Here is a 54613-nt window from a genome sequence, read left to right on the forward strand (position 1 = left end):
AGCATGGTGACATTCTGGTCGTGGATTCTGCCGTAGCGCCGCGTGCCGGCGTCGTTGTGGTCGCCGCGACAGTCCCTGTTGTCAGCCCGTTATACAACCCGACTGGCGGAAATCGTACGAGCGATCAATCGTACGAGCGATCAGTTGGTGATAACTTCTGCTTACGCCTCATCTCGATCATTTGAGCGTTTATAGTGCTTACCCGAAAGCTGACATTGTTACGCGAAGCGCGACAGACGGAACGTGGTACTGTTGTCTCTGACAAAGCTTATTCATACCTTGTAACGCAAAGCATCCAGAACAAGGTTGAAGGCTGGAGAAGGCTGACGCCTGCTTGGGTAATATAGATAATAGCCATCGAATGGCTCACACCACTCTTCAAGAATTTGCACCAAAGCTCCGGAGGAAAGGTGATCTTTGACGTGATCCTCAAGCATGAAAGCAATACCGTGCCCGGTAAGAGCGGCTTCCACAATCAGATTGATATCGTTGAACACAAGCTGTCCTTGCGTTTTAACCCGGATCTCTTTGCCATCGCGCTCAAACTCCCAAGAATATAATCCGCCAGAAGTCGGCAAGCGCAGATTGATGCAGTTATGGTGAGCCAGATCGTAAGGCGTTTCTGGGATAGTCTTTCCGTTCAGGTACAATGGCGAGGCCACAGCAGCCATCCGAAGGCGTGGGCTGATTGGTACCGCAATCATGTCCTGCTCCAGTCTTTCTCCAAGCCTTATTCCCGCGTCATATCGCTCAGCCACAATATCGACGAGGCCTCCTTCGATATTGACTTCCACGTTGATGTCAGGATTTTCGGCTGTGAGACGATCAATAGCTGGCCAGAGCACTGCACGCGCCGCGTGAGAACTTGTCGTGATCCGAACAGTGCCAGCAGGGCGATCCCGCAACTCGGCCAGTGCGGCAAGCTTCTGATCAATCTCCTCAAGGGCAGGACGTAGTGTTTCTATAAGGCGCTCGCCAGCCAATGTAGGTGCGACACTCCTGGTTGTACGTGTAAGGAGCCGGAGGCCCAATCTGGCTTCGAGCCGCCGAAGAGAATGACTGAGCGCAGATTGTGAAATACCAAGCTTGCCTGCGGCCTTGGTGAAGCTGCCTTCATCAGCAACTGCCATGAACATTGCCAAACTTCCAAGCTCTTCACGCCGCATTGTGTTCAGGTCTTCTCACAAGTTTCATGACCACAAGTCATAGACCCAAGAAATTTACCCTGTCTAATCGATTGATGAGCGTGGGCTTATGATTTGCGTGTTCAGAGCCTTGGCAGACGCCCAAGGATAAACACGCGGGATCAAGAAACATGCAGAAACGTCTGTTAGGCCAGAGTGGTCTGGAAGTATCAGCGCTTGGGTTCGGCTGCATGGGCCTGAGCTATGGCTATGGCCCTGCCACCGACCGCAAAGATGCTATTGCCTTGATCCGCGCAGCATATGAGCGTGGGGTCACTTTCTTCGATACTGCCGAAGCTTATGGACCAGGCATTAATGAAGAAGTCGTTGGGGAGGCACTAGAGCCGGTTCGTGATCAGGTCGTGATTGCTACCAAGTTTGGTTTCGTAAACGGCGTGCCAGCACAGGGATTGGATAGTCGGCCGGAGCGTATTCGACAGGTTGCAGATGAAGCCCTGAAGCGCCTGCGGACTGACAGAATTGATCTCTTTTACCAACATCGCGTCGATCCAAACGTGCCGGTCGAAGATGTTGCCGGAACGGTGAAAGACCTTATCGCAGCGGGCAAGGTCAAGTATTTTGGCATGTCTGAAGCCGGGACGGATTCAATCCGTCGTGCACATGCCGTACAGCCGGTTGCCGCTCTCCAGAGTGAATATTCGATGTTCTGGCGCGAACCTGAACTGGAAATCCTGCCGCTTCTTGAGGAACTGGGTATCGGCTTCGTGCCATTTGCGCCTCTTGGAAAAGGATTCCTGACCGGAAAACTCGACCCAAAAACCGTGTTTCCCAAGGATGATTTCCGCAGCACCGTTCCTCGTTTCCAGGCTGAGGCACTGGCCGCGAACCAGGCTCTTGTTGATCTTGTCAAAGCCATCGCATCTGAAAAATCCTGCACGCCTGCGCAGATCGCCTTGGCGTGGCTTTTGGCTCAGAAGCCCTGGATTGTTCCCATCCCCGGTACAACCAAACTTCACCGCCTAGAAGAAAATCTGGGAGGGGCTGATGTCATTCTGACGCAGGATGATCTGGCCCGCATTGAACGGTCCCTCAATGACATCCCGCTTCAAGGGGCTCGTTATCCTGCTTCATATCAGAACCTGATCAATCGCTGAGCCACGACCGCGGAGAGAATAGTTATGACAATCACCACTCCTGCCGTGATGCTGAACAATGGGATCCAGATGCCCTCTCTTGGCTTCGGCGTATTTCAGGTTCCTGACCCTGCCGAGTGTGAACGCAGTGTTCGGGACGCCATTGATGTCGGTTATCGGCTTCTCGATACAGCAACGTCCTATGGCAACGAGGAAGCAGTCGGTCATGCGATCCGCAACCACGGGATCGACCGTAGCGATTTATTCGTCACTACCAAACTTTGGATTGAAGATGCTAGCTATGAGGGAGCCAAGGCTGCTTTTGAGCGCTCGTTGAACAAACTTCAGACGGACTATCTCGATCTCTGGTTGATCCATCAACCATACGGGGACGTCTATGGGGCATGGCGCGCAATGGAAGAACTATATCGTGCGGGCCGTATCCGCGCGATCGGCGTCAGCAACTTCTATCCTGACCGACTGGTGGATTTCGTGCTGCACAACGAAATCACACCAGCGATCAATCAGATTGAGCTCCATCCTTTTCATCAACAGGACGATGCGCTGAAAATCCTGAAGCAATACGATGTTCAGGCGGAAGCCTGGGGACCGTTTGCAGAGGGACGAAACGGGCTGTTCTCTAATGATGTGCTGCAGTCAATTGCGCAAAAACATGGCAAAACCATCGCTCAGGTCGTGCTCCGTTGGTTGAATCAGCGCGGAATTGTCGCAATCCCCAAGTCAGTACGCAAAGAACGTATGGCCGAAAACTTCGCTATTTTCGACTTTATGTTGGACGATGCTGATGTTGAGGCAATTGCCACGCTTGACCAGAAAGCCAGCAGCTTCTTCGATCACCGCGACCCGGAGAAAGTCAGATGGCTGGGGACAAGAAAATTAGGGTGAGAAGTATCCTCTCAGGGGTGTCTGTGTGAATTGAGATTGTTGCGGGTTTTATTCAAATCAAGTGAATGTTTTTTCGATTCATACGAGTTAAAGGGAATGTCCGAGTATCGACAATTTCGTTCATAACCGGACATTCTGTTTACCCCCATAGCGGTCATTCTTTCCCTTTTTTTACCCCCTATGAATGGTCGGATCTCTGTTCCAGGACAACGCGTGGGATCCGATACTAGCAATTCGACATGCGCTCCCAACGCCGCTCGGTCGGCCTCAATCAGAGCTGCCACAGCCTGTCGCACCTGATCATTCTGAACCAATAATGCCCCAGCATAACCGACCTCTCGCCCAGCTTCGGCATCAGCCAGGGCAGAGAGCGGCACGAACTGGACAGGCACATTCAGGGTCTGACCCTTCGTCCGGCTGGCATCAGCCTGGAGCCCGAAGACGGGAGCGGCCGACGAAGCCGAGACGGAGAATGACCCCGACTGACTAAATGTCCCGGAGAGATCCATGGTCACTGGCCCTGCAATCATCGCCACGACCGGGTCTGACGTGTGCTGCGCGCATTGGAGCGCCCGGACGTTAGCATCGAATCGAGTCGCCTGATCGGCCGTCCAGTGCTGCACACCCGAGACACTGACGACACCGGCCTCCGTCAGGTCAGCCTGGACACCAGCGATGGCCTGACTGATCGTGACGGGCACGACGGATCCGGACGAGCAGCTAGCCAGCACCAGACAAAGCAATGTCGTCTGCACCTTTCGCATACACGGAAAATGACGCTGATTTCTTGCGTTATTCATGCCGCTCGCACTTCCGCCAGTAGCGCGTCGAAGCCTTCCCCGGTCGGGGCCGTGCCAGGAACACCCAGCCAGTTCTCCCGTGACAGCAGGCCGTAAGCCTCGTCGGCAATCCGCGTGAAGGTGTCCCAGGGCATGAAGGTGCGAGCGCCCCAGGTGTTGAAAAACACGCCATCCGGATTGTATCCGACAAGTGCGATGGCATGGCCTCCGGCAGGCGTGTGATCGGTGATGGCATCCCAGTCCCAGGTCTCGCCCAGACCCAGATCCATAAAGCCTTGTGGCACTTGTACACCCGCCAGCACGCCGCCCAGATAGGCGATGGCGCGACGGATTCCGACAACGTCCGTGGGCACGATGGAGCCATAGGCCGTCAGGTAATCGCGGGTCTGTCCCGGCCGAAGCAATCCATCACGGCGCCAGGCGTTCAGTTCGTCCAGCAGGATGGTGCCGTCGTCATTGGCACCGGTTACAGGATCAAAGCCCGTGAGCGCCGCATAATTCGCCAGCACGGTTTCGGTTGAGAGCATGACCAGACCCTGCGCGGCCTTCGTCCAGGTCGCCACCAGCGCGGCATGAGCTGCAAAAGCACCGCAGCCGAAGCGGTCATTGCCCCACATCTGATAGGGCACATTCTGCGACCAGTCGCGTTCAGCCGGCACGGCTGGCAGGCAGACCGCCAATGCCCGGCCAAGGCGATAGGTACGCGGATCGTGTTTCGGGGCGCGTTTGCCCAGTTTTCTGTCCTGCATAGGATCTCCAGAAACAAAAAAAGAGGGGAGCAGCCGCTCCCCTTTTGCGTCATGTAGCGAAAATGGTCAGACGCCCTGATAGATCCGGGCGCGGATCAGCTCCGGAGACTGGATAGGCGCGGCATAGGGCGCGGCCGTGACACCGGCCAGTGCTTCGACCAGCGGGATCATCGCCTGCACGGTCTGCATGTAGGTCGCAGCGGATGCCGAATAGGCCTTCACGATAGGCGTTGCGATCGCCAGCAGGGTTTCGAGATCCGTGCCAAGGCTCTTGGCCCAGCCCTTGCCGGTCTCCACCGTGATGGAGCCGTTCGAGTTGGCCGCGACCTGCGCCGTCACGCTGCGGATCTGCGCGACCAGGTTGTCGAACTTCGCCTTGTCAGCAGCGGACAGATGGCTTTCCAGATCGGGGATGCCTTCGATTGCCTGGACGGCATAGGCGATGGCCGTGGCGTCATTGTTCAGCGCAGCCGTGTTGAAGCTGGCCGTGTTGGCGGTCGTGGTGCAGGCCGCCCTCGTCCCCTGCCTGCACCTGGACCGTCGCGCCAGAGAAACGGGTGTTCGTCTGGTTTGTGGTGTTCGTCATCGCAATGACCACAGAAAGTCGGTTCATCATGGCGAGCGTCATGCCCTCAACGCGGAGGGAGAGCTGAGAACCTGTAAACATCCCCGCATTCGTCACGGTCGCCCGCACACGAAGCCCCGAAAGCGTCACCTTGTCCGCCGTGCTACCCGGTCCGATGGCTCCGGTTGAGACGGTGAAAGACACGTCAATCTGCTTCTTGGTGAAGCTCGGCTTGCGGCGTGAGGCCGTGAATGTAGTTGTGCCACTCACGGGCGATCCTTTCTGACTCCCCATCCGCCCCAAACTCCGGCATGTTGCAGAGTGTGAATGGAGGGGCGGATGTTTCGTGAATTATTCTTGTGCACTGGGATGATTGCTTGCACGATAGGTGGAGCTGCAGCGCAATCATACAGTCCGGATTTCGATTGTTCTCGCGTCAATCCGACAGACAGTATCGCCGAACTTCTTTGTCACAATAGTGACTCTGCAAAATCAGAATTAATTTTTGATCAGACTTATTATGCTCTTCGTCAGCAGGTCGGGCGCCAGGGCTGGCAGAGCCTAAAAAGAGAAGTTATTGCAGACCAGCAGAACACAGCAAGCTGTATTCATGGAAATCCTGATCCGAATAATACACAAGCATTACCTGTAGATCCGATTTGTTACCAAGAAAAAACAGCTGAAGTAACTAATAAATACCGTTCCCAGCTATCGGGTGCCGCATTGGAAGAAGCCTCCAGACCTATTGATCGGCATATCGCTCTACAACAGAAGCTTGTTGATCTGGGATACCTCCCTTCAGGCACGAAGGCTGACGGCATTTACGGAGAAGGGACACGACAAGCAATTATGACGTGGCAGCGCGTCAGTGGACGCCCTGCATCAAGCGGATTTATTTCAAACGAAGATGCATCAGTTTTGTTATCTGGTGGAAAGCCCGCAGTTGCGCAGCCGAAAATATCAACAACCGAAGAAACGAATACTTCCGCAATAGTTGTTCCGGACAACGAGGGCATTAAAGGTATAGCGACGTACGGCAAAGATGTCTGGGAGGCCTGCTCTGGGCAGATAAATTCGATTCCCTTTAATGGTGGCCGCTCCTTTAACCCATTTGCTACCGAGGGGTTATGTTATGAGCTAACCATTGGAACGATGGCTCAACCTCAATGGCTTGATGCCAATTCTGCGCTCTTTATTTCAGTAAATTCTGATGTATACCCAAATATTCTTGTTGAAAGTGATGGACCTCTCCAAATTGGGAAAGATGCAGTTGTTATAGGTGTTAAACCTCAACAGTACACAAGTGCCCTTGGCGCTCTGGAGACCCCAATGACCGTGAAGGTTTTGAAATATTATTCTTCTTTCGGTCGCTAGTATCATTGGCTTTCAGCAAAAGTCAGCACATACCGGCCACCCAGCCCGTCATAGGTCGGATTGTCGCTGCCTTGTGTATCCACGAACACGAAGTCACCACCCAGGCCGAGATAGTCCGTATGCACCACCGGGTTCAGGTTCTGGCAGATGGCCCCGGCCACAATCCGCTCGTCATTCAGCCAGATGTCCATGAAGAGACCGGTTGAGCGCTGATAGACGTCCAGCCGGACAAGCTGCTGGTTCAGGACGACATTCAGGGTTTGACTGGCCGTCGCCGCCAAGGGGATCTGAACGGCATTCACAAGGTCACTCCCATCAGGGAAGTCTGCACGGGCAGGGACGGGGTTGTCGTCTGAACCGTGCCGTTCTGGACGGCCTGAGCGCCTTGAGGCTGAGCCGTGTTCGTATAAGCAGCTGTGCCCGTATTCCGGATCTGCCGGATCATGATCTCGGCCATCAGCATGGTAACACCACTCCTGCTTTCCCGACGCCAGCGATATCCGAGGATATTGGCGTTCGTCGCCGTAAATTCTGGCGTCACCACGGAATAGAGGTTCGTGTCCGCGCAAAGGCTTTCGAGCGTGGACAGAAACGATGCCCGGACGTGCTGCCCTGTTGCGCCGGACAGATTGGGGATCAGCTTCGTGATGGCGGACAGCAGCCCGTCTGATCCGGTCTCACTACCATCGCACACCATGATTACCCGGGCGTTATAGGGCACCTTCACCTTATTGTAAGATGCAAATGCACCACCTTCCAGCGGGGCATCCGAGACCGTGTAGCTGTTTTCGTACTCCACCCCCATCACGCGCCCGGATGTCAGAAGCTGCTGGTTCCCGGTCCCGAAAATTCCCCACTGCTTGGCAGCTTGGGAAGTGATGTAATTCTGAACCACTCCGGCGAGTGCCGTAGACGCAACTGCATCCACGCCAGCACCGATCGACTGACCAAGAAGGGCAGGGACGCCCACCGCAACCGGGATGTCCCAGACAGAAGGCATGGAAACGGGGGCAAATGCCATCAGGTCTGTCCTTGCGCGTTTATGAGAGGGAGAGTCCGGCGAAGTTCTTCATGGAAATCGCGGACAAGCTGCTGGGGATTGTCCGTGTTTGCATGGATATGGACATCGCCCACGTGGACTTCCGTTGTGTGCGTGGTGTTCCCTGTAGCGCCCTGCGCCGCGATAGCGGCCGTAGCCGCGTCGGAATACCGCGTGCCGGCCGTCCCGAACGCATCATGCCCGATCTGCCCGGTACGCATCCAATTCAGAGCCCCGCCTGCGCCCTGATTGTGAGCATAGGCGAGGATGGCATACTGACGAGACAGGGAAGCGTTGCGGAAGTCCTCGCTCTTGGAGCTGAGCACGGCCGCGTTCTGCTCGGTGCAAGCCTTGAAGAACCGTTCCTGCATCGCGGGATCGTTCAGGAACTGGCTTTGTGACGGGACAGCTTCATGCAGACGTCGGGCCGCGTCCTGAATGGCTCCCGCGCCCATCTGATACTTCCCGGCATACTTTCCGCCTGCGCCGCCCATGATGTCGTAACGTCCGTGGCTCTCAATCCCGGCCACGCTCCGCGCAAATGCCCCGAATGGATCAGGGCCGAACGCACCCCGCGCCCGTAGACGATCAACTGCGCCGCTTTCGCCTTTGTTGAGGCCTTCCGCATGGAGCGCGGCATAGCCAACCGCTCCCCAGCCAGTCAGGCGGGTTGCGAGTAACGCCGCCCGGCCAAGAGTGAGGGAGCCACCGGCTGCGTCTGTCCTTTCGGCCAGATATGGCGAGAGCTTTCCACCTCCCATCCTTTCCGCTTCTGATGCTGCTCCGGGACGCTTTGCTGCGCCTTCCTTTGTGCCTGCACCTGCGCCACCTCCGCACTCACACCCGCAAGCGGCGCTCTTCAGTGCTTCGATATTTGCCCCACCCATGAGAAGGGCCTTGATCCCTCGGATAGCCATGACGCCCGTGACAGCAGTTCCCACGGCTCCGAGAGCGGTCCCGAGAGCGACCACGCCAAGTGTGATCTCCCCAATGTGTTTGGCAAGATCCGGGTTTTCTTTCTCCCAGGCGGTAATTTTTGTCACCACGCCATCAATGGCAGGCGTCAAATCGCCAAGGATTGCCCTGCCGAGACCTTCCGTCGTCGTGGTCAGATCGACCCAGTCTTTCAAGAGCTGCTGGCTATCCCGGATCTGATCCGAGGTTGGGCCCGCATTTCTGAACTGGTTCTGCAATTTATCGAACGCGGCCGTGGTCTGGTCGATCAGGTTGATCTCGCCCTGACCGATACCAAGCTGGGACAGAAGGGTGTTCTTGACGCCCTGATCCATCCCTTGCGTAGCCCGGTTGAGCTGTTTGAGAATGTCCTCTCTGATATGGCCGCGCTGATCTGTATAGTTTCGGACGCCAAGCTGACCCATGATGCGCTGGAGGTTGCCTGCCTGAGCGGGGTCCACCAGCATGCCCTGCATCGCCTGAAAAGATGCCCCGACCTCCTGCGCCGATCCACCTACAGCCATGACGGCACGCTGCATCTGGTACAGCTTGCGCGGGTCCATATCGAGCCGCTGCGCCATGTAGCCCAACTCCGCATTGGAGCGGGTGATCTCGGATGTGAAGGTTTTGAGTGTGCGCCCACCCGTGAAGACGGCCAGCAGGGCGAGGGCTTCCGTGCGGGCGCGGGAAAACCCATCCGCCGCAGCCTTGCCGCTGTCAGCAAGGGCGCTCTGCGTCTTGGACGCGCTGCGCTCGACCTGATCGAGGCTTTTGGACGCCTGCTGCGCGCCCTTGGCGACGCCTCGACCATCAAGGCCAAGCTGAATGACCAGACTGTCAATGACGTTCGGCATGCTGGTCCTAACTCTTGTTGTACGCCGTGACCATGGCTGCTTCCCACATCAGAAGCATGTCTTCGCTGTCGTAGACGGTCATCAGTTCGCGGAGTGTCGCCATCCGCTCACCGATGACCGTCGCCATAATCCGGGAGAGGTTTACGGGACTGGCTGATTTTCGGGGCTGACTGCCCTGATCAGGGATGCCGCGAGCGGGGAACTCTGGAAGATCGCGGCCTTGAAAAAACCCACATGGAGATTGAACGCCTCCGAACGCAGGTCCGTCAGGGTCTGGGGATCATCAATGTCCCCATCGAGCAGGGGGCGAGGGGTTTTGGATTTGCCTCGCCGGACTTGGACGCACTGGAGCAGGGCATCGAACGCTTTGTCGCAAGCCTCGTCGTCAATGTTGGCGAAAATGGTCATGGACATGGAGGCGATGCCGAGGATGCCTTCTTCCATCGCCCGCCGAACCGCCTGGTCCAGCATGGCTTCTGACATCTTGTTTGTGCTCTGGATCACTGCCTTGGACAGATGCCGCGCCCACTTGTCCGCTGCAAAGGCAGACATGCGGGTGATGACGAACTCCTTGCCGACGTCCTCACCGGATGCGGGGCTCCATTCAATCGACTTCATGTCAGATCCCCGCCGGGAAGACTTTTTCCCACTGGAAAGTGAAGGTCCGGGCTTCAAGAACTGTCCCCCCGTTCGGGGCAACGGATCCGGTCATCATGCACCCGTTCGTGAAGGTGTACTTCCGGCCAGTGGACTTGAGCGTCAGTTCCCCGCCCAGGGTAAGAATGGTTCGGGTAAGCTGCTGTTCCGTGATGATCGCTTCCATGTAGGGGATTGATCCCGAAGCCGCAGAGAAGTTCATCGTCTGATTGACGGCGCGCGGAATCCAACCCCGGTTCAGCTTGCCGTCAATGGACATCTGGGCTTCAGCCATTTCCACGGCCTCCTGTTCCCATGCCCGGTCCGATCCCCAATTCTCAAGGGTGATCGGGGCATTGAACAGATCCGAAATGGTCAGCGTGAAGATGGCATCAGCCGAGGTGATGATATTGGAAGCCATTACTGCACCTCAACGGAAGCAAGGTTGATGCTCTGGACCGACTGGCCGTCCGTGTACCAGAACTTTGGAGAGATCGGGCCGCGGCTGGAACGAACCGAAGCAGCGGCAGTCGAGGCGTTGGGCTGGAAGTACCAGCCGCGCGTCTGAAGCGTATCGGAGATCGTAACGCCCGCCGCATTGTTGACCTCGAGAGCCTCGGCATCCGTAAGCGTGACGCCCGCACGAATAGCGCCGAAGGCCAGTCCCTGGTCGATAGTCGGCTGAGCGGAGGCGGAAATCAGTGCATCGCCCTGCGTGTTGAAGGGGATATTTCCCGCAGACAATTCGAGATTGAGCATGTCGGACTGGAACGAGGCATTCAGCCAAATCTGATTGATGTAACTGTCGGCCCATTTGAACTGACCCGAGACGTTCCCGCCACGCAGGAAGATGAAGCGACCCAGACCGTTCGCGTGCAGGCCATAGAAGGAATATCCATTCGCTTCGAGGACGCTGGCGGTTGTTCCATCTGTCACTGTCGCGGTCACGCCCGAGAAGCGGCAGAAGCACAAATCCCACCGGCCGTTCGTCGTGTCGAAGTTCAGCGAGGCCATCCAGCCGAGGCAACCGGCAGCGACAAGCGGATCCTGATAAACGACCGTCGTTCCGTCGATATTCTGAGACGTGAGCCACACACCGAACGCTGTCTCGCTGTTCTGTGTCGTTGCCTGTGTGTCGGTGTCCCACGGTACATACCAGAAGCGGTCCTTCTGCTCGCCGACCCATGTCGCAATTGCCTGCTTGTCCGCGAGTTCTGGCTCGAACGTGGTGGTAAAGCCCGCAAATTCCTGCGTCGTGCCAATCAGGGCTGTCAGATACGTTGCCCAATTCGACGGAGTGTCCGTCGTCGGCGCTGTATAGCCTGCAAAGTAGAGCGTGCTTGGCGTCTGTGATGCGCCGGTGTAGCCGCCGAAATAGACTGCTGCCATCTGGTATTCAGTTGAGGACGCGCCGAACGCCGTGGCGACAGCGGGGGCAGAGGTGTATTCCACAACCGTGCCAGCCGGAACGACCGTAGTGTTTGTGGTGATGATGAGGCCGTTGATGAACGCCACGCCACCACCAGCACTCAGCGCGCTCGGGGTGACAGAGACCACCTGTGAAATGGGGATACCGCCAGCCATGGCCGGTTACTCCTATGTTGTGGGTAGATCGGCCTCGATCGTGGTCACGACCACCTCGGAGGCGAATTGCTGCGGAATGATGCGCTGGTAGTTGACCTGCATCCGTAGATCGACGGACCAGGCGTCTTCGTACTGATTCTCAGCATTGGAGAACGGCGATTGCCGGGGCTCCATTGCGACGAGGGGGGAGAACGGAGCGGCGTTCGCGCGGCACCAATCCGTCGTGTAGAAATCGCGCCACAGAGCCGCCGCCTGTTTGACGGCATCGCCTGCACCGGCGCCGAACGTGTTGACCTGAAACGTCACCTCGCGCAGTTCCGTGACGACGCGGGCGCTGTCGGTGTAGGACCAGCCATTCGTTGCCAGCAGCCGCGTCGTGACAATCTGCATGACGCAGTAAGGCCCGATCGGTGATGCTGTTCGGTTCTGCTGGCCCTGCCGTATCGTGAACGGCGCAGGGAGAACGGTTTTGAGCCAGTCCCCAAGCGCTTTATTCAGATCGCTGTCTGTCGGCGTGTAGGTTATGGCGGAGGAGGCGGTGTTGCTTGGCGCGTCACCACAATTTTGGACCATCGCCCGAAACCCCATTCTTCAAGAACTTGCGTTACGAGCCAGTCGGAGCCGTAGAAATTCAGCACGTCTCCGCCTGTCTGGAGCGCCCGATTCAGGCCCTTGATGCCGCCCGCGATATAAACGGCGCGCATGTCGGCTTGCTGAGTGATGTTGTCGATCCGTTGCAGGTCCGACGTGCTAAGTGCCTGGACCTTAATCGTGCAGAGCAGGTCCGTCGTGCAGGGCGTGACACTGTAATCGTCGTTGACGATCTCGCCATCCGACACCCGGAGCGTTGCGGCGATTGGCGGATTGACCACGTTCGTCGCTGCGTTGGCGATGCCGAAGACGTTAATCACTGACGACCTCGTATCCTACGCTGTTGAGCATGTGGCCGGTGTCGATCAGGGGTTTATCGAAGCCTTTGGCGCGGATTGTCGAGGGCGCGTTGGGGGGATCGCCGAGGCTCCGAATTTCTTCCTGAACCTGACCCACAATCGCTTCAGCCGCTAAATCGAGAGCCTTGTCCAAATCTCCTTTTGCCTGCTTGAGAGCGGCGGCAAGTAGAGCGGGCCACTGATCCCGGTTGTTGGCAATGGCGTTCCGCATGAAGGGGCGAGCAGGGATGGTGACGGTATGCGTTGTTTCAAAATTCGACGATTTGGCTTTGACGAATTTTCCATTTTTGCGAAATGACCCATCGGCCTTGACGGAGCGGTAGACTTTGGTCTCGTGCTCTGGAATGTCGATTTCGCCACCGAATTCGTTCTGATAAGCAACGGCAGCTACTGGCATTCCATCGGCATATGCGGATCCAGGAGCAAGCCCGCTTTTATCCCGATCACTCGATTTGTTCTTGGGATATGTCGCCCCATCAAGAAAGCCGACGTTCATCTGCATCTGATTGGACTTCTTCAGCACCCGTTCCAGAAGCCGAGCCATCCAGTTCTTCTGCGCACCCTGAACCTTTCCGTTCAACGTCGCCTGAAGCCGGGCCATGCCTTTGATGACTGTCTTCGGCATCAGGGCCATATCCTTGCGCGTGGCGAGCGTCCGGGAACGAAGCGCATCTGCCGGAGATACGCTGTCGCCTGCCAGAACATCGCGCCGTATTGCGTCTGCATGAACCACGCCGCCGAGACGGACTGTGCGCCCATGTCGAGGCCAACAGACGTCGACCCCTCCGACGCGCTCGCCACCCGACCGACCGTCCCCGCGCCGTTGCCACCCGCCGAGACGGGAAGCATCAGTTGCGCGATGTGGGCTGTGAGCAGATTGAGAAGGCGCGCGCGCTTCGTCAGGTTCTGCACCGGACTTAGTGGCGTGTTGTTGAGATAATCCCCGGCCTGATCGAAATAGAGCGCCGCCTGGGCGTCGTTCGTATTCGTCGCCAGATCAGGGAACAGGGCCGACCACGTCGCATAATCGAACGTGACCACGCCCGCTTGCGTCGTGGCCGTCCCGCTCATCAGGCGTAAGCCCGAGCGCGTGCGGCCTCTTCGGCGTCAGCAAGGCCCTTGCGCTTGATCTCCACCGGGTCGAGGGGCTCGAAGCCGGTCTTCTCGGTCTTGAATTCAGCGGCCTTGGCGTTGGCTCGGGCTTCCGTCATTTCCGCGAAGACGCACTGGTTCTTCACCAGATCGCTGTCCGCGTTCTGCTTGACCCATGCTTCCCAGAAAGCCTTGTCCACCACGGTTCGACCAACGCGACCGAGTAGCGCGTTGTCTTTCGGGTGGAAGTCAGGAGCGCGGTTCGCGCCGTTGATTTCGATTTCTTTGACGTAAGAAACCGGGCTCAGATCAGGGCGCTTTTCTTCGCTCATCTTTGCGCGTCGCTCTGCATCGCCTTCGGGGGCGATACGCAGGCGGAGGCCGTGAGGCATGCGGCAGAGTACGGTAACGATATCAGCCATGCTTCAGATCCCCACCATCTGCGCAACGGCCATCGGGCGCTTCCAGACCGTACCCCAGCCACCACGCGACATCTTCTGGCGCGCATTGGTGGAATACTGCTCCAGGCGGTGCATGGTCAGACGCTCGGTGAACGCGGTCGTGACGGTCTCGACGCCATCGACTTCCGGCACGAACATCTGCATGACGTTGGCGCTGGTGTAGCCGCCCGACATGGTGACGCCAGCTTCCGGAAGGAACTCGATCTCCATCTTCGGCCATGCCTTCTTCAGCATGTCCTCAAGGGTAATCCCGAACTGATTGGTGTAGGTCAGAACCTGCGAGAGTTCAGACGGGACCACAACCTTCAGGCGGGTCTGGTTGTTGATGTTGCCCATCATGGCCTTGTTCAGGGCCGCAAACAGGGTCACGAAATCCGGATAGATCAGGTTCGGATCGCTCACGCTCGTCCATGCCGTGGACGTGCCGGCCTTCACCGAAGCCGTGATGGCGGCAGGCAAGGCCGGATCATTCAGGGCGCCGTAGTTCTCAAGGCCGGTCAGTCCGAACAGGTTCAGCAGGTTCTGCTGCTTTTCGAGAACGGACGCGCCTGCGGTGCGCTGCTCGGCAACCCAGTCGATGCTGCCCATGCCCATCATCTCGGCTTCCAGATCGCCATACTTGGCCCAGGTCTGGAAGGTGAAGGACTGGCGGTTGACCCAGTTGGCATTCGCGCTGCTGTCACCAGCCTGTTCGAAGTCTCCATAAGCCACGGCATAGCCGGACGCCTCGATGACCGGGAACATGACCGTCTTGATTGCGCGTTCACCCTTCTTCTGAGATCCGTAGATCTCTTCGGACTTGGTCGGCGTGATAAGCTGGCGGATCAGCTGCGGATCGACCATCGTGTTGATGACGGCTGGAATACCGCTGTTCGGCGCCGTGACAGCGGAGAACGTCGGAGCCGCGTCATAGGCGTTCCCCCGTTCGCCGACGTAGTGCGTCACACCCGGCAGATTGATGCCCCAATCCTGCGCAAGGCGCGTCGCGTCATTACGAAACGAAGCCATTATTCGTTGCTCCCGGAGATCGGCGCGACAGCACCGGAGATGATGATGGTAGAACCGGCCGCGCCGCCCTGGGTGACGACGAAGCCTGTGGCGACCGTACCGTCTGGAACCGTGCCAGCCGCTCCGGTCTGAAGCGTGCCGTCCGTGGTGGACGCGTAAACGGCCTGGCCAGTCGTTGCGGCGGCGGTCGCGGATACTGCGAAGTAATCGCCGCCCGTCATGAGCTGCACATTGAAGCCGCTCGGCAGGACCATCGTGCTTTCGCCCAGATAGGTCGTGATGAGGCCGGTCTGATCCCGCAGGACGAAGCCAGTCGGGGCGCTGGACGCAGTTTCCGTGCTCGTCGTCGTGACCGTCAGGCCCGTACCGCTGCCGTTGGTCGTGGTGGCAACGCCAGTTCCGGCCGGGTTTGCAGTTTCAGGGCTCGTAGTCTGGATCGTAAGGGCCGATACAACGCCGCCAGTGGCGATCGTTTCGACCGTCGCTTTGCCCCCGGTGAATGTGACCGTATCACCCACAGCATAGCCTGTTCCGCCAGCATCAACAGCAACACTCGCAACCGTGTAATAGGTCGAGGGCGGCGTATTCAGGACGGTAACGCCGTCCGCCTGCACCCATGCGAAGGCGCCGACGCGAACGCCATCAGCGCCAGCGATAAAGCCCATTGGGCCGGGGATGGCGGAGCGGCGCGGGTTCGCGGAGGCGATGCCACCCGGGAAACCCTTGGCCCAGTTGTAATTGATCTTGGAAGGGAAACCCATCGGGACCGCTCCTTACGCTTTGCGGCGAGCAGAGGCGCCCGCCAGAGGGGAATCACTGTCGATCGCGCTGTCAGACGCGATGCGTGCCGGACGCTCGGGACGCTTGGCGCTGATCGCCATACTGACAAGCGCGGGGAGGGCGCTTTCGTGAACGCTGGAGGCGTCCTGTCCGATTTGCTTGAGGGCGTAGCGGTAGATGTCGCCTGCGCTGTCCATGCCGATTACGTCGCCGACAAGCGGGCGGACGGCTTCTCGGGCATCCTGCGCCAGTTTGTTGCGGCGGCGCTCCTTGGAAACGGCGGCTTCGATCAGGCGCGAAACAGAAGCGGCGTCCATGCCCTTCTTTTCGTCCTTCTTGTCGTCGTCATCGTCTTCATCGGCGGCTTGATCATCGTCGTCCGTATCGTCTTCGTCGCAGGCTTTGGCGTCTTCCGCCTTCTTGTCGGCCTTATCGTCGTCAGACTCGTCCTCGGCTTTCTTGCCTTCTTCCTCGGTTTCGTCCTCATCCATGCACTTCTTCACGTCTTCCTCAGACGCATCCATGGCGAGACGACCGGAACGAATGGCCGCCGCAATGCGGCCCGCTGTGGACATGGGCTTGCGTACAGCCATGTTCGTTATCTCCGTGATGTTGGGGGGTGCGCTGTCGCCGATAATGGCGGTCTTCACGCGGGGTTCTTCCACCAAAGCGAGGTGGTTGAAGCGGATATTGACCATCTTCAGCGTGTAGCGCTGACCATTGATCTCACCGGTCTCAGGGACGGTTTCGTAAGCGTATCCAGCCGACACGCACCGCTTTGAGCCGTCCTGAATTCTCTTGATCGCGTCGCCGTCCCAGATCGCCAGTTCCCCGATCAGATCGGGCGCTTGGAAGGTGGCGTTGTTGACTGAACCCACCGTGATCTCACGCGGATGATCGTCCGCGCTGACCGGCTGGTGGATTTCGATCAGGGGCTTGCCGTTCATGCTCGATGCGGCTTCCCGCAAGGCATCGGCGTCCCGGTACATCCAGTAGATCGTGTCAGGCACTAGCCCGAGGCGTTCGGCTCCATTGATCTCGCGCCCGTAATAGGGCGAGACTACAGCCGCGCTGAGCACGCAACGCTCAACGTGCAGATGCCCGTCCTCGTCGATGCGCCGCACCGACCGGTCAAGGGCCATGATTGTATCTGTCATTCTTGTGGAGCCGTTATGACTGAAGACGAACGGAAGCTGTTATTGATGCTCACTTCTGCCGTGAGGGGCATTTATGAACGGAACCATCCTGGAAAACCGCAAGCGATTGAGCAGGAACTGGCGCGCCTAGCAGACGTCGTTAGGCGTCAAACCCCGGAATAATCACCTGCGACGTGCAGCGGCAGTTCGGTGCCTCGCCGGGAAAAATCAACTTGCCGTTGCCGTCCACGTCCGCACCCTGTCGAATGTCGTATCGAAGGCGTTCACGTCCGGCCTTCACGTGGTTCGGACGGGGATGCTTCCCGGCGCTTGAGTGGCACCAGATTGCCTCGGTCAGACCAAGCTCGATCTGACGTGTTCGCGTAATGAAGGACGTGGCCTTGTTGTTCTGGTCCCGCGCAATGAAGGCGGCACGGCGCTGTGTGATGCCGTAGCGCTCTTTGAGGTCTGCCGTCAGAGTGGATAGGTCGCGCCCCGCCATCACAGAGCGCTGGACCATCTGTGAGACTTCCGTCAGGTGGTGGTCCGCAATCGATTTGATGAGACTGACGTTCTCGTTGATCGCACCATCCAGAACGTCTTTCACGGCCTTCGACGGCCTGAACCTCACGGCAAACCCGGCCTGTCGCAGCTTGTCCATCAGGGACGTGTCGGCGTGCCCCTTCCAGCGCCCCGCCTGCCGTTCGGCAATCTTCCGCGCTCGGTCATCGAATAGACTGCGCCACCGGACCGTCAGCTTGTTCATGACCTTTTGCAGTTCGTCTGCCACGCTGTCTTGAGCAATGGCGGTCTCGTACTTCCGGTAGTTGGCCGTCAGCCAGTATGTCAGGCTGTCGTCCATCTCGCGGATCAGGCGCATCAGATCGCGGTAGTAAAGAGCCTCAAGCGCAGCACTGGCGCGGGTTGGCTTGAGCGCCTTCCCGGTCGCAGATGTGCAGCGGAGTTGGGTCATTTTATCGAGGGGTCCAAAAACCGCCGAAGAACAAGAGGCTATTCAGGAGCGCGATACTGACTATCGCCACCCAAAAGTTATCCTTGCCGGTCTTGGGTTTGCCGTGGTCTCGCGCATGCAATAGCAAGCTAACCGACAAAAGAAGGAAAAAGGCCCATTGAGGCCAATGCCAATTTACCATCACTCTTCTTCCTCCCCCTTCTTCAACAAATCTTCCATCCCCGGCATCTGCTCAGGTTCAGGCGGCTCTGGTGGCGGGCCGCTCAGGTTCACGCCACGGAAAATGCTGCGCTCGTCTGTGGCCTGCTGCTCGCGGGCTTCCTCCGGAGCGATGACACCCGCTGTAATGAGCAGCGCCACCAGATCGGCTTTAATCTTCTCGATTTCAGCCAATTCCTTCTCGTCCATCTGCCAGAGCGGCACGAACGTGAAGGACAGATCCGGATCGATCTTGCCCCAGAGGTGAATCTGAACGGCTTCGAAAATCCGCTGTAGGGAAGGGCGGATATGCGCTTCCTGAAAGGCGGAAACCTCGTCGTAGAAAACGCGGATTTCACCTTCGGACGATGCGTTCAGGCCTTGAGGCTGGATGCCGAACAGTTTGACCAACGGAATGCCAGGGATCGACGCCATAGCCTCCATCGCCTGCGCTTGCAGACTATCCAGCCCAGACAGCGGCGTGGCGATGATCGAAGCATCCTCACGCTCCTTGTCCACCACAATCGTGCCCTGTCCCTCAGACACGTCCTGCATGTAGGCGGCGCGCCCCTGCACGGAGGCCATGTCCACATCGCCATAAGGCATCGGCTGAGCGTCCATGCCCGGCCCGATGTCCGTCTGTATATTCCCCGTCATGTCCGTTTTCAGGACCAGCTTGGAGAAATTGCGGACGATGGTGGCCGTGCTGTTGCGCGTAGCCAGATAGTTGTGAACGTAGGCGCGCAGAAGCTGCGTGAGGGACTGTCCGCCAAAGTTGAAGGCGGGAGCCAGGATCTGACTGACCGGGTAGAGGATCGTAGTCAGAAGGCGGGAACTGTCCACCATCGTCCCGAGGACCCACCAGTTGTTCGGGCGGTAGAAATCCGGGGCGAGGGGGTTGTTCGCGTTGTAGCTGTTCGGCGTCGTCCAGATCGGTTCGATATTGGCAAGGCGCTCCAGTGAGCCTTTCGCCATACCTTTGTCGCCAATGACGAGCGGTACTGACTGCCCATCGGTCGTGAGCGGAACACCTTTGATGCCGATCCAGACATGCCCCAGACCATAGAGCAGGCCATGCAGCACATGCGTGCGAATGACGCGCCGGACGTTCAGGCGCTCGAACTCTTTCTCGATTTCCGCAATTCGTTTCGCGGCGCCGTCGTTCTCGTCAACGTCCGCGCCCTGTTTGTCAGAACGGAACTCAATCCACTCACGGGTGGCCTCTCGGGCGATGACCTCGCACGGCTTGCGGTACTCAGCCCGCTGCGCCATCTGGGCAAGCTGCGGATAGCCGAGGAATGCAAGCCCGTCCTCGAAATAATCGCGCAGGACAGGAGCGGCGGTCGCGGCCCAGCCACCCATATCAGCGACGGCCTCGAGATTTCCGCTGTCCATCGCCAGCGCTTCGGGAGCATAGCCGCGCACACCCTTAGGAGGCTTGTACGGGTCAAAAGCCTCACGCGGGTCAAGCTGCAGTCCACCAGAGCCATGTCCACGAAACGAGCGCAGATTCATGCGCCTGTCCGAGCGTGAAAGCACAGGCTCGCGCCGCTCGGGCAACGGCTTGCGCTCCCGGTTGCGGCCGAACCAGTGTTTCATCAACGTATCCTTGATTTGTAGCCTGCGAACGAGGGCATTGAGCGGCGGTTCTGAATGATCCCATCGAGGGCGTAACGCAGCGCGTCGATCCAGTGGTTCCAGGCGTCCACAATGACCGGCAGCACCTCCTCGGTCTTGGGATCGACCTTGAAGGCTTACTTGCGAAACTCTTCTGCAATGCGAGGGCAGCGCCGATGAACGACGATGCGCTTGAACGCCTTCAGCCGATCGATGCCGTCTTCTACGCTCCCTGGCCACTTCTTGGCGGGCGTCATGTTGTAGCGGTAGCGGGTCGCCATGAAACTGATGTTCTGCGGGGAGGCGCAGTCCGCCTTGATTGGCCAGCGGCGCGTTCCAGGGATCTCGTCCAGAACCTCGGGTAGCTCATCCAGATGGATGCCTGTTCCGCCAGCTTCGTAATCAACGTAGAGCACGTCATCACGAATGAAGCACCGGACGGCCGCCGTCGGGTCCTGAGAGAAGCCCCAGTCCATAGAAGAACCGGGCGTCCTCAGGCGTCTCGAAAACATCGACCGTGACGCGCTTACGGAAGATCACCGCATCGGAAATGGTGACGTAATCACCCTCCCAGACGTGATCATATTCGTCAGGCCGCGCCCTCTGGTCCTCCATGCGCTCGGTTGGCAGAGTGCCGTCATCGAACCACGGATTATCTGACCAGTTCGCCCGGACGGCCGTTAGATCGGCGCGGTCCGATCCTTCACCCCGAAAGAATTCGTCAATAGGATCATCAGAAGACGCAGGGTTCCATGACGCCCAGATTTCAGAGTCCGGTTTACGAAGCGTTGGCCGCAGCATTCGCCACGAGTAAGAGCTGATCGACTGGGCTTCTTCAATCCAAGCGCGGTCAAAGCCCTCCAGCGACTTGATGCTGTCAGCCGTGTGGTTTTGGAGGCCCTGAAAGACGATCAGGCCATCGCCCGGTGTCTTGATGACCTGATCCTGCACGTCGAAATGTTTGTGCAGGTTGAACTGGTTGATCTTGTCCACGATCAGCTGCTTGGATGATCGCGCAATCGACTTCTGGATTTCGCGGATGCAGACCGTTCGGTGGCCCGGTATCGCCAGATGCTCTTCAACGGTCAGACCGCCAAAGAAGTGCGACTTGCCAGAGCCTCGGCCACCATACGCGCCTTTGTATCGGTTCGGCTTCAGCAGAGGCAGAAAGACGCGCGCTGTGGGGATCTCCAGCGCTTTCGTCATGCTCAATCCTTCTTGGGTACGTCCACGACCACACGCCTGATTTCCGTAAACTCCAATGGGCCACCGTCAGCGCCGGTGTGTTCCTGCGTGATCTTGTCGCCGTATACCTTCGGGGCTCGCTTGCTCATCACCCATTTAAGAGCGTCAATTTTGACGCGGGCAGCAGCAGCCGTCACAGGGTCTGCCGATCGCGCTTCGCTCAGGATTTCTGCTTCATAAGCATCAGCAGCGACCTCGCGCGCACGGGCGTACTGTGTGCTGCGTTCAGCATCAGTCCTGATGTATCGCCGGATCGTCGTCCAGTCCGGCATGTGGGCCATGGCAGAGATGTCACGAATCGTATGTCCTTGCTCGATCAGGTCCAAAACCTCATCCCAGACTTCAGGAGTGATGGGAGTAGGCGGGGCTCTTTTAGGACGAGCCGGAATAACTTCCGCCTTCTTCCTCGCCATAACTACCTCACCAGATATTTCGGGCACCCAGCCTCAACGCGACGCGCATCCATCTCACGCCCAATCGCACCATAGACCCGACAAAGCAGAGCAGGGGACAAAGCCCCGTCTTTGGTCAGCTTGCCAGCATTATGAAACACGAACGGTTTGCACCGGATCAGCGCACCATCGACCAGCCCAAGATGCAGTGTATCAGGAAACTCAATCTGAATATCCGCACGGTGTCTGACCGTCCTTGTCGGAAGAACGAGACACAAGGCCGCATTGCCTGATTGTATTCCTGCAATCACATGGAGCGACCCACGCCATCTCACCACATCACCAGTTGTGAGGGTGGGTATGGCCATCGCTGATTGTCCGGAATAACACTTGCGCTACAGGCGCAATTCTTCAGTGTTGTCCAACCGTATCAGGGCGCGCTGGCAGGTACAAGCCCTTTCTCGGCGGCATTGCGTTCGATCCGTTCCCTGATTTCGCGACGAGTGTCTGTATACGCCGCAGGGAGTTGCTCAAGAACCAGCGCGCATTGAGCGGAGACCTTCCCGCGCTGAAGAGCTTTTCCAAGAGCGGGGTAAAGTGCTGCTCCCATGGCTGAGAATGACAATTCCCGCGCCAGCATCATTTCCAACCGAACATGGGCGCAAAACCCCAGGCGATCACGGATCATGCCAATCCGCTCGGCAGCATTTCCACGCGAGATGGCGAAGGTGTGGACATCACCCTTCACATAACCGGACGGCAGAACGTCATTCAGGACATCCAGATATCCGTGGTTTGCGAACACATAATCGCAGATCCACCATTTCGCGGCTGTGACTGCATCGCCGTTGATGTCTCCCGCCATATGCAGGGCGTTTACGGTATTGAGCTTGATCCGCTTCTTGCCCTGCCATTCATAGTCCCCCTTCGCCATCCTCTCCGGCGTAGGAGAATTACCCTCCGCCCGGGCTGGAATGAATGCCGTTTTTCGGACCGTCTTCGGCGTCGAAAACTGGCGGATCGTGTCGCCGAGTCCGGTGCGGGATTTCAGGGCTGCTGGCATGTGGAGATGTTAGTACAGGGGAGGGTAGCTGTACAAGAGAAAGAAACAGTATCATTCTTGAGCGTGTGTCATTTTGAAAGTGTTTTTAGTGCCCAATATCCATCCCCAATCTTCATTTTTTATTGCGGGAGCGATGATGGTATTTGGGTATGATTTCAGTATTTTTATATTTGTTAAGTATTTGTTGAGTCTATACTTTGAAGTTAAATTAAATGATGGGAAGTTGAAGATATCTACCGCTGTGCAAGTAATATCTTTGCTGATCTCGTTTCCTCTTATTTTCTTTTTTATGGCCTTGGCTATGATGATGAATTATGAATTCATTCATGAACTTTTTCAGAGGCGTTAAAAAGCCACCGGCTGGGTCATAGCACCCGCCGTCCTTCGGGGCGGTTTTTCATAAACGGTTTTTCAATATCTTTTCATAGGACTGAGCTGACAAAGCGTGTGAGTATTCTCCCAGACAGGTGTTGCCATTATGGCTTTATTGGAGGGTCTCAATATGAAAAAAGCTTTTCTAGCATCTCTCATTTGCGTCACCGCTCTGTCAGCTTGTGAATCTCCTCAGCAGATGGTCTCCCAGAAGGAAGATCACCTCGCCGCGGCGGGGTTTCAGCTCAAACCCGCTTCAACCCCTCAGCGGATTGCCATGCTGAAGAAGCTGCCAGCTCATCACTTCGTTCGCCGTATCCACGGTGACACGGTGAGCTACGTTTACGCTGATCCAACGGTATGTGGTTGTCTGTATATCGGCGATCAGGCGGCATATGGACGATACCAAGCATATCAGCAGCAGCAGAATATCGCTGACGAACAGCAAATGGCTGCGCAGGACTACCAGGACGCTCAGTGGAACTGGGGGGAGTGGGGCCCTTGGGGCGGCGGCTTTGGCCCAGGCTATGGATTTGGTCCAGGCTGGGGCTGGTAAGCCCTCGTCACTTTATCGCCGTGAGGCTGCATATTTCCTTGAAGCCGCTGCATAGCGTCTGACGGCATCGGTGCGGCCATCATGGTTCTGTAGTTCATGTATGCCGCTGCCCAGTCCCGGGGCTTAGCCAGCGTTGCGGCGTACTCGCCGATGCAGGCCGGCCAGGTGTTGGATTGGTCGGTCATAGCGCCATTCCTTCGCCTGTGGCCCGCAGTTCGCGGATCACGGCGTCGGCCAGAGCGCCAGCCCGCGCCATTTCCTTCGCATCGGGCCGCTTACGTTCCGGCTCACTCGGCTTTTCGGCCATAGCGAGGATTTCCCGCAGGCCGGTGACCTCGGACCGGATCTGCTCGGCATAGGGCCGGAGATGGGCATACAGTTCGCCCGGTGCTGGCCAGCGAGAGCCGATGGGGTAGCCGTTGCGGTCTGCCTGCCGGGTCCACGCGATGCGGGTTGCCGGGGTCCAAGCTCCATCCGGGATATCGGAGCAGACCTCGGCAAAAACCGCGCAGATTTCGCCGGACGGGACCGGAGCGTTCGACACCAGCGTTGCAAGCTTGGCCAGCCAGGTCTTGATCCCCTCGAACGGAGGTGGCTTTGCGGCAGCCTCGGCCATGGCGAGTTGGTGACGGACTGCACTGATGCGGTCCGGCGTCAGGTCGGAGCGCCAGAGATACCCTTCGCGCTTTGCCGCAATCAGCGCCCTGAGGTCACCGCTTGCCGGAGCGTATCCTGAGGCCTTGGCGATGGTTGCACGGGTGAGTTTTGCAATTTCTGCCATGGTCAGTACCCCTCCAGCATCACGCCGGATTTCCATGCGGCCGCATTGTCGGCCCGTTGCTGCGCCTTGCTCGGGACGGTTGGTGTTCGCATCCCATCTTCACGCCGAACCCAGTTCCGCCACGTCGCGTCCCAGTCGGCTTTGCAGCCTTTGGCGCCTGGCACGCCGAGCCAGTAGTCGCGGAAGACTTCGGCCGTCCGGACAGGATCGACCTGGCTGGCTTCGGCGAACTGGACCTGATCAGGGGTAGGCTGCCAGTCGGCAGGGAGGCGGGAGGCTCGTTTCGATTTTTCCGATTTCGGATTTTGCGCGCGCTCACTCTCGAACGAAGTGAGAGAGGTATTACCTTCTTCCTTTCTTACCTTCCTCCCTTCTTCCCTTCTGTTTTCCAAATCCGCGACTGGTACAGTACCGGTAAGCGACTGGTCGCTGTTATCAGGCGTTTCCTTGGCTTTCGATCCTGTAGCGGTATCGTTTTTCTTACGCTCTTCCTTGCTCAGAACGTGTACCGTCCCTGCATATTCTCGTATTTCCGAGGGCATCGGACAGAACCGATCTGGTTTCTGTGCCCGCTGCCACTTGCCGAAATTGCGTACCGCTCCGAACCTTTTCCCGTCCTCGTCATATTCCAGTATGAGATTGCTACTGGACAGTTCTTCGAGCAGGGCAGCCACATCGACGTTGTCGGCAGGGAAGATCCGCATCTTGAGGGTGAGGGGCTTCCACTCGAAACCGCCGCCATCATCAGCGTGATTCCAGATCCCCATGATGAGGACACGGGCAGCCATAGACAGCGTCGCAAACGCTTCGTCAGTCCATAAGCCAGGGTGAATGCTACGGATACGTGCCATCAGGCCATCACCTCCCCACGCAAAGAAATGCCCTCACGGGACAGGAAGCCGATCACGTCATCCAGACACCGGCAGACGGCGACAGGCGCACCTGTGGACTTGAGGCGCTTGTGCAGCGCCCGCTGTTCCTTTGAGACGGTGCCCGTAGGCGTCTTGATCTCGACGTAGAGCGCCCGGCCTGCGTGCGTGAACTGCATGTCCGGCACGCCCGCGATGCAGCCGCGGGCCTTTCGCCGTGCGCCTTCGCGCTGTCCGTTGCGCCGGTTCTCATTGCTCCAGGCCACAACGTCCTCCGGCAGAAGGATCTGCAGGGCGCGCCAGATGTGGGTATGGAGCCGGTCTTCTTCATGAGACATGGCGTCACATCCCCAAAGCGCGGCGGTAGACGTCGAGTAGCGTTTCCTGCTCTTCCACGTCGGCGGGTTCCTGCTTCCGGATCCGGATGATCTGCTTGATGACCTTCACGTCGAAGCCCGCGCTCTTGGCTTCGGAGAAGATGTCCTTGATGTCGCCGGAAAGGGCTTTGCGCTCGCTTTCCAGCCGTTCCACACGCTCAATGATGTAGCGCAGGCGATCGGCAGCAATGCCGCCTTCAACCGCCCCTGAATTATAGCCTGTCATTTCACTCATCGGTTCTGCCCCCGCATGGGAATGCACACGATCTGCGTGACGTAGCCGAGCGCGTTGATGATGCTCTCCGGCATCGGGTCTTTCTTGCCGTTGAGGGCCTGGGAGACGTCGGCTTGGTTGATTCCGGTCTTGCGGCTCCAGGCGCGCTGTCCGCCCGCAAGACTCACTGCATCCTCAAGAACTGATTTCATGGATGCAATCGGACGTCCGGTGATGTCGCTCATTTCCGAAGTTCCTCCCGCGCCGCATTGAGAGCCCGCTGATACCGGGCTATCTCGGCCTCGGCCCAAGAGGACCAGGCATCCCAATCGCGCCAGAGAATGCGCAGCCATGCGAACCGATATGACGGAGGCGGTCCCGCGTGATGGCCGAACCCGAACCGGCCTAGTTTAAGGGTGAACCAGGGCATTGTGTGTCCTCACGCGCCTTGCGGCGCTCTGCGACGAGGCGTTCAACCTCATCAGCAATGGAGTTGCAGGAGGCCATCAGTTCGATCAGCGCCTCAATGTCGGGCGCGCTTGATCCTGAGAGCCAATTCTTCGCGGTCCGGGGCGTCTTGTTCGACGCGCGGGCCAGCATCTCTTGAGCAAACCGATACGGCTTGAACTCGCGTGCGATGACGTCGAGCAACGAAGCGCGGATCGGGCGGACGGCCGCGCTCATCGTGGCCCTCCTTGTGTCTGAAAAGGACCAACGTTGGTCTGTCTTGGACCAAGCTACGCATCGATTTTCCCCATTCTCTGCCGTGTCACCGAGCAGAGAAGGAGCAACAGCGATGGAAGGAGACGCGCCCCAGACACCACAATTCGAAGCCGACGCGGGCAGGCCGCATCTAGCCGTTGCACTGTGCCGGGATGCCCAGTTGTGGGGCACCCTGCACAGCCGGCAGCCGCAGGAGGTCAAGGACCACCTGGCACTCAAACTGGCGATGTTGGTTGGAGCGGACATCTGGGGGTGAGGCTCAGTGCAGCCGACCGTCCCGACCGAACGCGAAGTCCGGCACGGGAGGCGGATTGCCGTTCCAGAGTGCCGACCATGTCACATCCGAGTAGGCGTCATACGGTTGGCGCGTTTCGGGAGCAGCCTGCACCCTCTTCGGATGCGTGACCTCGTGACGGGCCTTCTTCCATTTGGTCCGGAGGGCTTTCGGAACCTGTCGCTCTATCGCAGCAGATAACGAGCCCCATGAGATGCCACGCTTCTTAGCGATGACGGTCGCGCTTTCTGCGCGCTCCATCATTTCAAGGAGGACTGGCAGGAGCGGCTCCCAGTCAATGCGGTTGTGGGTGTTTTCAGGCGACGAGCCGCCCTTTGCGCTCCCATTCGGCGACAGGCCAGCAAGGCTATGACGGGCGATCATTGAGGAGAGAGAGGTCTCTTTCACCCCCAGATGATTGGCGATCTCGCGGCGGGTCTTTCCCGACCGCAGCATCTGCTCGATTTCCGCGAAATGCGGTGCCCAGTCGAAGGCTTTCACCATCACGCAATCCTCCCAGCAAAATGCGCCCGGATGAACGCGGCGAAGGACAGGGCGCAGAAGGCACAGGTCAGAAGGTCAAGCATTGGCTGGCTCCTTCCGCTTGGCGCGGGTGGGGAGGGCCGCAGCGGCAATACGCTCCACAACGTCAATACGGGGAGAAGTCGTACCTCGTTTCCATCGTGTCCAAGTGCTGACCGCAACTCCGGCGCTGGTGCAAACATCTCTCATCGACCTGCCGGAGGATTTCGCAGCAGCTTCGATTTCCGTGGGTGTGGGTATTTTGGTCATGCCGGATCATATGCGCATTATTGCGCAATCCACAAGCGCAAAAGTGCGCAGGGACGTTTTTATATTGATGTGCGAAAATGCGCATATGAATAATAAGCCCACCATTCCTGATGTGCGCGAAAAGCAGCGCGCCTGGATCAATCAGATCCGCGACAGGTTTGGCGAGACCTATGCGGGAATTGCGCGGAAGAGCGGGATGGCCCCCTCAACTGTCGTTCGGTTTATGAATGATGAAACCGCCACCCATAGCCTATCTGCAAAAACGGAAGCCAAAATAGCGGTAGCTTTCAATGTGGAGCCTGCTGCTAAGCCTGCCCTTGAGCCGATTTCTGACTTTAATCGCGTACCCGTGATTGGTTACGTTCAAGCCGGCGTGTTTCAGCACGGGTTCTCGCAAGACTATTCATCGGAATATGTCTCCGTTTCTCCGGATCATAGATACCCCAACCTCCCACGCGTGGCCTTTCGCGTGCGTGGAGATTCCATGGACCTTCTGTACCCAGAAGGAACGATTGTGTTGGCGGTCCGGATCAACGATTTAGCGAGAGCGCCGAAGAACGGAGAAAAGGTCGTCGTGATCCGCCAGACCAACGGCGACCAGGAAGCGACGATTAAGCAAATCGAGATCAAGGAAGACGGCAAGGTCGTGCTTTGGCCTCGCAGTTCAAATCCTGAATTCTCAGCAGCTATCGTGCTTCCGTCGATGGCTGATCTTGTCGAGATGCCAGACAACGGATGCCGTCCAGAATACTGGATCGAAGGCGTCATCATTCAAAGCATTCGCCCTGAATGATCCGCGTCGTTGGGAAGTGGACTTGGAAGTGAGAGATTTATATGCAGCGCGTTGGCTGGAATGCTAAATGACTGACATGAGCAAGGCATCTTTCACAGTGGCCTACGATGGGCCTGCGTTGCGCGACCACTCGATGGACGTGCGCGCCCTTGCGCCCGCATTACTAGGATTTGGCCAACTTATTGATGCGGCTAATGCCGTCCTCAACAAGGAGGCTGCACAGACTAAAATCCATGTGAAGGCGTTAGAAGCTGGTAGCTTCCAAATATCCTTTGAAGTCGTACAGAATTTCTACGAGCAGGTTATAAATCTTTTCTCGGGACCTGATGTTAGTGCCGCAGCAAATCTTTTAGGAATATTGGGATTTGGCGTCAAAGACGGAGTGGTCGGAGCTAGGCTTGGGGTAATATCTCTCATCAAGTGGCTTCGCGGAAGGAATCCGGATAGCGTTCATGATCTTGGAAACGACATGGTGCGTATCCAATTTGGGGACAATACGCTAGACGTTCCGATAAATACGCTTCGAGTCCTGCAAAGTGTTCCAGTCAGAGACGCTCTACAAAAGGTTATTGAGGAGCCTTTAAAACAGGACGGAATAGACAAGTTCGAAGTTCGGGAAAACGGAAGATCTGTAATTTCTGTTAACCGAGAAGAATCCACGTGGTTTTCAAAGCCGTCGTTACCTGAGCAAATCTTAGTGGATGATCATCGGCGCGGTGCTTTCTCCATCCTTTCTCTCGCTTTTAAGGAAGATAATAAGTGGAGGCTTCATGATGGAGCCAACACTATCAGTGCTACGATTGCAGACGAAGACTTTATACGCCGTGTGGACTCCAATGAGGTCTCATTTTCTAAGGGAGATGTACTGATTTGCGAGGTTCACCTTATCCAGAAGCGTACTGAGGCAGGCTTGAAAACGGAATACACCGTCGAAAAGGTTCTCGACCATATTCCGGGCACCCAACAGATCCCATTAAATTTTTCAGACTAACTCCACCCGGCTCCGGCCGGGTTTCTTTTTGCTCAATAAATTTCAGGAGTTATCCAATGGATTTTAGTCAGAATATCGTAGAACTAGGCACCCTAGCGGTCAAACTCTATCGCGACATGTCAGGTATCCAGCACGATAACGAAATTCCGGAAATCTTTTTGGGTGGCCAGATTGCCCTTGGGCTCCATAACCAATGCGCTCTTCATGCTCACGTTGAACGCCCTTACCTCGATATTCTTCGCGAACTGGGTGGCTCCGTCGGAAGTGAAGAAATTAACGCCTTCGGTGGATTACGTGCCGATGTTGCCATTTACAAAGACAACATACCGATTGCGATCATTGAGCTGAAAATATGCGATGAAGGCGATCGCCGAGGGGGTAAGGTTCTCGCTGATCTTGAGAAAATGAAGACGCTTTCAGAAGGCCGAAAGCTTGATACCTATCTCGGTATTCTCCTGACCGATATGGATAAAGGCTTGCTTTGCGACGAGCGGCGTACCCAGATCGAGGCACTTCTCGAGGGAAGATTCAGTGGTGCAGGAGCCTTAGAGGCAGCTTCACGTAATGCTGGCTGGAACTGGCAGTTCCTCTCTGGAAAATTCTGACATTCAGGAGAGCAGAATCAGTTTCTTATAGTAACTAGCACCCCAGACAGGCATTGAATAATTGTCCCCCCGCCTATGGAGACGATCATGCCTCATATCCACGCCGCCTGCGGGCAACCACCAGCGCCGGCGCCTAACCCTCCCGGTGCGCCGCACCCCAATCCTTACCCGCCCGCGGGCGAACCGCCGCCGATGCAGGAGCCGCCAGAACCGCTGAATTGAGCAGCGTTTCTCTTTGTTTCATTCTTGCCACGATCTCGCACAAGATGCCCCTCGTTATGATGCGCAGGAGGTATTTATGAAAAAGATTGCGAAAATCGGCACAGCTGTTGGTTTGGCACTCGCGCTCTCCGCATGTTGGGGACCTGGTCCCGGCGGAATGGGTGGGGACCAAGGAGGCCCCGGTGGCGGTCAGGGTGGCCAACAAGGAGGCCAGGGCGGCGGATATAGCCAAGGCGGCGGCCAGATGGGCGGCGGAGACGGAGGTCAAATGGGCGGTGGTGGCCCAGGCGGCGGAATGTAAGATTGAGACCCAGCTTCGGCTGGGTTTCTTTTTATATCCGAGTGCGCATTTTTGCGCTTGCAGTATGCGCAATAGTGCGCATATAGTTTTCCCACACCGCACGAAGCGGCGAGGGAGAACCACAATGGCGAACCTGCCTGACAATTTCTCACAGAGTGCGTTTGATGCCCGCTACGGCGCTGGCAACACGGCTCTGGACGACGAATACGATTACCTGCGTGGATTGCAGAAGGCGTATGACGCGATCGACGTTCTGGACGATCCGAACGAAGATCAGCTTTCCGAACTGCTGGCCCTTGAAGACCAGATCGCAGACCAGCTCATCACCATTTCGATGATGGAGGATGCGTGATGTCAGCAATACTGACGCGCCCGGTCTCTTATGATCAGGCCTGCAAGGATCTGGCCCCGGTCTGGGAATATCTCAAAGAACAGCGCCAGCAGGCCAATTTCCTGCACGGGACGAGGGCAGAGCGGGCTTTACGAGACGAGCGCACCGCCGAAATCGACCGGGTGGAAAAGCGCCTGAATGACTTCGTGGCCCAAGTAACCACCGACTGACACCAGCAGTAAACGACAGGAATTTCTGAAATGCGTGAAACAGCAAACGCCCGAAGTGCGTCCGGTCCTTGGAACAAATTTCGTGCCGGACTGGATGAACTGCACGACCTCCAGAGTGAATACGTGACCTGCGCAATGGCGCTGAACCGGGATCTGCACCCATCACATTTGAAATCCTGATGGCGAATGCTGAGGCCATCGGTCGCCGTACAGCTATGCTTGGAGAAGCAGCATGAGTGATAAAGAAATTGCCGCATCAGAGCGTTACGGTCGTCTTAATTCATACGACTTGCGCCGTGCGCTTATGTGCCTTCCCAAGGATGTCCTAAATGTCATCAAGGATGGGAAGTTATTCTTGGCTGGCGGATACCTTCGTGCCTGCGTTGCCGGGGAGCCGATTTCAGATATTGATATTTTGTCGCCTAACCGCACAACAGCTGAAAAGTGGGCACAATATCTCTCAGGAAGTCGGGGAGGACGCGAACCGTGGCATACCAAGAATGCTATTACTCTCTCCGAGGTTGGCAAGACCCCAGTTCAGTTCATCCACAGATGGACCTTCAACGCTCCAGAAGAGATCATAGAGAGCTTTGATTTCACGGTTGCGCAAGCCGTCATTTGGTATGATGGCGCGATATGGAAATCTCTTGTCTCTTCTAATTTTTATCAGGATCTAGCGGCAAAGAGACTTCGATATACCTTCCCAAATCGCCACGAAGATGCGGGCGGAAGCCTTCTGCGCGTCCAGAAATTTCTAAAGCGCGGCTATGATATTTCGCCCGAAAATCTAGCCAAGGTTATTTCGCGCCTGATTGGTGGCGTCAGGGAAGATTCGCCGTTTTGGCAGGGCACCGAGGAGTATAAGGCCACGATTTTAGCCTCTCTCCTCCGCCAAGTTGACCCGCTTCACATTATTGACGGGGCCCCGTCAGAGGATTGCCTTGAGGATCCAAGCACACCCGAACGCACTGAGTTTGATGCGACAGGAGTGCCACTATGAGCGCCCGCATCGAAAAGCCCGGCATCTACGACATGCCGGAGGCTGTATATCACTCGGACCCATGCTTGGAGCCGAGCCTTTCGAACTCCATTGCGCGCGTTCTTTTAGACCAGAGCCCGATGCACGCTCATTACGCGCATCCACGACTCAATCTTAAACGTGAGCCGTTTGAGGTCACGGCAGCGATGGACTTTGGGACGGCCCTTCACAAGCTGCTTCTCGGCAAGGGGGCAGCAATCGTCGAAGTGAAGGCGGACGCCTATCGTTCGGCTGCGGCGAAAGAGGCTTCGTTCCGCTTCTCACAGAGGCTCATGACCGCGTTTACGAGTGTGCCGGTGCAGTTCTTGAGCAGATGAAGCAACGCGAGGATTGCGCTGAGTTCTTTGCGCCAGGCCGCTCGGAAGCGGTGATGATTTGGAAGAAGGGGGGCATCTGGTGCCGGGGAATGGTCGATCGGCTTCCAGATGATCCGAAAGCTCCGATCTTCGACGTGAAGAGCACCGGCATGAGCGCGAACCCGACCGAGTGGGATCGCCGCATGGTCAAAGCGTATCGCACGCAGGATCGGTTTTACGCGCAGGGAGCGCAGATCCTTCGCGGTGTTGAGCCTCAGCCTATGCGCTTCATCGTTGCAGAAATGAAATCACCGTTTGCTGTCTCAGTTCTGACGCCAGCACCAACGCTTCGCAGCTTGGCCGAAGATGATGTGTCTCGCGCCCAAGACATGTGGAGCAACTGCCTCAGGCGCAATGAATGGCCCGGCTATCCGCACACCGCACACATCGAAGCCCCGAACTGGCTGCTTCGCGAGGCTGAAGAACAGGCCATGCGCGATGATGCCCTGGAGTACGCACTATGACCTTCACTATTCGCCCTGCTGTCCGCAGCAAGATTGGCCTCCTGTTCGGGATTGCCGGTGCGTCTGGGTCCGGAAAAACGTTCTCAGCCCTGACACTTGCGGAAGGGATTAAGGGCAAAGACGGAAAGATTGCCGTCATTGATACCGAGGCCGGCCGCGCACTGCATTATGCGCCGAAGCCCGGAGACAAGGCGAACCCAGCCAAGGGAACGTTCGATTTCCTGCACCTCGATTTCCCAGCTCCCTTCACGCCGTCGCGTTATGTTGAGGCCATCAAGGCCGCTGAAGACGCTGGCGCGACCGTCATCGTCATCGACAGCATGTCGCACGAATGGGACGGGGAGGGCGGCTGCTCCGATATGGCTGAACAGGCGGCGATCGCGGCTGCGACCGATCGGAACGGCGTTGTGCAGGCGTGGAAAGTCGATGCGATGACCGCGCCAAGCTGGAAGAAGCCGAAGCAGTTGCACAAGCGCATGATGGCAAAACTTATCCAGACGCGCACGCATCTGATTTTCTGCCTTCGCGCTCAGGAAAAGATCAAGTTCGAAAAGGTCCGCAACGAGCAGACCGGAAAAGAGCGAAACGAGATCCGTCAGCTTGGCTTTATGCCGATCTGCGAGAAGTCATTCATGTTCGAGCTTTCCGGCTCCATGACGATGCACCCGGAGACACCAGGCCAGCCGCGTTATGATCTGCAACGGAAACTGAACCACGATCTCCAGCAGATTTTTCCACATGGCGAACAGATCACCATTGAGAAGGGAGAGCGCCTGCGCAGCTGGGCTGATACCGGCGAGGATCGGCCGCCCGTTGATCAAGACGCGGAGGATGCAGCAGGGCTGATTGGTTACATCCAAGACGCCCACAATGAGGAGCGTTTGCAAACCATCACAGGTTCACCGAAGACAGTTCGCTTTCGAAATCATCTCTCAGAAAACCGTCCAGATCTTGCAGATCGTGTCACCGACGCTGTGAACGAAGCTTTGGCAATTTTCAACCAAGAGGTCGCGGACGAGGGAGAGGCGGCATGACCTACTCCCGCGACCTGAACGAGGACGTGAGCCAGGAGATTGCGCTCTCGTTCCTTCTGGATCGGATCGAGCGTCCGGCTTCTGCGCCTTGGCTGGCCGACCTCCGCCACGACGACAACGAAATCCGCCGCGAGTGCGGCCTGCTGAATACTGAGAAGTGGAACGCGTGATGAGTGAAGCGATGGGAAAGCCGATCCCGCCCCGTGAGCCTGATGGCCAGTTCGCATGTTTCCAGACATGGGTGAACAAGGCTGCATCATGGATCGGAGGTACCAACTCGGCTTGCTGGGATGCTCAGGGCAGGCGCTGTCGGATCGGCGCAGATTTCATGCGTGCAGACAAGGAAGGAACCTTCCCTGTCTCCTACTGGTACGGAGAGGGCGACCAGACGCCCGCGGAGCAGCGCAAGAGCCGGCGAACAGTTGAGCGCCGCCGCCGGAGTGGATGGCTATGACCCACTTTCCCACCTTCTGCGAGGCGCTGGCCCTCGTAATCCTGTTCCACATTGCGGCCGGTTCGCGGCCGGGGAGTGTTTGAGATGAGTGAGACGATCATGCCCCGCTGCCTGCCAATTCGGGCAGCGGCAGAATATTTGGGGATCAAAGAGAGCCTGTTTCGTGAACGTGTAGCCCCGGAAATTGCCTCGTTCACCATTGGCACGCGCCGCCTCTGGGATCGCAAAATGCTTGATCGGTGGCTGGATCGTCAGTCTGGCATCGAGAGCGCGACGATGCAGACCAGGCCGCGCAGTGCATTGGATGAATTGCTGAACACCTGATGGTTTCTGTCCGAGTGAAATACCTGCAACGGCACCGGGGCAGGGATGGGAAGGTGCGCGTCTATTTCAGGCATCCGCGCCTTCCACGTCAGGCCCTCCCACCCATAGATGATCCCGCCTTTTGGTCAGCCTATCATGCGGCCATTGCCCAGATCCCGAAAGACGAGCCAAAGCCCATCCGTGGAACAGGAACATTCGCGCGGTTATGCGAGGACTGGCTCAAGAGCAATGCCTTCCTGTCGCTCAAGCCCTCAACACAGGTCGGGCACCGCAACATCGTCCTGCGGATGATGCGGGAGGATTTTGCCACCTTCCATGTTTCGGACTTCGAGCCCAAGCACGTCAGAGCTATCATCAATCGCTTCTCGGACCGGCCAGCCTCCGGAAATCGGTGGCTGAGAATCTTCAGCATCCTGTTTCGCCTGGCGATAGAGCAGGACCTGATCCAGATAGATCCATCCCGTGACGTCCGACGCCTCAAAGAGAAGGCAGAAGGGGCAAGGGCATGGACGAATGTAGAGGTTGCTCAGTTCCAGGCTCATTGGCCTCTTGGATCCCGGGCACGGACGGCTTTTGCACTGCTGCTTTATACCGGGCAGAGACGATCAGACGTGGTGAAAATCGGTCCAGCCTGCATCAAGGAAGGCATGATTGCTGTCACGCAGCAGAAAACTGGGACAAGCTTGATGGTTCCCATCCTCAAAGACCTCGCCTTGGCTCTGGCAGCAACATCAAATGTGAAGGCTTACTATTTGGAGGTCACGCCAGGACGAAAACCCTCCTCCGATTCGCTAGGCAATCTGATGAAGGATTGGACGCTGGCAGCTGGCTTGCCGCCCGACCTCTCGGCACACGGCCTACGAAAAACTGCGGCTCAAAGATTGGCAGAGGCGGGGTGCACAACGCATCAAATCGCAGCGATCACTGGTCACAAAACATTATCAGAAGTGGAGAGATACACGCGCTCAGTCGATCAAAGGAGACTGGCAAAACAGGCGATGGCACTGCTTGAGGCTGTAAAACCAAATGCGTAGTTTTGTAAAATCGGCTAGAAATTAGCTGTTTTCTGCGGGTTGAAATCGTCTCTGGAGGTCCGGGCGGGAATCGAACCCACATACGCGGATTTGCAGTCCGCTACATCACCATTCTGCCACCGGACCTCGATGGAGACAGGGGCTATATCCCCTTTGAGCCCCGTCGGGTCAAGCCTGATAATCGATCTATGGAAGGATTTTTCTTCTAGCTTCTGACAGGCTATTAAGGACTGATTCACATAATGATGTGATATGATGCATACTTAAAGAGCAGGAAATCTCATGACTTCAGGATGCAATGGCGCGACGAAAATGACAGCCCCGATCGGGCTTGGTCTGCTATCGCTTCTCCTGAGCGGAACTGCTCTTGCCCAGAAATACGATGGCAGCGGTTCGCCAAGTTTTGTGCCCCATACTCTTCAGGAAGCGCTCGCAACCGCCTATCTGACAAATCCAACCCTCCGTGAAGAGCGTGCGCATCTCAGGGCTACAGATGAGCAGCTTCCCACAGCTCTCGCCGGCTGGCGTCCTACCGTCCAAACCAGCATGAATCTGACCTATTATGACGGCAGCACCAATTATGCGTCGAAAGGCGCTTATCTGGGAAGTGAACGCCGCTATCAGACGCCTGGCTATATGGGCAATGTGGGTATCACCCAACCGCTCTATCAGGGCGGCAAGACAGTAGCCAGCGTTCATGCCGCCACAAATCAGATCATGGCGGAGCGCGCCCACCTCATACAGACTGAACAGGACGTCTTCACGAATGTTGTCAGTGCTTATGTCGGGATCATTGAAGATGAACAGCTTCTCCAGATCGCAATCAATAATGAACACGTCCTTCAGCAGCAGGTAGAAGCCACCCAGGAACGCTTTCATGTTGGAGAAATAACCCGGACTGACGTGGCGCAGGCGCAGGCTGCACTTGCAAGCGCCACAGCCGAACGACAGCAGGCCGAAGGAACCCTCCAAAGCGCTCAGGCAACATACTTGCAGGTTGTGGGGATTGCAGCAGCTCCGAACCTCGAGGCGCCCCAACCGCTAAATCTCCCAGTCCGCAGCGAACAGGAAGCCGTAGCTATCGCTGTTCAGAACAATCCCCAAGTTGTGAACGCACTTTTTACTGAAGCTCAACGCAAAGATAACATTTCTGTTCAGATTTCGCAGATCATGCCCAAAGTGTCAGCAAGTCTGAACTATCAGAGATCTGTCAATCAGGCTTACGGCGATTCACTCCAAGATAACAAATTCGGCGAAATCGAATTTTCCGTTCCCCTCTATCAGGGAGGATCCGAGTACGCCTCAATCCGCGGTGCAAGACAGGATGCACAGGCAGCTCATCGGGAAGTGGACGTCCAACGCAGAACAGCACTGCAGAAAGCTGCATCAAGCTGGCAGCAGATGGTGTCGTTCAAACAGTCAATCTCCAGCGATCGCACAGCTATATCTGCCAACGTAATCGCGCTGGACGGGGTCGAACGTCAGGCCCTTGTGGGAACAAGCACCACACTGGCAGTTCTTCAGCAACAGCAGACACTCCTGCAATCGCAACGGACACTCGTCCAGCATCTCTCCAACCTCGTGACGTCATCCTATGCCGTAGCGGCGGCAATTGGTCGTCTCACAGCCGTCGACCTTAAACTCGGCGTCCCGCTGTATGACGAAAAAGCTTATTATAACGCCGTTAAAAACAAGCTCTGGGGCCTGAGTGATTATGCCATCAATCAGCCTGGCCGATAAAAATTTCAACAAACGGAATATTCAAAGTCCATGACCTCTTCCGACACGGCCCAGCACATACTCAATGAAGACACCGCGGTGTCAGATGTCCTGAGCTCGATCAGACGTGTCCTCCACGAGGATCACACTAGTCTCCAGCCCTCAGAACGCGAGGATACAAAGGCCATGTCTGACCACAGCGACGAGCTGATCCTGGACAGCTCCATGATGGTAGCTCCCCCGGTAACTACTGATAAATCCGATGACCAAACTTCCTTAGGGAATACAAAATCTTCCAGCTCTGATGCTTCAGCGCCCGAAAAGGACGACCTCATGAATGCGCAGACCGTCGCTGCAGCCGAGCGTTCTCTGGACGAACTACATGCGGCTCTCAGTGGGTCTGCACCACTAGCCTCTGAAACTGTCATCAGTAAAAGCAGTGGCCTTACAATCGAAGACATGGTCCGCGGAGAAGTCCGCAGCATGGTTCGCACATGGTTGGACGCACATCTGCCCTCGCTGGTTGAAATTCTTGTCCGTGCGGAAATTGCCCGGCTGCGTCCACGGGAGTAAGAAGGGCGAAGGAGGCTGACAGCTTCCTTCTGCTATACTGATTTTCCTGGATAACCATGCTCGAAAAAAGCTTCGTCCCCGCCGATCATGAACATACCCTCTATGATAAGTGGGAGAAAAACGGTGCTTTCCGGGCTCATCCCGAACAGCCGGGAGAGCCTTTTTCGATCATGTTTCCGCCACCGAATGTCACGGGAACGCTTCACCTCGGTCACTCTCTGAATTTTGTTCTTCAGGACATGCTCATTCGATGGAAACGCCAGGAGGGGTTCAACGTCCTTTGGCAACCCGGTACGGACCATGCGGGTATCGCTACGCAGATGGTCGTCGAACGGGCGCTGGACAAGGAAGGGAGCAGCAGGACCGCACTCGGGCGTTCCGGATTCCTTGAGCGTGTTTGGGAATGGAAGCAGGAATATGGCGACACCATTGTTCAGCAGCTCCGCAAACTGGGCGCTTCAGCCGACTGGGAACGTGAACGCTTCACGATGGACGAAGGTCTGTCCCGTGCGGTTCGGAAAGTGTTCGTCACTCTTTACAATGAAGGTCTGATTTACCGCGACCGTCGCCTGGTCAACTGGGATCCAAAGTTCCGATCTGCCATTTCTGATCTGGAAGTTGAAAACCGCGAAACCAACGGGTCAATGTGGTATATCCGCTACCCTCTGGAAGACGGTCGAACCCTTACCGTTGCCACGACCCGGCCCGAAACAATGTTGGGCGACGTTGCAGTCGCCGTTCATCCCGAAGACGAACGTTATACCGACATGATCGGGAAAAACGTTATTCTTCCCCTGACAGGGCGACGCATTCCTGTCGTCGCAGATCTTCACTCAGATCCTGAAAAAGGCACAGGCGCTGTAAAAATTACGCCTGCTCATGATTTCAACGACTTTGAAGTCGGCAAACGTCACGGGCTGCCTGCTCCAACAGTTCTCGATGAAACAGCCTGCCTGTGGATTAATGAAATCCAGTCTGAACTTCAGGACATTGCTGGCCTGGCCTCTGTTTCCTTCGTGCAAAACCTACAGGGGCTGAGCCGGGAAGAGGGCCGCAAGCAGGTTGTGGCCGAGCTCGAGCGTCTGGAATGTCTGGAGAAAATCGAGCCACACAAACTTCAGGTTCCTTATGCAGAGCGTGGCGGCGCGATCGTAGAGCCGCGTTTGACCCTGCAATGGTACTGCGATGCAAAAACACTCTCCGGACCAGCAGTGGAAGCCGTTGAAAATGGTAAAATCGCATTTGAACCGCGTCAGTGGGAAAACACATTCCATGCCTGGATGCGCGATATACAGCCTTGGTGCATCAGCCGGCAGCTCTGGTGGGGACACCGGATACCAGCCTGGTATGGTACAGACGGAAAGGTCTACGTCGCTGAAAATGAACAGGAAGCCCAAGCCCAGGCGGGGGCGAGCATAGGTCTTACCCAGGATGAAGACGTTCTGGACACCTGGTTCAGCTCGGCCCTATGGCCTTTCACGACGCTTGGCTGGCCTGACAGAACGGAAGAACTGGCCCGTTACTATCCGACCAGCGTGCTGGTAACTGGCTTTGACATTATTTTCTTCTGGGTTGCCCGGATGATGATGATGGGTCTGCATTTCATGGACGATGTTCCGTTCCGGACTGTCCTGATCCATGGGCTGGTTCGGGACGAGAAGGGACAGAAAATGTCCAAGTCCAAGGGCAATGGTCTGGATCCGCTTGATCTTGTGGCTGAATTCGGGGCGGATGCGACGCGCCTTGCGATCTGTGCCGGAACGGGGCCTGGACGGGACATCAAGCTTGGGCGCAAGCGCGTTGAGGAACATCGTGCTTTTGTCACAAAGCTTTGGAACGCCGCACGCTTCCTTGAAATGAACGGGGCCAAGCCGACGGTAGGATTTGATCCTGCCAGCGTCAAAAGCGCGCTTGGACGCTGGATCCTGACCGAAGCGAACGATGCCATCGCAGAAGCAGGGCGGGCTCTCTCGGCCTATCGTTTCGATGAATATGCCAACTGCTGCTACCGGTTTGTCTGGAGCCGCTTCTGCGACTGGTTCGTGGAATTTTCGAAGCCCGTTTTTGCAGCGGAAAACGAGGAAACCACCGAGTTGCGGGCCATTAGCGCGCATGTGCTGGGGCTGATCCTGCGTCTGATGCAGCCGGTCATTCCGTTTGTAACGGCAACACTGTGGGAAGAACTCGGATATCCCGGTGCTTTCGAAGAAATCCGCTGGCCACAGATCATGACCGTCACCGAGGCGGATGAGGCCCGAGCTGAACTCGACTGGGTGATCCGCCTTATCGGAGACGTCCGGACGGTCCGTTCGGAAATGAACATCCCGCCGTCGCAAAAGGCCCCGCTGCTGCTGCGGGATGTAACTGCGGAAAATCTCCGACGTGCCAGAACCTGGGCCGAAGCTATTGGCCGTATGGCAAGGGTATCGGAAGTCGGGGTGGTGGGAGACGAGACACCACGCAACGCAGCACAGATCGTACTTGATGAAGCGACTGTTTTCATCCCGCTTGAAGGGCTGATTGATCTCGATGCTGAACGCACGCGGCTTGGCAAGGAAGCTGCCCGTATTGAAGGCGAAATCGTCAAAGTTACGCGCAAGCTGGACAATGCGGATTTTGTTGCCCGCGCAAAGCCGGAAGTCGTGGAGGAAAACCGGGAGCGTCTTGTGACCTTCCAGAGCGATCTGTCACGCCTCAAGGCCGCGCTGGGACGTCTTGCCTGATTTGAAGCCTGGGCTTCGTCTCTGCCTCACCGTTCTTGCCGCTCTGGCAGGAACGGCGGCAGCAAGGACGCTCCCGGAGGGGAGAAGCCTTCAGAATGTGACCATTGCCGGTGAACGTCTTGAAGTTGCAGTTTTTAAACCTGCCTCCTGTCAGATCCGCTCCATTCTAATTGTTCTCGCGGGAAAGAACCGGGATAGCACAACGTATCGCAACGATTCGGTTCCTCTCGCAAAACATGAATGCAGTCTTGTGTTCGCTCCGGATTTCCCAGTAGCGCGTTTCCCAGTGGATCAGTATCAGCGTGGGGGTTTCCCTGCCGTCCATCATACTGCACCGGCCGCCTTGTATATGAGGCCATTGGAGCAATGGACACGCAGTATTTCGAACGAGCGGAACATTCCGATCATTCTCATCGGCCACTCTGCAGGCGCACAGTATCTGGAGCGCGTAGCTGCATATGCTCCAGGCGAGGAAATCATGACAGTCATCATGAATCCATCGACCTATGTTGAACCCGAGACAGACACCCCTGTTCCTTACGGATTCCGAAACTGGTCTCAGCCAGCCGGTCTTCCGGATCTGAAGCGTTATCTAGCCCGGAACATCGCAATCATTCTGGGCTCGGACGATACGGAGCCGTCACCGCTAATTAACCGGATACCGGCTGCGGTGGAACAGGGCCGCAATCGCCTTGAACGGGGTCAATGGGCTTATGCCCAAGCCCGCGAACAGGCTGAGAAGCTCAATGTTCCTTTTGGCTGGACGATTACCCTCGTTCCGGCAACCGGGCATGTCGCATCCCGAATGCTGGCGTCCTCGGAAGTGCAGGACGCCATCGAAACTGCGATCAGAGCCGCGTCTTCACCGTGATTTGCGACAGGTCACGAACTGCTCCGTGGGCGGCGCTTGTCGTCATAGCGGCGTAGGCCTGAAGAGCTTTGGAGACGACACGCTCACGATCAGGCTTCCACGCATCTGAGCCATGGGCGTTCATGCGCTCACGCCGATCTGCGATATCGGAATCTGAAACAGCCAGATGCAGGCTCCGGTTCGGAATATCGATCTCAATACGATCGCCATCCTCGACCAATCCGATCAGGCCACCTTCTGCGGCTTCAGGAGACATGTGGCCGATGGACAGGCCCGAGCTTCCACCTGAGAAACGTCCATCCGTGATGAGCGCACAGACCTTTCCCAGACCTTTGGATTTCAGATAGCTGGTCGGATACAGCATTTCCTGCATGCCGGGGCCACCTTTCGGCCCTTCATAACGGATGACCACGACGTCTCCAGCCACGATGCGGTTGCCGAGGATGGCTGCCACGGCATCATCCTGACTTTCGAAGACGCGCGCCGTTCCGGTGAAGGTCAGGATACTGGCTTCGACACCGGCCGTTTTGACGATGGCACCATCTTCAGCGAGGTTGCCATACAGCACGGCCAGACCGCCATCCTGCGAGAAGGCATGGGCCTTGTCGCGCAATACGCCAGTTTCGCGGTCCTGATCCAGTTCATGATAACGGCTGGACTGCGAGAATGCATGGACGGTGCGGACGTTACCAGGAGCGGCCTTGAACAAATGGGCAGCTTCTTCATCCCCGTTCAGGATGTCCCACTTTTTCAGTGCATCGCCGAGCGTGGGCGCGTGGACGGTCGGAACGCTCGTATCGATCAGGCCCGCGCGGTTCAGTTCACCCAGAATAGCCGGGATGCCGCCTGCGCGATGGACGTCTTCCATGTGTACGTCGTTTTTAGCCGGGGCGACCTTGCATAGATTGGGCACACGGCGCGACAGGCGATCGATGTCGTGCATGTGGAAATCAACGCCGCCTTCGCTGGCAGCGGCCAGAAGATGCAGCACCGTGTTGGTCGAACCGCCCATGGCGATATCAAGCGTCATGGCATTTTCGAAAGCCGCGCGGGTTGCGATGCTGCGGGGCAGGGCGGAGGCATCGTCTTGTTCGTACCAGCGACGTGCCAGTTCCACGACCAGACGCCCAGCGCTCAGGAACAGCTCGCGACGGTCGCTATGGGTAGCGAGAAGTGAGCCATTTCCGGGAAGAGACAGGCCCAGCGCCTCGGTCAGGCAGTTCATGGAATTGGCTGTGAACATGCCCGAGCACGATCCGCAGGTCGGGCAGGCCGAGCGTTCGATCTGTTCTGACTCACTATCGGAGACTTCCGGATCAGCAGCCGCCACCATCGAGTCAACAAGGTCAAGCTTACGCGTCACACCTGGGCCGTTGATCTTTCCTGCTTCCATCGGCCCGCCGGACACGAACACGACGGGGATGTTCAGGCGCATGGACGCCATCAGCATGCCCGGCGTGATCTTGTCGCAGTTGCTGATGCAGACAATGGCATCCGCGCAATGGGCATTGACCATGTATTCCACGGAATCAGCAATCAGCTCGCGCGAGGGCAGGGAATACAGCATGCCGCCATGGCCCATCGCGATGCCGTCATCGACTGCGATCGTGTTGAATTCCTTGGCAATGCCGCCCACTTCCTCGATCGCGGATGCCACCAGACTGCCCATGTCTTTCAGATGGACGTGGCCGGGGACGAACTGTGTGAAAGAATTGGCAATAGCGATAATTGGTTTGCCGAAATCGCCATCCTTCATGCCCGTTGCCCGCCAGAGCGCACGGGCGCCAGCCATGTTGCGGCCGTGAGTGGTGGTGCGGGAGCGGTAGGCGGGCATGGACGATACTTTCATAACGAAGGAAGCCCCTGTTCCATAGCGAATCAGACGCGGGGAAGCCAGTGCAGGAAAGATATGAAAAGCCGGACGGGCTCCCCTTGCCCGGAAGACTCCGTCCGGTCCAAACTCGCAACAAAGATCAGGAGCTTTTTGTGAGACGTCATTTTCTGAGCCTCGGCACAGCTCTGGCCGTGAGCTGCCTGTATGCCGCGCATGCTGCCGAACCCTCCGCCCCCCGTTCCGCCGTCACTGCCGACATGATCCAAAAGGGCAGCGATATTCCTACCCATATCAGCATGCCCGTCGATCAACGCGACTACATCAAGCGCGACGTAATGATCCCGATGCGCGATGGTATTAAGCTGCATACGGTCATCGTCATTCCCAAAGGTGCGAAAAACGCTCCAATCCTGCTGACCCGCACGCCATATCATGCCAGCGAACGCGTCAATCGGGTTCCGAATGCGCCCACCATGCGCGCCATTCTTCCGCAGGGAGACGGGGTTTTCGTAGATGAGGGTTACATCCGCGTCTTTCAGGATATCCGCGGCAAATATGGCTCACAGGGTGATTACGTTATGACGCGGCCGCCGATCGGCCCGCTGAACCCGACCAAGACGGACGATACCACGGATGCCTGGGACACGATCGATTGGCTGGTTAAGAACCTGCCGGAGAGCAACGGTCGCGTTGGCATGACCGGTTCGTCCTATGAAGGCTGGACGGTGGTCATGGCGCTTCTTGATCCACACCCAGCATTGAAGGTCGCTGCACCCGAAAGCCCGATGGTTGATGGCTGGATGGGAGATGACTGGTTCCATTATGGCGCCTTCCGGCAACCGGGACTGGACTATTTCACCGCGCAGATGACTGAAGCAGGGTCCGGCCCTTCCATTCCGCGTCCGGATGCAGACGACTACACGACCTTTCTGGCGGATGTCTCCACCGGGAATTTCGCCACGAAAGCGGGTCTGGACCAGTTTCCCTGGTGGCGGCGCATGAAGGCCCATCCGGCCTATGATGCGTTCTGGCAGGAACAGGCCCTTGACCAGCTTATCGTGAAAAAGCCGCTCAAGGTTCCGACCATCTGGGAGCAGGGGCTATGGGATCAGGAAGACATGTGGGGCGCCATTCATTCCTGGATGAATCTGAAGGCGCATCACACGCAGGTCCCGAATATTCTCGTCATGGGGCCGTGGCGTCATAGTGGCGTGAATTACGATGGCTCCACGCTTGGCCCGCTGCATTTTGATGGCGATACGGCACTCTGGTATCGCGCGAACGTTATGCGCCCGTTCTTTGACCACTATCTGCTGAATACGCCCGATCCGCATCTGGACGAAGCCATCATCTACAATACCGGCGAAAACCACTGGGATCATTTCCGTAACTGGCTGAGCGACTGCGGCACGACCTGCATGCAGAAGGGGGAGAGGCTGTATCTTCAGCCTGATCATGGGCTGGCATTCAGACGGACCCTGCCTGGGGCGGACAGCTACATTTCGGACCCCGCACATCCCGTTCCGTTCGTGGAGCGTCCCTATACAATGGGCGAAGATCCGCGCTGGAAAGCTTGGCTCGTGACTGACCAGCGTTTCGCTGAAAGCCGCCCCGATGTCCTGACCTATGAAACGCCCGTTCTCGATTCGCCCGTTACGGTATCCGGTGTACCCACGGCCGATATTTTTGCCAGCACCACGGGGACGGATGCGGACTGGGTCGTCAAAATCATTGATGTCCAGCCGGGTCTGACGCCCGACAATCCGCAGATGGGCGGGTACGAACTGCCGATGTCCATGGATATTTTCCGCGGCCGCTACCGTCAAAACTTCGATCATCCGACCGCCATTCCGGTTGGGCAGGTACAGGAATACAAGTTCACGCTTCCGGCCATGAACCATGTTTTCCAGAAGGGGCACCGGATCATGGTGCAGATCCAGTCGAGCTGGTTCCCGCTCTATGACCGTAACCCGCAGACCTTTGTACCCAACATCTTCGAGGCGAAAGCCTCAGACTACCGCACGGCGACCCAGACCATCCATCGCGGCGGCGACCATGCCAGTGCGATCTGGCTTCCGACCGTCAAGGCCGCGCCCTGATTTCCGCCAGGCTCCCGGCTAAAGATACTACTCTGCAACTCGTCAAACCCTGACAGCCTTCCCATATGGAGGGCTGTCCCTTTTAACGGAGCTTCACATGACAACTCCTTCTCACGCGCTGTCATCCATTCTGCTCGGCGGAGGCTGCTTCTGGTGTGTGGAGGCCGTCTTCAGTGGTCTACGCGGCATCATTTCCGCAGAGCCGGGCTATGCGGGCGGAAGCACTCCGAACCCGAGTTACGAAGATGTCTGCACAGGCCGGACAGGTCATGCTGAAGTCGTCAAGGTCGTTTTCGATCCGGTAGAAATCGGCCTGGACGATGTCCTGCGCGTATTTTTTACAACACATGATCCGACCCAGCTTAACCGGCAGGGCAATGATATCGGCACCCAGTACCGTTCTGTGATTTTTGGAGCCGAGGAAGAGCAGCAGACGGCTCTTAAGGTCCGGGATGAACTGATCGCGGAAGGGCTCTGGTCCGAACCGGTCGTAACGCTGATTGAAGGCCCTGTTCAGTTCTGGCCTGCCGAGGAAAAGCACCACGATTATTTCGCCCGCAACCCACAGACGGCATACTGCTCCGCCGTAGTTGCTCCGAAAGTGGCAAAAGCCCGAAAGCTCTATCGGGATCGGCTCAAGCAGCCCGATCAGATGTAATCATTCCGGCGCCTATTCTTCATTTTCCAGATGGAAACGGTCGGTTTCCTCGTCGTAATCAAAGAGTTCGGCATAACGCGCCCAGCCGATCGCCGTCGTGAGAGTCTGACGCGCGTAGTCGGGGGACATATTCTCCTCCATGGCCTTGCGGAACCTCGCGGCATCGACGACGTGACTCGACCGTTCATCCAGCGTGCTGCGGATTGAACGCAGTACGGGAAGATGGTGAAGGAGAGCCGTCCGCATCAGATCCTTTCGGGTATCTGAGTCGCCTTCGACAAAAGCCCGTCCATCCGGCGAAAGCAGAATATCGCCATCCTCAAGCTCGGCCAGATCCAGAAGCTGAAGCGATTCTCCCAAAGGCAGGAGATCGTCCAGCGTCATCTGAAGTCTCTGGGCAAGTTCGGGAAGATCCGCCCGCCCGGACAGAGGTTCGCTTCCCAGCACCTCCATGAGGCCCACCAGAACCTCAACGGCCAGATCCGGGAGAACAATGGAAAAGGGCGGCAGGGTATTGCCAGTCGCGGCCGATGGCTGGACAGGGTTCGCTTCAGACACGATGGGAGCCCGCCGCGTCATAAGAGTGTAGATCTGATCCACAAAGCGACGGAAATCCTCGTCCTCGCGATTGCGGGGATGAGGGAATGGCACGGCGATTTCATGGGTCACACGGCCTGGGCTGGAGGAGAAAATGAGAATCCTGTCACACATCAGGACCGCTTCCTCGATCCCGTGCGTCGCCAGAAGCATGGCCTTGAGCGGCAGGCGTTTTTCGTCCCACAGTTCGATCAGGTCGGTACGCAGGTTTTCAGCACTCAGCACATCGAGCGCCGAAAACGGCTCGTCCAGCAACAGCAGCGAAGGCTGAAGCGCCAGAGCACGGGCGAAGGAGACACGCTGGCTGAGTGCGTCCGACAGTTCCTTGGGATATGCGTTTTCATACCCTTCCAGCCCCATGACCTCGATTGCGGCGTCGGTCATGACTTCGCGTTCCATGCGGGGCAGCCTGCGCATTTCAAGCCCCAGCGTCACATTCTGCCGAAGGGTCAGCCACGGAAATAGAGCCCCGGACTGGAACACGGTTGCCACCCCGTCCAACGGTCCGGTGACAGGGGATCCCTGCCATAGTACCTGCCCGGACATCGGCGGCGTGAGGCCCGCCATGATCCGCAGCAGTGACGATTTTCCCGAACCCGACCGACCAAGAAGACCAAGAATCTCTCCCGCCCGGACATCGAAACTCACATGATCCAACACGACCAGATCCGTGCTGCTTTCCTTAAGATAGGTCTGGCGACATTCGCGAAGGGAGAGCAGAGATTGCATGGGTCTGTGAGCTTTGGCCTGAGGTTCAGAGAGTATATTTCTGGGCCGCATTCACGGCGAGAGGTTGCAGGACCAGACGGTCCAGAAGCATGGACAGAAGGGTCAGGAGCATGAGCGCCAGAATCTGCGCTCCGAGGGCGCCATCCAGAACTTCCGACAGAAGACGTGCGCCAAGACCGCTTTCAGCAGGGACAAAAGCCTCGGCCACCATCACCGCATTCCACACGGGAACCACCGCCGTCAGAAGACCGCCGCACAGTTCAGGGGCAATCGCAGGCAGAAGAAGCCGACGCCACAGCAGACTTCCACGAAGCCTCAGCCCGGTGGCGACCTGTCGCAACCCCGATGGAATGGCTTTGGCGGCGTCAAGAACGACGATTCCCACCAGCCAGTGCGCCCCGAGAAACAGCAGGATGACGGCTGAATTCAGCCCAAGTTCCCGGCAGAGCGGATAGAGCAGAACCGCCGGAAAGAGGCCACAGGCGGCCACAGCATTCCGAAACGGACTGGACAGGGAGGATCCTCTCTCGCTGATGAAGAGACCGAGCGGAACCCACACCAGAACGCACAGGAACAACGTCCCACATACATGCGCAAAAGTAAGGACGCTTTCGGCAAGATCGGATGAAAGCAGACGGAAAAGACCAGCATGGTGAATCGCGTATGCCAGAAGAAGCAGAGAGAGGGTCGGAAAGACGGCTTCCGGCAGGCGCTGCACCCTACCTGAGGAGGCGGAGTTGACGGTATGGGCGTGCCCGATCCGCCAGTTGCCAATCCATGTCAGAGCCGCTCCTATGCCCTCACTGAGCCATAGGAGGGCTTTTGTCCGACGCCAAACTCCCAGGAGCCAGGACTGCTGACGCGAGCGCTCATGAACCGGGCCTTCGGGGCGGTAGCGCTGTGACCATCCGGTCATTGGGCGCATGATGCACTGATCGACCAAAACGATCAGAACAAGAACAAGAAGAGAGCCTTCAACGATGCCACTCACATGATGATCCAGTGTGGCACGGAGGATTTCCGCGCCGCATCCCCCTGAAGCTTCATGGTTCATCAGCATCATGAGACCTTCGGACGCAATAAGGCGAACCCAGAAGGCTGGCATGGCCTGAATGGCACGGAAGGTCGACAACGGGACAGACATGGGAATCTGCAGGCGCCAGAATCGCTGCCAGCCCGTCATACGAAGGCCCGTCGCGACTTCGTCCAGCGCAAGGGGAAGCGTGTCCTCCGCGTCCAGCACCGCTGTTACGATCCGCCAGATCATGCTGGATGCCGCCACGAGCATGATTGTCAGCGACGGAGACGCTACAGCGCCAATCATGCCGATCAGCCCCAGACCAGGAACCGCGCGTGCGACTGACAGGGCAGGAACAAGAAAGGAGCGGAAACGCGGCCAATGGCATGCTGCCCCGGAGAGAATCAGGGAGCCAAGAACAACGATCTGTAATGACAGGACGACATGCACGAGTGTCAGTGCGCCCATCCGCAGCAAAGCCTGCCCCAAAGAGAGAACGGCTCCCGGTGGCGCGGCGGAGAGAACAGGGGGAACCGGGCCACGATGCACGACTAGCAGAGCAAAAGCCGTCGCACAGAACAGGATCGACAGTTCGACACCGCTCATGCGCTGGCGCCAGCGATGCATGATCCTCAGGGGCATGGCCATGGGGCTGCCCGTCATGATGCGCGTGTTCCCCTGTCAGTCTGAAAATCAGACGTTAGAAAGAGACGTCCGGAGGGCTCAAGTGTTTTCTGCATAACGGCTGGACAGATCAGTGTCCGGTGCTACCAAACCCGTCCTGACCACGAACCGTCTCGTCCAGCGTTTCGACTTCAGTCCAGCGCAGACGGGAGACCGGAGCCAGCACGCCCTGGGCGATGCGTGTGCCGCGCTCAACGGTAAAGGGTTCGGTACCTGCGTTCATAACGATGATGCGGAGTTCGCCCCGATAGTCCTCGTCGATTGTACCAGGCGAGTTGGGGAGCGTGATGCCATGCTTGAGGGCCAAGCCGGAGCGTGGCCGGACCTGCAGCTCATAGGCGGGGGGAAGGGCAATACACAGCCCGGTCGGCACGAGAACGCGCTCGCCCGGAGCAATGATCAGGGGCGCATCGATCGCCGCCAGAAAATCGAATCCTGCTGCACCGGCAGTGGCGTACGCGGGAAGGGGAAGCCCCTCGGAATGAGGCAGGCGCGTGATGCGCACATCAATCAGGTCTGTCATCATGACATCCGTCTTATCGCGGATCGTAGATCCTATGAAGACGATCCTGCAAAGAACGTTGCGATCCGCTCGGCAAGTCTGTCGGCGACATGCATCTTGTCCATTTCCGGCCAGCCCTGAACCCCACTTTCGTCGATCAGGCTGACAGTATTGCGCGTAGCCCCGAATACGCCCTGCCTCACATCGTTGGCCACAAGCCAGTCACATCCCTTGCGCGCGCGTTTGGCCAGGGCATTGTCCAGAACGTCGTCCGTCTCGGCAGCGAATCCCACAACCAGACTAGGACGCCGCGTCGATCGACAGAGTGTTGCCAGAATGTCCGGGTTTTCCACCAGCTCAAGGCTCGGAGGCCCGTCAGCAGTTTTCTTGATCTTGCCCGCTGCAGGCTGCTTCGCGCGCCAGTCACTGACTGCGGCGGCGCATATGGCAGCATCGGCAGGCAGGGCCGCTTCACAGGCAGTCAGCATTTCACGGGCGGTTTGAACGGCAATCCGCCGAACTCCAGGCGGCACTGGAATCGTAACGGGCCCGCTGACCAGAGTAACATCTGCCCCCCTCTGCGCCAGTGAGGCGGCAATGGCGTAGCCCTGCCGTCCGGAAGAGTGGTTCGAAAGGAACCGCACCGGATCAAGCGGTTCAACCGTTGGCCCCGCGGTGACAAGGATATGACGTCCCTGAAGAGAATGGTCAGGCGTCAGGACACTGAGAATACGGTCCCGGATGACGGTTGGTTCGCTCAACCGGCCTGCGCCGATTTCTCCACAGGCCATGCTCCCTACATCAGGGCCCACAACGGAAATACCACGCGCTTCAAGCTGTTTCAGATTGGCCTGTGTGGCGGGGTGCTCCCACATTCGCACATTCATGGCTGGGGCCAGCAGGATGGGAGATGTTGTCGCGAGCAAAAGTGTGGTCGCCAGATCATCCGCGAGGCCATGGGCCATGCGCGCCATGATATTGGCCGTGGCCGGGCAGACGACCACGAGATCTGCGCTTCGGGCAAGAGCGATATGACCGATCTCGCTTTCCTGCGTCGGCTCGAACAGCATGTCATGCACGCGCTCACCCGCCAGCGTCTCAAGACTGAGCGGTGTGACGAATGCCCTGGCGGCTTCAGTCATAACAGGGGTGACAGCGATCCCATCCGCCCGCAGCAAACGCACGAGTTCGAGCGCCCGGAATGCCGCGATCCCTCCCGAGACGATCAGCAGGACGCGGCGCATGGTCTTACAGACGCCAGCCGGAATGGATGGCCGCAATGCCACCAGACAGGTTGCGGTACTGGACCTGCTCCAGCCCCGCATCGCGCATCATCTGGGCCAGTGTTTCCTGATCGGGGAACATGCGGATGCTCTCGGCGAGATACTGGTAGCTCTCGGAGTCCTTGGCGATGATCTGACCCATCTTGGGCAGAACCTGAAAGGACCAGAGATCATAAATCGGTGCGAGAGCCGCGATTTCGACCTGCGAGAACTCAAGGCAGAAGAAGCGTCCACCTGGCTTTAGGACACGACGTGCCTCGCGCAGGACAGCCGGCTTGTCCGTGCAGTTGCGCAGGCCGAACGCAATCGTCACGCGATCAACGGAGCAGTCGGGGAGGGGGATGGCTTCTGCGTCTACGACACAGACCTCGATCTTGCCGATCAACCCGGCCTTGATGGCGCGGTCACGCCCCACGGACAGCATGGCGGCATTGATATCGGACAGAATGGCCGGACCACCCCCGGCACGGAGCCAGCCAAACGTGATGTCACCTGTACCGCCTGCCAGATCCAGCAGCTTCATATTGGGCCGCGGGTTGAGCATTCCAACGAAAATGCGTTTCCAGACGCGGTGAATTCCCAGCGACATCACATCATTCATGATGTCGTATTTCCCGGCGACACTCTCGAACACTTCCCGGACCATCGTCTTTTTCTGGCCACGCGGGACATTGCGGTAGCCGAAATCGATGGTGTCCTCGGCGTGTTCGGAGGACTGGAAGGGCGAGGCGTTGTGTTCTGCGCTATCGGTCATGGGGCAATCGATATATCGTTGAGGCCAGCCATGCCAGAGCTTCCAGAAGTTGAAACCGTCATGCGCGGGTTTCGTGATGCCTTCGAAGGGCATCGAATCAGCCATGTTTCCGTCAACCGCCCCGATCTTCGATGGCCGTTTCCCGCAGATCTGCGGGAGAAGCTGGAAGGGAAACGCGTTCTCTCGTTCCGCAGGCGCGCGAAGTATATTCTCATGCGCATTGAGGGCGGCTGGAGCATGCTGCTGCATTTAGGCATGTCGGGCCGACTCACGATCAGCAGGGCCAGGACGAATGCGACTCCGCCCGCGCATGAGCATCTGGTTCTGGAAACGGACAGCGGTGCGCGGGCAGGGCTTGTTGATCCCCGGCGCTTTGGCAGCGTCGATCTTGTCCGCACAAATGAAGAGGAGGATCACCGCCTTCTCGCGCATCTGGGCATGGAGCCGCTGTCTCCCACCATTACAAGAGGAGGACTGGCGCAGCTGTTTCGGGAGAGGCGTACACCGATCAAATCCGCTCTGCTTGATCAGAAACTGATTGCAGGTCTTGGCAATATCTATGTCTGCGAAGCCCTGTTCCGCTGCGGCATTCATCCAGAGCGACAAGCCTGCACGCTAACCGACGTTGAGGCGCAGGCTCTTTCAGAAGCTATTCCACAGATTCTGGAGCAGGCGATCGCATCCGGCGGGTCGTCTCTGCGCGACTATGTGCAGGCTGACGGCACCAAAGGTGGCTTTCAGGACCTGCATCTTGTCTATGGCCGCGAAGGAGCGCCCTGCCCGAATTGCGGAGATGCCAGTCCGATCCGGCGCATCACGCAGTCCGGACGTTCAACGTTCTTCTGCCCGACCTGTCAGAAATAACCACGAAGGGAGGCGAGGCCGGAAAGATGCCCCCATCCTGTGTAAAATGTGCAAAACACTTGACGGACACGGATCTGGCGGAGTAGAGGGCGCCAACCATTTACGCGACCAAAACGCAAAGTGAACCGAAAGATCCATGGCAAACACAGCTTCTGCCCGCAAGCGCATCCGTCAGAATGAACGTCGCCGTGAGCGCAACGTCGCCCGCATGTCCCGTATGCGTACGTTCATCAAGAAGGTCGAACTCGCTATCCAGTCCGGTGACAAGTCCGCTGCTGCAGAAGCCTTCAAGATTGCACAGCCGGAAATGCAGCGCGCAGCAGGCAAGGGCGTGATCGCAAAGAACACGATTAGCCGTAAGCTGTCCCGCCTGTCCGCTCGCGTGAAGGCTCTGGCAACCGCCTGAGCTTCACCTTCGGGTTGGAACTGAAGAACGCGCTCCCTTCAAGGAGCGCGTTCTTTTTTGACTGCACCCCAGAATTTTTTCCCGAGCATCTGAGTTGGGGCTGCTTATGGGGGACACCCTCATGATATCCCGCTGAACCCTTCGTGTTCCAGCTTGCTTCGGGCAGAACGGACGCCTATCCTGAGCGTTCGACAAAAAAATATCGGATGTCTGGCTCTCCGGGATTTTCCTGCGTTCCTGCTGCGGATTTTCTGTCGAGAGCACAACCTCCCTGCGCGCAGGGACCAATAACTGATGCCCGCGTACTGCGGGACTGGATATGAAAGGGGGTACAATGGTGGAAAACGCTCAGTATCTGGACGCCAGCGCCTCCGCCCCCGGTTCGACGACATCGCTTGAGACCGCCTGGGTCCGCGTTCGTGAGAAACTGAAGAGTGAGGTTGGCGAGGTCGAATACCGGACATGGCTCCGGCAGATCGTTCTAGGGCCACTCGACGAGGATGAACTAACTCTCTACTTACCCACGCGCTTCCTTCGCGACTGGGTACGTAGCCAGTATGAAGAGCGTCTCCAGACGCTCTGGCGTACCGAGCGCGAGGACATTAAAGGCGTGGAACTTCAGGTCAAGCGTGGCCTGCCTGAAGTTCCGGTGGACGACATCGAAGATGCGGATGAAACACCGGGCCTCTCCGGCGACGCTGTACCGCAAAGCACCGCGCCGGAAAGCCGCAGCGATCTGGCTGTTCCGCTTGATCCGCGCTTCACATTCGACACCTTCATCGTCGGCAAACCCAATGAATTTGCGTATGCCTGCGCCCGCCGTGTGGCGGAAAAGCCATCAAGTCCCGGCTTTAACCCGCTGTTTCTGTATGGTGGCGTAGGCCTCGGCAAGACGCACCTGATGCACGCCATCGGTACGGAACTGACCCGTACTGGCAAAGTTTCCGTGGCCTATATGTCCGCGGAAAAGTTCATGTATCGCTTCATTGCGGCGATCCGTTCGCAGTCCACGATGGAATTCAAGGAACAACTCCGGTCCGTTGACGTCCTGATGATCGACGATCTTCAGTTTCTGATCGGCAAGGACAATACGCAGGAAGAATTCTTCCATACGTTCAATGCCCTCGTCGATGCAGGCCGTCAGATCATTGTCAGTGCGGATAAGAGCCCTTCGGATCTGTCGGGCCTTGAAGACCGCCTGCGGACCCGTCTGGGCTGTGGCATGGTCGCCGACATCCATGCCACGACCTTCGAGCTGCGTATTTCCATTCTGGAAGCCAAGGCCAAGGCTTCGGGAACACACGTTCCCTCCAAGGTACTGGAATATCTCGCGCACAAAATCACGACCAATGTCCGTGAACTTGAAGGCGCGCTCAATCGTCTTATTGCCCATGCTGACCTCGTTGGCCGCCCGGTTACGCTCGACACGACGCAGGATGTTCTCAAGGACATGCTGAAGGCCCATGATCGCCGCGTCACGATCGAGGAAATCCAGCGCAAGGTTTCCGA

The 54613-nt window shown here is 57.4% G+C and carries 68 protein-coding genes and 1 tRNA gene (1 of these 69 cut by a window edge); 29 read left to right on the forward strand and 40 right to left on the reverse strand.

The window, feature by feature from the left end; translation table 11 throughout:
- The first annotated feature begins 42 nt into the window (after window positions 1–42).
- Window positions 43–195 carry a DUF4113 domain-containing protein gene (locus GKA01_RS13760; protein ID WP_307724937.1) on the forward strand — a complete coding sequence of 51 codons (153 nt, stop codon included), beginning with the start codon at window positions 43–45 and terminating at the stop codon, window positions 193–195.
- Between the two features lie 77 nt (window positions 196–272).
- Here GKA01_RS13760 and GKA01_RS05350 read toward each other — a convergent pair whose 3' ends face one another.
- On the reverse strand, window positions 273–1166 hold the full coding sequence (locus tag GKA01_RS05350; RefSeq protein ID WP_146859972.1) for a LysR family transcriptional regulator: 894 nt from the start codon (window positions 1164–1166) through the stop codon (window positions 273–275).
- A 149-nt stretch (window positions 1167–1315) separates the two neighbouring features.
- Here GKA01_RS05350 and GKA01_RS05355 point away from each other — a divergent pair, with 149 nt between their 5' ends.
- Window positions 1316–2299, forward strand: a complete 984-nt coding sequence (locus GKA01_RS05355; protein WP_146859974.1) for an aldo/keto reductase — start codon at window positions 1316–1318, stop codon at window positions 2297–2299.
- A gap of 24 nt (window positions 2300–2323) precedes the next feature.
- Window positions 2324–3184: an aldo/keto reductase gene (locus GKA01_RS05360; protein ID WP_146859976.1), complete on the forward strand. Its 861-nt coding sequence runs from the start codon at window positions 2324–2326 to the stop codon at window positions 3182–3184.
- 11 nt (window positions 3185–3195) lie between these two features.
- Here the strand turns inward: GKA01_RS05360 and GKA01_RS13685 are convergent, their stop codons facing one another.
- From GKA01_RS13685 to GKA01_RS05380, 4 genes are all read right to left on the reverse strand, one after another.
- A complete protein-coding gene (locus tag GKA01_RS13685; RefSeq protein WP_194265808.1) occupies window positions 3196–3885 on the reverse strand; it encodes a hypothetical protein in 690 nt (229 codons plus the stop codon).
- Window positions 3886–3980: 95 nt separating this feature from the next.
- Entirely contained in the window at window positions 3981–4733 is a 753-nt protein-coding gene (locus GKA01_RS05370; RefSeq protein ID WP_146859979.1) for a C1 family peptidase, read from the reverse strand.
- Window positions 4734–4799: 66 nt separating this feature from the next.
- Window positions 4800–5072 carry a hypothetical protein gene (locus GKA01_RS05375; RefSeq protein ID WP_146859980.1) on the reverse strand — a complete coding sequence of 91 codons (273 nt, stop codon included), beginning with the start codon at window positions 5070–5072 and terminating at the stop codon, window positions 4800–4802.
- A gap of 115 nt (window positions 5073–5187) precedes the next feature.
- The gene (locus GKA01_RS05380; RefSeq protein WP_146859982.1) at window positions 5188–5568 is read right to left on the reverse strand and encodes a hypothetical protein; all 381 of its coding nucleotides are present in this window, start codon (window positions 5566–5568) and stop codon (window positions 5188–5190) included.
- Between the two features lie 57 nt (window positions 5569–5625).
- Here GKA01_RS05380 and GKA01_RS05385 point away from each other — a divergent pair, with 57 nt between their 5' ends.
- Entirely contained in the window at window positions 5626–6672 is a 1047-nt protein-coding gene (locus tag GKA01_RS05385; protein ID WP_146859984.1) for a peptidoglycan-binding domain-containing protein, read from the forward strand.
- A 2-nt stretch (window positions 6673–6674) separates the two neighbouring features.
- On the opposite strand, the gene GKA01_RS05390 is transcribed toward GKA01_RS05385, so the two are convergent.
- From GKA01_RS05390 to GKA01_RS05490, 21 genes are all read right to left on the reverse strand, one after another.
- Entirely contained in the window at window positions 6675–6974 is a 300-nt protein-coding gene (locus GKA01_RS05390) for a phage baseplate plug family protein (RefSeq protein WP_146859986.1), read from the reverse strand.
- Entirely contained in the window at window positions 6971–7693 is a 723-nt protein-coding gene (locus tag GKA01_RS05395) for a hypothetical protein (RefSeq protein WP_146859988.1), read from the reverse strand. The genes GKA01_RS05390 and GKA01_RS05395 overlap by 4 nt, the downstream gene beginning before the upstream one ends.
- Window positions 7693–9519, reverse strand: coding sequence for a phage tail tape measure protein (locus tag GKA01_RS05400; RefSeq protein ID WP_146859990.1), 1827 nt, complete (start codon window positions 9517–9519; stop codon window positions 7693–7695). The genes GKA01_RS05395 and GKA01_RS05400 overlap by 1 nt, the downstream gene beginning before the upstream one ends.
- Before the next feature lie 141 nt (window positions 9520–9660).
- A complete protein-coding gene (locus GKA01_RS05405) occupies window positions 9661–10137 on the reverse strand; it encodes a phage tail assembly chaperone (RefSeq protein WP_146859992.1) in 477 nt (158 codons plus the stop codon).
- Between the two features lies 1 nt (window position 10138).
- Window positions 10139–10576 carry a phage tail fiber protein gene (locus GKA01_RS05410; protein WP_146859994.1) on the reverse strand — a complete coding sequence of 146 codons (438 nt, stop codon included), beginning with the start codon at window positions 10574–10576 and terminating at the stop codon, window positions 10139–10141.
- Complete coding sequence (locus GKA01_RS05415; RefSeq protein WP_146859996.1) at window positions 10576–11739, reverse strand: DUF3383 family protein; 1164 nt, start codon at window positions 11737–11739, stop codon at window positions 10576–10578. The genes GKA01_RS05410 and GKA01_RS05415 overlap by 1 nt, the downstream gene beginning before the upstream one ends.
- Before the next feature lie 12 nt (window positions 11740–11751).
- Window positions 11752–12312, reverse strand: coding sequence for a phage neck terminator protein (locus GKA01_RS05420; RefSeq protein WP_146859998.1), 561 nt, complete (start codon window positions 12310–12312; stop codon window positions 11752–11754).
- Entirely contained in the window at window positions 12261–12650 is a 390-nt protein-coding gene (locus tag GKA01_RS05425; RefSeq protein WP_146860000.1) for a hypothetical protein, read from the reverse strand. Before GKA01_RS05425 ends, GKA01_RS05420 begins: the two co-directional genes overlap by 52 nt.
- Window positions 12643–13314, reverse strand: coding sequence for a hypothetical protein (locus GKA01_RS05430; RefSeq protein WP_146860002.1), 672 nt, complete (start codon window positions 13312–13314; stop codon window positions 12643–12645). Before GKA01_RS05430 ends, GKA01_RS05425 begins: the two co-directional genes overlap by 8 nt.
- Window positions 13314–13760 carry a DUF4054 domain-containing protein gene (locus GKA01_RS05435; RefSeq protein ID WP_146860004.1) on the reverse strand — a complete coding sequence of 149 codons (447 nt, stop codon included), beginning with the start codon at window positions 13758–13760 and terminating at the stop codon, window positions 13314–13316. Before GKA01_RS05435 ends, GKA01_RS05430 begins: the two co-directional genes overlap by 1 nt.
- Window positions 13760–14203: a hypothetical protein gene (locus GKA01_RS05440; protein ID WP_146860006.1), complete on the reverse strand. Its 444-nt coding sequence runs from the start codon at window positions 14201–14203 to the stop codon at window positions 13760–13762. Before GKA01_RS05440 ends, GKA01_RS05435 begins: the two co-directional genes overlap by 1 nt.
- Window positions 14204–14206: 3 nt before the next feature.
- The gene (locus GKA01_RS05445) at window positions 14207–15250 is read right to left on the reverse strand and encodes a hypothetical protein (protein ID WP_146860008.1); all 1044 of its coding nucleotides are present in this window, start codon (window positions 15248–15250) and stop codon (window positions 14207–14209) included.
- The gene (locus GKA01_RS05450) at window positions 15250–16011 is read right to left on the reverse strand and encodes a structural cement protein Gp24 (protein WP_146860010.1); all 762 of its coding nucleotides are present in this window, start codon (window positions 16009–16011) and stop codon (window positions 15250–15252) included. Before GKA01_RS05450 ends, GKA01_RS05445 begins: the two co-directional genes overlap by 1 nt.
- A gap of 12 nt (window positions 16012–16023) precedes the next feature.
- Entirely contained in the window at window positions 16024–17187 is a 1164-nt protein-coding gene (locus tag GKA01_RS05455) for a DUF2213 domain-containing protein (RefSeq protein WP_146860012.1), read from the reverse strand.
- A 139-nt stretch (window positions 17188–17326) separates the two neighbouring features.
- Window positions 17327–18139: a phage head morphogenesis protein gene (locus tag GKA01_RS05460; RefSeq protein ID WP_208653393.1), complete on the reverse strand. Its 813-nt coding sequence runs from the start codon at window positions 18137–18139 to the stop codon at window positions 17327–17329.
- Window positions 18140–18319: 180 nt separating this feature from the next.
- The gene (locus GKA01_RS05465) at window positions 18320–19936 is read right to left on the reverse strand and encodes a phage portal protein (protein ID WP_146860014.1); all 1617 of its coding nucleotides are present in this window, start codon (window positions 19934–19936) and stop codon (window positions 18320–18322) included.
- A 155-nt stretch (window positions 19937–20091) separates the two neighbouring features.
- On the reverse strand, window positions 20092–20370 hold the full coding sequence (locus GKA01_RS05470; RefSeq protein ID WP_244289169.1) for a hypothetical protein: 279 nt from the start codon (window positions 20368–20370) through the stop codon (window positions 20092–20094).
- Window positions 20371–20374: 4 nt separating this feature from the next.
- Window positions 20375–21160: a PBSX family phage terminase large subunit gene (locus GKA01_RS05475; protein ID WP_146860016.1), complete on the reverse strand. Its 786-nt coding sequence runs from the start codon at window positions 21158–21160 to the stop codon at window positions 20375–20377.
- 2 nt (window positions 21161–21162) lie between these two features.
- Window positions 21163–21612, reverse strand: a complete 450-nt coding sequence (locus tag GKA01_RS05480; RefSeq protein ID WP_146860018.1) for a terminase small subunit-like protein — start codon at window positions 21610–21612, stop codon at window positions 21163–21165.
- Window positions 21613–21614: 2 nt separating this feature from the next.
- Window positions 21615–21959, reverse strand: coding sequence for a hypothetical protein (locus GKA01_RS05485; protein WP_146860020.1), 345 nt, complete (start codon window positions 21957–21959; stop codon window positions 21615–21617).
- 62 nt (window positions 21960–22021) lie between these two features.
- Complete coding sequence (locus GKA01_RS05490; RefSeq protein ID WP_146860022.1) at window positions 22022–22654, reverse strand: hypothetical protein; 633 nt, start codon at window positions 22652–22654, stop codon at window positions 22022–22024.
- Window positions 22655–23156: 502 nt separating this feature from the next.
- Here GKA01_RS05490 and GKA01_RS05495 point away from each other — a divergent pair.
- Window positions 23157–23582 carry a hypothetical protein gene (locus tag GKA01_RS05495; protein WP_146860024.1) on the forward strand — a complete coding sequence of 142 codons (426 nt, stop codon included), beginning with the start codon at window positions 23157–23159 and terminating at the stop codon, window positions 23580–23582.
- A 181-nt stretch (window positions 23583–23763) separates the two neighbouring features.
- Here the strand turns inward: GKA01_RS05495 and GKA01_RS05500 are convergent, their stop codons facing one another.
- The 6 genes from GKA01_RS05500 to GKA01_RS05530 all read right to left on the reverse strand — a co-directional run bounded on the left by GKA01_RS05500 (window position 23764) and on the right by GKA01_RS05530 (window position 26507).
- A complete protein-coding gene (locus GKA01_RS05500) occupies window positions 23764–24363 on the reverse strand; it encodes a hypothetical protein (protein ID WP_146860026.1) in 600 nt (199 codons plus the stop codon).
- A 2-nt stretch (window positions 24364–24365) separates the two neighbouring features.
- Complete coding sequence (locus GKA01_RS05505; RefSeq protein ID WP_146860028.1) at window positions 24366–25214, reverse strand: hypothetical protein; 849 nt, start codon at window positions 25212–25214, stop codon at window positions 24366–24368.
- Window positions 25214–25570, reverse strand: a complete 357-nt coding sequence (locus tag GKA01_RS05510) for a VRR-NUC domain-containing protein (RefSeq protein WP_146860031.1) — start codon at window positions 25568–25570, stop codon at window positions 25214–25216. Before GKA01_RS05510 ends, GKA01_RS05505 begins: the two co-directional genes overlap by 1 nt.
- A 4-nt stretch (window positions 25571–25574) precedes the next feature.
- Window positions 25575–25844 carry a DUF2312 domain-containing protein gene (locus GKA01_RS05515; protein ID WP_194265807.1) on the reverse strand — a complete coding sequence of 90 codons (270 nt, stop codon included), beginning with the start codon at window positions 25842–25844 and terminating at the stop codon, window positions 25575–25577.
- The gene (locus GKA01_RS05520) at window positions 25841–26068 is read right to left on the reverse strand and encodes a helix-turn-helix domain-containing protein (protein ID WP_228119793.1); all 228 of its coding nucleotides are present in this window, start codon (window positions 26066–26068) and stop codon (window positions 25841–25843) included. Before GKA01_RS05520 ends, GKA01_RS05515 begins: the two co-directional genes overlap by 4 nt.
- A 160-nt stretch (window positions 26069–26228) precedes the next feature.
- Window positions 26229–26507 carry a helix-turn-helix domain-containing protein gene (locus tag GKA01_RS05530; protein ID WP_145995631.1) on the reverse strand — a complete coding sequence of 93 codons (279 nt, stop codon included), beginning with the start codon at window positions 26505–26507 and terminating at the stop codon, window positions 26229–26231.
- 82 nt (window positions 26508–26589) lie between these two features.
- Here GKA01_RS05530 and GKA01_RS05535 point away from each other — a divergent pair, with 82 nt between their 5' ends.
- On the forward strand, window positions 26590–26802 hold the full coding sequence (locus tag GKA01_RS05535) for a hypothetical protein (protein ID WP_146860035.1): 213 nt from the start codon (window positions 26590–26592) through the stop codon (window positions 26800–26802).
- Between the two features lie 3 nt (window positions 26803–26805).
- Here the strand turns inward: GKA01_RS05535 and GKA01_RS05540 are convergent, their stop codons facing one another.
- Window positions 26806–27324 carry a hypothetical protein gene (locus GKA01_RS05540; RefSeq protein WP_146860036.1) on the reverse strand — a complete coding sequence of 173 codons (519 nt, stop codon included), beginning with the start codon at window positions 27322–27324 and terminating at the stop codon, window positions 26806–26808.
- A 187-nt stretch (window positions 27325–27511) separates the two neighbouring features.
- Between GKA01_RS05540 and GKA01_RS05545 the strand changes: the two genes are divergently transcribed.
- The 14 genes from GKA01_RS05545 (at window position 27512) to GKA01_RS05600 (ending at window position 35790) form a co-directional block, all read left to right on the forward strand.
- Window positions 27512–28405 carry a LexA family protein gene (locus GKA01_RS05545; protein WP_146860037.1) on the forward strand — a complete coding sequence of 298 codons (894 nt, stop codon included), beginning with the start codon at window positions 27512–27514 and terminating at the stop codon, window positions 28403–28405.
- Window positions 28406–28472: 67 nt separating this feature from the next.
- Window positions 28473–29396, forward strand: a complete 924-nt coding sequence (locus GKA01_RS05550) for a hypothetical protein (RefSeq protein WP_146860038.1) — start codon at window positions 28473–28475, stop codon at window positions 29394–29396.
- Between the two features lie 56 nt (window positions 29397–29452).
- Entirely contained in the window at window positions 29453–30001 is a 549-nt protein-coding gene (locus tag GKA01_RS05555) for a hypothetical protein (protein ID WP_146860039.1), read from the forward strand.
- 647 nt (window positions 30002–30648) lie between these two features.
- Window positions 30649–30876, forward strand: coding sequence for a hypothetical protein (locus GKA01_RS05565; protein WP_146860042.1), 228 nt, complete (start codon window positions 30649–30651; stop codon window positions 30874–30876).
- Window positions 30876–31085 carry a hypothetical protein gene (locus GKA01_RS05570; protein ID WP_194265806.1) on the forward strand — a complete coding sequence of 70 codons (210 nt, stop codon included), beginning with the start codon at window positions 30876–30878 and terminating at the stop codon, window positions 31083–31085. The genes GKA01_RS05565 and GKA01_RS05570 overlap by 1 nt, the downstream gene beginning before the upstream one ends.
- A 30-nt stretch (window positions 31086–31115) precedes the next feature.
- Window positions 31116–31265, forward strand: a complete 150-nt coding sequence (locus GKA01_RS13590) for a hypothetical protein (RefSeq protein WP_167506319.1) — start codon at window positions 31116–31118, stop codon at window positions 31263–31265.
- A gap of 52 nt (window positions 31266–31317) precedes the next feature.
- Entirely contained in the window at window positions 31318–32085 is a 768-nt protein-coding gene (locus tag GKA01_RS05575) for a hypothetical protein (protein WP_146860046.1), read from the forward strand.
- Window positions 32082–32441, forward strand: coding sequence for a hypothetical protein (locus tag GKA01_RS13765; protein WP_228119792.1), 360 nt, complete (start codon window positions 32082–32084; stop codon window positions 32439–32441). Before GKA01_RS05575 ends, GKA01_RS13765 begins: the two co-directional genes overlap by 4 nt.
- Window positions 32438–32944, forward strand: a complete 507-nt coding sequence (locus GKA01_RS13770) for a PD-(D/E)XK nuclease-like domain-containing protein (RefSeq protein ID WP_228119791.1) — start codon at window positions 32438–32440, stop codon at window positions 32942–32944. The genes GKA01_RS13765 and GKA01_RS13770 overlap by 4 nt, the downstream gene beginning before the upstream one ends.
- Window positions 32941–33978, forward strand: coding sequence for an AAA family ATPase (locus GKA01_RS05585; protein WP_146860048.1), 1038 nt, complete (start codon window positions 32941–32943; stop codon window positions 33976–33978). The genes GKA01_RS13770 and GKA01_RS05585 overlap by 4 nt, the downstream gene beginning before the upstream one ends.
- Window positions 33975–34148: a hypothetical protein gene (locus tag GKA01_RS13595; protein WP_167506320.1), complete on the forward strand. Its 174-nt coding sequence runs from the start codon at window positions 33975–33977 to the stop codon at window positions 34146–34148. Before GKA01_RS05585 ends, GKA01_RS13595 begins: the two co-directional genes overlap by 4 nt.
- Window positions 34148–34432: a hypothetical protein gene (locus GKA01_RS05590; RefSeq protein ID WP_146860050.1), complete on the forward strand. Its 285-nt coding sequence runs from the start codon at window positions 34148–34150 to the stop codon at window positions 34430–34432. Before GKA01_RS13595 ends, GKA01_RS05590 begins: the two co-directional genes overlap by 1 nt.
- An 84-nt stretch (window positions 34433–34516) precedes the next feature.
- Window positions 34517–34756, forward strand: a complete 240-nt coding sequence (locus GKA01_RS05595) for a hypothetical protein (protein WP_146860052.1) — start codon at window positions 34517–34519, stop codon at window positions 34754–34756.
- A 53-nt stretch (window positions 34757–34809) separates the two neighbouring features.
- Window positions 34810–35790, forward strand: a complete 981-nt coding sequence (locus tag GKA01_RS05600) for a tyrosine-type recombinase/integrase (protein ID WP_167506321.1) — start codon at window positions 34810–34812, stop codon at window positions 35788–35790.
- 52 nt (window positions 35791–35842) lie between these two features.
- On the opposite strand, the gene GKA01_RS05605 is transcribed toward GKA01_RS05600, so the two are convergent.
- Window positions 35843–35916: transfer RNA gene (locus tag GKA01_RS05605), tRNA-Cys, on the reverse strand.
- Window positions 35917–36072: 156 nt separating this feature from the next.
- Here GKA01_RS05605 and GKA01_RS05610 point away from each other — a divergent pair.
- The 4 genes from GKA01_RS05610 to GKA01_RS05625 all read left to right on the forward strand — a co-directional run bounded on the left by GKA01_RS05610 (window position 36073) and on the right by GKA01_RS05625 (window position 41676).
- Entirely contained in the window at window positions 36073–37530 is a 1458-nt protein-coding gene (locus GKA01_RS05610) for a TolC family outer membrane protein (RefSeq protein ID WP_194265805.1), read from the forward strand.
- A 312-nt stretch (window positions 37531–37842) separates the two neighbouring features.
- Window positions 37843–38082 (forward strand): DUF2497 domain-containing protein, encoded by a 240-nt coding sequence (locus GKA01_RS13775; protein ID WP_244289170.1) that lies wholly within the window; start codon window positions 37843–37845, stop codon window positions 38080–38082.
- A gap of 56 nt (window positions 38083–38138) precedes the next feature.
- Window positions 38139–40805 (forward strand): valine--tRNA ligase, encoded by a 2667-nt coding sequence (locus tag GKA01_RS05620; protein WP_146860058.1) that lies wholly within the window; start codon window positions 38139–38141, stop codon window positions 40803–40805.
- Between the two features lie 97 nt (window positions 40806–40902).
- Window positions 40903–41676: an alpha/beta fold hydrolase gene (locus tag GKA01_RS05625; RefSeq protein ID WP_244289171.1), complete on the forward strand. Its 774-nt coding sequence runs from the start codon at window positions 40903–40905 to the stop codon at window positions 41674–41676.
- On the opposite strand, the gene ilvD is transcribed toward GKA01_RS05625, so the two are convergent.
- Window positions 41654–43510 carry a dihydroxy-acid dehydratase gene (gene ilvD / locus GKA01_RS05630; RefSeq protein WP_146860265.1) on the reverse strand — a complete coding sequence of 619 codons (1857 nt, stop codon included), beginning with the start codon at window positions 43508–43510 and terminating at the stop codon, window positions 41654–41656. The genes GKA01_RS05625 and ilvD overlap by 23 nt on opposite strands.
- Before the next feature lie 152 nt (window positions 43511–43662).
- On the opposite strand from ilvD, the gene GKA01_RS05635 reads away from it, so the two are divergent.
- The gene (locus GKA01_RS05635) at window positions 43663–45609 is read left to right on the forward strand and encodes a CocE/NonD family hydrolase (RefSeq protein WP_146860062.1); all 1947 of its coding nucleotides are present in this window, start codon (window positions 43663–43665) and stop codon (window positions 45607–45609) included.
- A gap of 97 nt (window positions 45610–45706) precedes the next feature.
- Window positions 45707–46267, forward strand: coding sequence for a peptide-methionine (S)-S-oxide reductase MsrA (msrA, locus tag GKA01_RS05640; protein ID WP_146860063.1), 561 nt, complete (start codon window positions 45707–45709; stop codon window positions 46265–46267).
- 12 nt (window positions 46268–46279) lie between these two features.
- Here the strand turns inward: msrA and GKA01_RS05645 are convergent, their stop codons facing one another.
- From GKA01_RS05645 to GKA01_RS05665, 5 genes are all read right to left on the reverse strand, one after another.
- Window positions 46280–47593 carry an ABC transporter ATP-binding protein gene (locus GKA01_RS05645; protein ID WP_146860065.1) on the reverse strand — a complete coding sequence of 438 codons (1314 nt, stop codon included), beginning with the start codon at window positions 47591–47593 and terminating at the stop codon, window positions 46280–46282.
- 25 nt (window positions 47594–47618) lie between these two features.
- Window positions 47619–49274, reverse strand: a complete 1656-nt coding sequence (locus GKA01_RS05650; RefSeq protein WP_146860068.1) for an ABC transporter permease family protein — start codon at window positions 49272–49274, stop codon at window positions 47619–47621.
- Window positions 49275–49365: 91 nt separating this feature from the next.
- Window positions 49366–49821 carry a dUTP diphosphatase gene (gene dut / locus GKA01_RS05655; RefSeq protein ID WP_146860070.1) on the reverse strand — a complete coding sequence of 152 codons (456 nt, stop codon included), beginning with the start codon at window positions 49819–49821 and terminating at the stop codon, window positions 49366–49368.
- 29 nt (window positions 49822–49850) lie between these two features.
- Entirely contained in the window at window positions 49851–51041 is a 1191-nt protein-coding gene (gene coaBC, locus GKA01_RS05660; protein WP_146860072.1) for a bifunctional phosphopantothenoylcysteine decarboxylase/phosphopantothenate--cysteine ligase CoaBC, read from the reverse strand.
- A gap of 4 nt (window positions 51042–51045) precedes the next feature.
- Window positions 51046–51834 (reverse strand): class I SAM-dependent methyltransferase, encoded by a 789-nt coding sequence (locus tag GKA01_RS05665; protein WP_146860074.1) that lies wholly within the window; start codon window positions 51832–51834, stop codon window positions 51046–51048.
- A gap of 30 nt (window positions 51835–51864) precedes the next feature.
- On the opposite strand from GKA01_RS05665, the gene mutM reads away from it, so the two are divergent.
- The 3 genes from mutM to dnaA form a co-directional block, all read left to right on the forward strand.
- Window positions 51865–52698: a bifunctional DNA-formamidopyrimidine glycosylase/DNA-(apurinic or apyrimidinic site) lyase gene (gene mutM, locus GKA01_RS05670; protein ID WP_146860077.1), complete on the forward strand. Its 834-nt coding sequence runs from the start codon at window positions 51865–51867 to the stop codon at window positions 52696–52698.
- A gap of 136 nt (window positions 52699–52834) precedes the next feature.
- Entirely contained in the window at window positions 52835–53104 is a 270-nt protein-coding gene (gene rpsT / locus GKA01_RS05675) for a 30S ribosomal protein S20 (RefSeq protein WP_146860079.1), read from the forward strand.
- 319 nt (window positions 53105–53423) lie between these two features.
- Window positions 53424–54613, forward strand: partial view of a chromosomal replication initiator protein DnaA gene (gene dnaA / locus GKA01_RS05680; protein ID WP_228119790.1) — the 5' portion only. The gene runs 250 nt beyond the window's last position; only the first 1190 of its 1440 coding nucleotides appear in the window; it begins with the start codon at window positions 53424–53426; the stop codon falls past the right edge of the window.

Origin of the sequence: Gluconobacter kanchanaburiensis NBRC 103587 (genome assembly GCF_007988905.1) — a bacterium.
GTDB lineage: Bacteria > Pseudomonadota > Alphaproteobacteria > Acetobacterales > Acetobacteraceae > Gluconobacter > Gluconobacter kanchanaburiensis.

Bases quoted from the DNA above. Each gene is read 5' to 3' on its own strand.
- GKA01_RS05540 (WP_146860036.1), bottom strand. From the start codon at position 27,324: ATGGTGAAAGCCTTCGACTGGGCACCGCATTTCGCGGAAATCGAGCAG.
- GKA01_RS05430 (WP_146860002.1), bottom strand. From the start codon at position 13,314: ATGCCGAAGACAGTCATCAAAGGCATGGCCCGGCTTCAGGCGACGTTG.
- GKA01_RS05520 (WP_228119793.1), bottom strand. From the start codon at position 26,068: ATGAGCGACATCACCGGACGTCCGATTGCATCCATGAAATCAGTTCTT.
- GKA01_RS13595 (WP_167506320.1), top strand. From the start codon at position 33,975: ATGACCTACTCCCGCGACCTGAACGAGGACGTGAGCCAGGAGATTGCG.
- msrA (WP_146860063.1), top strand. From the start codon at position 45,707: ATGACAACTCCTTCTCACGCGCTGTCATCCATTCTGCTCGGCGGAGGC.
- GKA01_RS05515 (WP_194265807.1), bottom strand. From the start codon at position 25,844: ATGAGTGAAATGACAGGCTATAATTCAGGGGCGGTTGAAGGCGGCATT.
- GKA01_RS05650 (WP_146860068.1), bottom strand. From the start codon at position 49,274: ATGACGGGCAGCCCCATGGCCATGCCCCTGAGGATCATGCATCGCTGG.
- GKA01_RS13770 (WP_228119791.1), top strand. From the start codon at position 32,438: ATGAAGCAACGCGAGGATTGCGCTGAGTTCTTTGCGCCAGGCCGCTCG.
- GKA01_RS05495 (WP_146860024.1), top strand. From the start codon at position 23,157: ATGAAAAAAGCTTTTCTAGCATCTCTCATTTGCGTCACCGCTCTGTCA.
- GKA01_RS05415 (WP_146859996.1), bottom strand. From the start codon at position 11,739: ATGGCTGGCGGTATCCCCATTTCACAGGTGGTCTCTGTCACCCCGAGC.
- GKA01_RS05385 (WP_146859984.1), top strand. From the start codon at position 5,626: ATGGAGGGGCGGATGTTTCGTGAATTATTCTTGTGCACTGGGATGATT.
- GKA01_RS05500 (WP_146860026.1), bottom strand. From the start codon at position 24,363: ATGGCAGAAATTGCAAAACTCACCCGTGCAACCATCGCCAAGGCCTCA.
- GKA01_RS05480 (WP_146860018.1), bottom strand. From the start codon at position 21,612: ATGGCGAGGAAGAAGGCGGAAGTTATTCCGGCTCGTCCTAAAAGAGCC.
- coaBC (WP_146860072.1), bottom strand. From the start codon at position 51,041: ATGCGCCGCGTCCTGCTGATCGTCTCGGGAGGGATCGCGGCATTCCGG.
- GKA01_RS13765 (WP_228119792.1), top strand. From the start codon at position 32,082: ATGAGCGCCCGCATCGAAAAGCCCGGCATCTACGACATGCCGGAGGCT.
- mutM (WP_146860077.1), top strand. From the start codon at position 51,865: ATGCCAGAGCTTCCAGAAGTTGAAACCGTCATGCGCGGGTTTCGTGAT.
- GKA01_RS05620 (WP_146860058.1), top strand. From the start codon at position 38,139: ATGCTCGAAAAAAGCTTCGTCCCCGCCGATCATGAACATACCCTCTAT.
- GKA01_RS05505 (WP_146860028.1), bottom strand. From the start codon at position 25,214: ATGGCACGTATCCGTAGCATTCACCCTGGCTTATGGACTGACGAAGCG.
- rpsT (WP_146860079.1), top strand. From the start codon at position 52,835: ATGGCAAACACAGCTTCTGCCCGCAAGCGCATCCGTCAGAATGAACGT.
- GKA01_RS05410 (WP_146859994.1), bottom strand. From the start codon at position 10,576: ATGGCTTCCAATATCATCACCTCGGCTGATGCCATCTTCACGCTGACC.
- GKA01_RS05665 (WP_146860074.1), bottom strand. From the start codon at position 51,834: ATGACCGATAGCGCAGAACACAACGCCTCGCCCTTCCAGTCCTCCGAA.
- GKA01_RS05490 (WP_146860022.1), bottom strand. From the start codon at position 22,654: ATGCCAGCAGCCCTGAAATCCCGCACCGGACTCGGCGACACGATCCGC.
- GKA01_RS05405 (WP_146859992.1), bottom strand. From the start codon at position 10,137: ATGAAGTCGATTGAATGGAGCCCCGCATCCGGTGAGGACGTCGGCAAG.
- GKA01_RS05530 (WP_145995631.1), bottom strand. From the start codon at position 26,507: ATGAGCGCGGCCGTCCGCCCGATCCGCGCTTCGTTGCTCGACGTCATC.
- GKA01_RS05645 (WP_146860065.1), bottom strand. From the start codon at position 47,593: ATGCAATCTCTGCTCTCCCTTCGCGAATGTCGCCAGACCTATCTTAAG.
- GKA01_RS13590 (WP_167506319.1), top strand. From the start codon at position 31,116: ATGCGTGAAACAGCAAACGCCCGAAGTGCGTCCGGTCCTTGGAACAAA.
- GKA01_RS05570 (WP_194265806.1), top strand. From the start codon at position 30,876: ATGTCAGCAATACTGACGCGCCCGGTCTCTTATGATCAGGCCTGCAAG.
- GKA01_RS05440 (WP_146860006.1), bottom strand. From the start codon at position 14,203: ATGGCTGATATCGTTACCGTACTCTGCCGCATGCCTCACGGCCTCCGC.
- GKA01_RS13775 (WP_244289170.1), top strand. From the start codon at position 37,843: ATGAATGCGCAGACCGTCGCTGCAGCCGAGCGTTCTCTGGACGAACTA.
- GKA01_RS05435 (WP_146860004.1), bottom strand. From the start codon at position 13,760: ATGAGCGGGACGGCCACGACGCAAGCGGGCGTGGTCACGTTCGATTAT.
- GKA01_RS05360 (WP_146859976.1), top strand. From the start codon at position 2,324: ATGACAATCACCACTCCTGCCGTGATGCTGAACAATGGGATCCAGATG.
- GKA01_RS05590 (WP_146860050.1), top strand. From the start codon at position 34,148: ATGAGTGAAGCGATGGGAAAGCCGATCCCGCCCCGTGAGCCTGATGGC.
- GKA01_RS05460 (WP_208653393.1), bottom strand. From the start codon at position 18,139: ATGACCCAACTCCGCTGCACATCTGCGACCGGGAAGGCGCTCAAGCCA.
- GKA01_RS05565 (WP_146860042.1), top strand. From the start codon at position 30,649: ATGGCGAACCTGCCTGACAATTTCTCACAGAGTGCGTTTGATGCCCGC.
- GKA01_RS05585 (WP_146860048.1), top strand. From the start codon at position 32,941: ATGACCTTCACTATTCGCCCTGCTGTCCGCAGCAAGATTGGCCTCCTG.
- GKA01_RS05350 (WP_146859972.1), bottom strand. From the start codon at position 1,166: ATGCGGCGTGAAGAGCTTGGAAGTTTGGCAATGTTCATGGCAGTTGCT.
- GKA01_RS05445 (WP_146860008.1), bottom strand. From the start codon at position 15,250: ATGGCTTCGTTTCGTAATGACGCGACGCGCCTTGCGCAGGATTGGGGC.
- GKA01_RS05475 (WP_146860016.1), bottom strand. From the start codon at position 21,160: ATGACGAAAGCGCTGGAGATCCCCACAGCGCGCGTCTTTCTGCCTCTG.
- GKA01_RS05370 (WP_146859979.1), bottom strand. From the start codon at position 4,733: ATGCAGGACAGAAAACTGGGCAAACGCGCCCCGAAACACGATCCGCGT.
- ilvD (WP_146860265.1), bottom strand. From the start codon at position 43,510: ATGCCCGCCTACCGCTCCCGCACCACCACTCACGGCCGCAACATGGCT.
- GKA01_RS05355 (WP_146859974.1), top strand. From the start codon at position 1,316: ATGCAGAAACGTCTGTTAGGCCAGAGTGGTCTGGAAGTATCAGCGCTT.
- GKA01_RS05485 (WP_146860020.1), bottom strand. From the start codon at position 21,959: ATGGCCATACCCACCCTCACAACTGGTGATGTGGTGAGATGGCGTGGG.
- GKA01_RS05575 (WP_146860046.1), top strand. From the start codon at position 31,318: ATGAGTGATAAAGAAATTGCCGCATCAGAGCGTTACGGTCGTCTTAAT.
- dut (WP_146860070.1), bottom strand. From the start codon at position 49,821: ATGATGACAGACCTGATTGATGTGCGCATCACGCGCCTGCCTCATTCC.
- GKA01_RS05550 (WP_146860038.1), top strand. From the start codon at position 28,473: ATGACTGACATGAGCAAGGCATCTTTCACAGTGGCCTACGATGGGCCT.
- GKA01_RS05395 (WP_146859988.1), bottom strand. From the start codon at position 7,693: ATGGCATTTGCCCCCGTTTCCATGCCTTCTGTCTGGGACATCCCGGTT.
- GKA01_RS05510 (WP_146860031.1), bottom strand. From the start codon at position 25,570: ATGTCTCATGAAGAAGACCGGCTCCATACCCACATCTGGCGCGCCCTG.
- GKA01_RS05455 (WP_146860012.1), bottom strand. From the start codon at position 17,187: ATGACAGATACAATCATGGCCCTTGACCGGTCGGTGCGGCGCATCGAC.
- GKA01_RS05555 (WP_146860039.1), top strand. From the start codon at position 29,453: ATGGATTTTAGTCAGAATATCGTAGAACTAGGCACCCTAGCGGTCAAA.
- GKA01_RS05400 (WP_146859990.1), bottom strand. From the start codon at position 9,519: ATGCCGAACGTCATTGACAGTCTGGTCATTCAGCTTGGCCTTGATGGT.
- GKA01_RS05420 (WP_146859998.1), bottom strand. From the start codon at position 12,312: ATGGTCCAAAATTGTGGTGACGCGCCAAGCAACACCGCCTCCTCCGCC.
- GKA01_RS05450 (WP_146860010.1), bottom strand. From the start codon at position 16,011: ATGGGTTTCCCTTCCAAGATCAATTACAACTGGGCCAAGGGTTTCCCG.
- GKA01_RS05610 (WP_194265805.1), top strand. From the start codon at position 36,073: ATGACTTCAGGATGCAATGGCGCGACGAAAATGACAGCCCCGATCGGG.
- GKA01_RS05595 (WP_146860052.1), top strand. From the start codon at position 34,517: ATGAGTGAGACGATCATGCCCCGCTGCCTGCCAATTCGGGCAGCGGCA.
- GKA01_RS05465 (WP_146860014.1), bottom strand. From the start codon at position 19,936: ATGAAACACTGGTTCGGCCGCAACCGGGAGCGCAAGCCGTTGCCCGAG.